At 73.2% G+C, this 55,750-nt stretch carries 52 protein-coding genes, 1 pseudogene and 1 riboswitch (1 of these 54 cut by a window edge); of the genes and pseudogenes, 24 read left to right on the top strand and 29 right to left on the bottom strand.

Annotated features, from left to right (window positions below):
• Positions 1-1,148: the 3' portion of a DUF58 domain-containing protein gene (locus AB0E19_RS06585; protein WP_362174286.1), read on the top strand. The gene continues 235 nt to the left of window position 1, outside the view; only the last 1,148 of its 1,383 coding nucleotides appear in the window; the start codon falls outside the window, past its left edge; it ends in the stop codon at positions 1,146-1,148.
• On the top strand, positions 1,145-3,499 hold the full coding sequence (locus tag AB0E19_RS06580; protein ID WP_362174283.1) for a DUF3488 and transglutaminase-like domain-containing protein: 2,355 nt from the start codon (positions 1,145-1,147) through the stop codon (positions 3,497-3,499). The genes AB0E19_RS06585 and AB0E19_RS06580 overlap by 4 nt, the downstream gene beginning before the upstream one ends.
• Before the next feature lie 178 nt (positions 3,500-3,677).
• Here the strand turns inward: AB0E19_RS06580 and AB0E19_RS06575 are convergent, their stop codons facing one another.
• The 3 genes from AB0E19_RS06575 to AB0E19_RS06565 form a co-directional block, all read right to left on the bottom strand.
• Positions 3,678-4,082, bottom strand: a complete 405-nt coding sequence (locus AB0E19_RS06575; protein WP_362174280.1) for a DUF3040 domain-containing protein — start codon at positions 4,080-4,082, stop codon at positions 3,678-3,680.
• A gap of 273 nt (positions 4,083-4,355) precedes the next feature.
• Entirely contained in the window at positions 4,356-5,144 is a 789-nt protein-coding gene (locus AB0E19_RS06570; protein ID WP_362174278.1) for a methyltransferase, read from the bottom strand.
• A gap of 66 nt (positions 5,145-5,210) precedes the next feature.
• The gene (locus AB0E19_RS06565; protein WP_362174276.1) at positions 5,211-5,684 is read right to left on the bottom strand and encodes an SAV_6107 family HEPN domain-containing protein; all 474 of its coding nucleotides are present in this window, start codon (positions 5,682-5,684) and stop codon (positions 5,211-5,213) included.
• Between the two features lie 163 nt (positions 5,685-5,847).
• Between AB0E19_RS06565 and AB0E19_RS06560 the strand changes: the two genes are divergently transcribed.
• The 5 genes from AB0E19_RS06560 (at position 5,848) to AB0E19_RS06540 (ending at position 12,059) form a co-directional block, all read left to right on the top strand.
• Positions 5,848-6,744: an ATP-binding cassette domain-containing protein gene (locus tag AB0E19_RS06560; RefSeq protein WP_362174272.1), complete on the top strand. Its 897-nt coding sequence runs from the start codon at positions 5,848-5,850 to the stop codon at positions 6,742-6,744.
• Positions 6,716-8,860: a YhgE/Pip domain-containing protein gene (locus AB0E19_RS06555; protein WP_362174269.1), complete on the top strand. Its 2,145-nt coding sequence runs from the start codon at positions 6,716-6,718 to the stop codon at positions 8,858-8,860. Before AB0E19_RS06560 ends, AB0E19_RS06555 begins: the two co-directional genes overlap by 29 nt.
• Positions 8,861-8,889: 29 nt before the next feature.
• On the top strand, positions 8,890-9,501 hold the full coding sequence (locus AB0E19_RS06550) for a TetR/AcrR family transcriptional regulator (RefSeq protein ID WP_362174266.1): 612 nt from the start codon (positions 8,890-8,892) through the stop codon (positions 9,499-9,501).
• 475 nt (positions 9,502-9,976) lie between these two features.
• A complete protein-coding gene (locus tag AB0E19_RS06545) occupies positions 9,977-10,615 on the top strand; it encodes a DUF4126 domain-containing protein (protein WP_362174263.1) in 639 nt (212 codons plus the stop codon).
• 10 nt (positions 10,616-10,625) lie between these two features.
• Positions 10,626-12,059: an NAD(P)/FAD-dependent oxidoreductase gene (locus AB0E19_RS06540; RefSeq protein ID WP_362174260.1), complete on the top strand. Its 1,434-nt coding sequence runs from the start codon at positions 10,626-10,628 to the stop codon at positions 12,057-12,059.
• A gap of 22 nt (positions 12,060-12,081) precedes the next feature.
• Here the strand turns inward: AB0E19_RS06540 and AB0E19_RS06535 are convergent, their stop codons facing one another.
• The 5 genes from AB0E19_RS06535 to AB0E19_RS06515 all read right to left on the bottom strand — a co-directional run bounded on the left by AB0E19_RS06535 (position 12,082) and on the right by AB0E19_RS06515 (position 16,487).
• Positions 12,082-12,897 carry a hypothetical protein gene (locus AB0E19_RS06535; RefSeq protein ID WP_362174257.1) on the bottom strand — a complete coding sequence of 272 codons (816 nt, stop codon included), beginning with the start codon at positions 12,895-12,897 and terminating at the stop codon, positions 12,082-12,084.
• 54 nt (positions 12,898-12,951) lie between these two features.
• Positions 12,952-13,866, bottom strand: a complete 915-nt coding sequence (gene metF, locus AB0E19_RS06530) for a methylenetetrahydrofolate reductase [NAD(P)H] (protein WP_362174254.1) — start codon at positions 13,864-13,866, stop codon at positions 12,952-12,954.
• A 130-nt stretch (positions 13,867-13,996) separates the two neighbouring features.
• Positions 13,997-14,650: a thiamine phosphate synthase gene (gene thiE, locus AB0E19_RS06525; RefSeq protein WP_362174251.1), complete on the bottom strand. Its 654-nt coding sequence runs from the start codon at positions 14,648-14,650 to the stop codon at positions 13,997-13,999.
• Positions 14,651-14,828: 178 nt separating this feature from the next.
• Positions 14,829-15,194: an Rv2175c family DNA-binding protein gene (locus tag AB0E19_RS06520; protein ID WP_189945140.1), complete on the bottom strand. Its 366-nt coding sequence runs from the start codon at positions 15,192-15,194 to the stop codon at positions 14,829-14,831.
• Between the two features lie 69 nt (positions 15,195-15,263).
• Positions 15,264-16,487, bottom strand: a complete 1,224-nt coding sequence (locus tag AB0E19_RS06515) for an FAD-dependent oxidoreductase (protein ID WP_362174246.1) — start codon at positions 16,485-16,487, stop codon at positions 15,264-15,266.
• Between the two features lie 82 nt (positions 16,488-16,569).
• A riboswitch (TPP riboswitch) is annotated at positions 16,570-16,683 on the top strand.
• Between AB0E19_RS06515 and thiO the strand changes: the two genes are divergently transcribed.
• The 6 genes from thiO to AB0E19_RS06485 all read left to right on the top strand — a co-directional run bounded on the left by thiO (position 16,681) and on the right by AB0E19_RS06485 (position 22,404).
• Positions 16,681-17,871: a glycine oxidase ThiO gene (gene thiO, locus AB0E19_RS06510; protein WP_362174243.1), complete on the top strand. Its 1,191-nt coding sequence runs from the start codon at positions 16,681-16,683 to the stop codon at positions 17,869-17,871. Its footprint overlaps the riboswitch before it by 3 nt.
• Positions 17,868-18,068, top strand: coding sequence for a sulfur carrier protein ThiS (gene thiS, locus AB0E19_RS06505; RefSeq protein ID WP_362174240.1), 201 nt, complete (start codon positions 17,868-17,870; stop codon positions 18,066-18,068). The genes thiO and thiS overlap by 4 nt, the downstream gene beginning before the upstream one ends.
• 5 nt (positions 18,069-18,073) lie before the next feature.
• A complete protein-coding gene (locus tag AB0E19_RS06500; protein ID WP_360600349.1) occupies positions 18,074-18,868 on the top strand; it encodes a thiazole synthase in 795 nt (264 codons plus the stop codon).
• 102 nt (positions 18,869-18,970) lie between these two features.
• Complete coding sequence (gene pknB / locus AB0E19_RS06495; RefSeq protein ID WP_362174236.1) at positions 18,971-20,893, top strand: Stk1 family PASTA domain-containing Ser/Thr kinase; 1,923 nt, start codon at positions 18,971-18,973, stop codon at positions 20,891-20,893.
• 7 nt (positions 20,894-20,900) lie between these two features.
• Positions 20,901-21,752 carry a deoxyribonuclease IV gene (locus tag AB0E19_RS06490; protein WP_362174233.1) on the top strand — a complete coding sequence of 284 codons (852 nt, stop codon included), beginning with the start codon at positions 20,901-20,903 and terminating at the stop codon, positions 21,750-21,752.
• Positions 21,753-21,846: 94 nt separating this feature from the next.
• A complete protein-coding gene (locus AB0E19_RS06485) occupies positions 21,847-22,404 on the top strand; it encodes a DUF4396 domain-containing protein (RefSeq protein WP_362174230.1) in 558 nt (185 codons plus the stop codon).
• 28 nt (positions 22,405-22,432) lie between these two features.
• Here AB0E19_RS06485 and AB0E19_RS06480 read toward each other — a convergent pair whose 3' ends face one another.
• Entirely contained in the window at positions 22,433-23,077 is a 645-nt protein-coding gene (locus AB0E19_RS06480) for a sulfite oxidase-like oxidoreductase (protein ID WP_362174227.1), read from the bottom strand.
• Positions 23,078-23,258: 181 nt separating this feature from the next.
• Here AB0E19_RS06480 and bfr point away from each other — a divergent pair, with 181 nt between their 5' ends.
• Positions 23,259-23,735, top strand: coding sequence for a bacterioferritin (gene bfr / locus AB0E19_RS06475; protein ID WP_030493020.1), 477 nt, complete (start codon positions 23,259-23,261; stop codon positions 23,733-23,735).
• Positions 23,736-23,744: 9 nt separating this feature from the next.
• On the opposite strand, the gene AB0E19_RS06470 is transcribed toward bfr, so the two are convergent.
• Together AB0E19_RS06470 and AB0E19_RS06465 are read right to left on the bottom strand one after the other, a co-directional pair.
• A complete protein-coding gene (locus AB0E19_RS06470) occupies positions 23,745-23,990 on the bottom strand; it encodes a (2Fe-2S)-binding protein (protein ID WP_362174223.1) in 246 nt (81 codons plus the stop codon).
• A 122-nt stretch (positions 23,991-24,112) separates the two neighbouring features.
• Positions 24,113-25,459: a class II 3-deoxy-7-phosphoheptulonate synthase gene (locus tag AB0E19_RS06465; RefSeq protein WP_362174894.1), complete on the bottom strand. Its 1,347-nt coding sequence runs from the start codon at positions 25,457-25,459 to the stop codon at positions 24,113-24,115.
• 222 nt (positions 25,460-25,681) lie between these two features.
• Between AB0E19_RS06465 and AB0E19_RS06460 the strand changes: the two genes are divergently transcribed.
• The 3 genes from AB0E19_RS06460 to AB0E19_RS06450 all read left to right on the top strand — a co-directional run bounded on the left by AB0E19_RS06460 (position 25,682) and on the right by AB0E19_RS06450 (position 30,607).
• Positions 25,682-28,480, top strand: coding sequence for an N-acetylmuramoyl-L-alanine amidase (locus AB0E19_RS06460; protein WP_362174220.1), 2,799 nt, complete (start codon positions 25,682-25,684; stop codon positions 28,478-28,480).
• Positions 28,481-28,572: 92 nt separating this feature from the next.
• Positions 28,573-28,629, top strand: a complete 57-nt coding sequence (locus tag AB0E19_RS06455; RefSeq protein WP_362174892.1) for a trp operon leader peptide — start codon at positions 28,573-28,575, stop codon at positions 28,627-28,629.
• Positions 28,630-28,732: 103 nt separating this feature from the next.
• Positions 28,733-30,607 carry an anthranilate synthase family protein gene (locus AB0E19_RS06450; RefSeq protein ID WP_362174217.1) on the top strand — a complete coding sequence of 625 codons (1,875 nt, stop codon included), beginning with the start codon at positions 28,733-28,735 and terminating at the stop codon, positions 30,605-30,607.
• On the opposite strand, the gene AB0E19_RS06445 is transcribed toward AB0E19_RS06450, so the two are convergent.
• From AB0E19_RS06445 to AB0E19_RS06430, 4 genes are all read right to left on the bottom strand, one after another.
• Complete coding sequence (locus tag AB0E19_RS06445) at positions 30,604-31,605, bottom strand: 2-hydroxyacid dehydrogenase (RefSeq protein WP_362174214.1); 1,002 nt, start codon at positions 31,603-31,605, stop codon at positions 30,604-30,606. The two genes, AB0E19_RS06450 and AB0E19_RS06445, sit on opposite strands and share 4 nt — an antisense overlap.
• A gap of 86 nt (positions 31,606-31,691) precedes the next feature.
• On the bottom strand, positions 31,692-32,339 hold the full coding sequence (locus AB0E19_RS06440; protein ID WP_360600811.1) for a response regulator transcription factor: 648 nt from the start codon (positions 32,337-32,339) through the stop codon (positions 31,692-31,694).
• A gap of 44 nt (positions 32,340-32,383) precedes the next feature.
• Complete coding sequence (locus AB0E19_RS06435; RefSeq protein ID WP_362174211.1) at positions 32,384-33,613, bottom strand: DUF5931 domain-containing protein; 1,230 nt, start codon at positions 33,611-33,613, stop codon at positions 32,384-32,386.
• Between the two features lie 37 nt (positions 33,614-33,650).
• Positions 33,651-34,397, bottom strand: coding sequence for a lysophospholipid acyltransferase family protein (locus AB0E19_RS06430; RefSeq protein ID WP_362174207.1), 747 nt, complete (start codon positions 34,395-34,397; stop codon positions 33,651-33,653).
• A 176-nt stretch (positions 34,398-34,573) separates the two neighbouring features.
• Here AB0E19_RS06430 and AB0E19_RS06425 point away from each other — a divergent pair, with 176 nt between their 5' ends.
• Together AB0E19_RS06425 and AB0E19_RS06420 are read left to right on the top strand one after the other, a co-directional pair.
• Entirely contained in the window at positions 34,574-35,356 is a 783-nt protein-coding gene (locus AB0E19_RS06425; protein WP_362174203.1) for an alpha/beta fold hydrolase, read from the top strand.
• Positions 35,349-36,029, top strand: a complete 681-nt coding sequence (locus tag AB0E19_RS06420) for a hypothetical protein (RefSeq protein ID WP_362174200.1) — start codon at positions 35,349-35,351, stop codon at positions 36,027-36,029. The genes AB0E19_RS06425 and AB0E19_RS06420 overlap by 8 nt, the downstream gene beginning before the upstream one ends.
• A 23-nt stretch (positions 36,030-36,052) precedes the next feature.
• On the opposite strand, the gene AB0E19_RS06415 is transcribed toward AB0E19_RS06420, so the two are convergent.
• From AB0E19_RS06415 to AB0E19_RS06390, 6 genes are all read right to left on the bottom strand, one after another.
• Positions 36,053-36,808, bottom strand: coding sequence for an endonuclease/exonuclease/phosphatase family protein (locus AB0E19_RS06415; RefSeq protein WP_362174197.1), 756 nt, complete (start codon positions 36,806-36,808; stop codon positions 36,053-36,055).
• A 75-nt stretch (positions 36,809-36,883) separates the two neighbouring features.
• Positions 36,884-37,825, bottom strand: a complete 942-nt coding sequence (locus tag AB0E19_RS06410; protein ID WP_362174193.1) for an ROK family glucokinase — start codon at positions 37,823-37,825, stop codon at positions 36,884-36,886.
• Positions 37,826-37,891: 66 nt separating this feature from the next.
• Positions 37,892-38,377, bottom strand: coding sequence for a DUF5304 domain-containing protein (locus tag AB0E19_RS06405; protein ID WP_362174190.1), 486 nt, complete (start codon positions 38,375-38,377; stop codon positions 37,892-37,894).
• A 55-nt stretch (positions 38,378-38,432) separates the two neighbouring features.
• Positions 38,433-39,581 carry an ArsA-related P-loop ATPase gene (locus tag AB0E19_RS06400; RefSeq protein ID WP_362174187.1) on the bottom strand — a complete coding sequence of 383 codons (1,149 nt, stop codon included), beginning with the start codon at positions 39,579-39,581 and terminating at the stop codon, positions 38,433-38,435.
• Positions 39,582-39,716: 135 nt separating this feature from the next.
• Entirely contained in the window at positions 39,717-40,157 is a 441-nt protein-coding gene (locus AB0E19_RS06395) for an SRPBCC family protein (protein WP_362174184.1), read from the bottom strand.
• A 91-nt stretch (positions 40,158-40,248) separates the two neighbouring features.
• Positions 40,249-41,016, bottom strand: a complete 768-nt coding sequence (locus AB0E19_RS06390; RefSeq protein WP_362174181.1) for a metallophosphoesterase — start codon at positions 41,014-41,016, stop codon at positions 40,249-40,251.
• Positions 41,017-41,275: 259 nt separating this feature from the next.
• On the opposite strand from AB0E19_RS06390, the gene AB0E19_RS06385 reads away from it, so the two are divergent.
• A complete protein-coding gene (locus AB0E19_RS06385; protein ID WP_362174178.1) occupies positions 41,276-43,075 on the top strand; it encodes an AMP-dependent synthetase/ligase in 1,800 nt (599 codons plus the stop codon).
• 48 nt (positions 43,076-43,123) lie between these two features.
• Here AB0E19_RS06385 and AB0E19_RS06380 read toward each other — a convergent pair whose 3' ends face one another.
• A complete protein-coding gene (locus tag AB0E19_RS06380; RefSeq protein ID WP_362174175.1) occupies positions 43,124-44,266 on the bottom strand; it encodes a glycosyltransferase family 4 protein in 1,143 nt (380 codons plus the stop codon).
• A gap of 96 nt (positions 44,267-44,362) precedes the next feature.
• Here AB0E19_RS06380 and AB0E19_RS06375 point away from each other — a divergent pair, with 96 nt between their 5' ends.
• On the top strand, positions 44,363-45,631 hold the full coding sequence (locus AB0E19_RS06375) for a glycosyltransferase family 87 protein (protein ID WP_362174172.1): 1,269 nt from the start codon (positions 44,363-44,365) through the stop codon (positions 45,629-45,631).
• Positions 45,632-45,683: 52 nt separating this feature from the next.
• Positions 45,684-47,162: a DUF2079 domain-containing protein gene (locus tag AB0E19_RS06370; RefSeq protein ID WP_362174169.1), complete on the top strand. Its 1,479-nt coding sequence runs from the start codon at positions 45,684-45,686 to the stop codon at positions 47,160-47,162.
• Between the two features lie 73 nt (positions 47,163-47,235).
• Here AB0E19_RS06370 and AB0E19_RS06365 read toward each other — a convergent pair whose 3' ends face one another.
• The gene (locus AB0E19_RS06365; protein WP_362174166.1) at positions 47,236-47,691 is read right to left on the bottom strand and encodes an RICIN domain-containing protein; all 456 of its coding nucleotides are present in this window, start codon (positions 47,689-47,691) and stop codon (positions 47,236-47,238) included.
• A gap of 341 nt (positions 47,692-48,032) precedes the next feature.
• Entirely contained in the window at positions 48,033-49,370 is a 1,338-nt protein-coding gene (locus AB0E19_RS06360) for an MATE family efflux transporter (protein WP_362174163.1), read from the bottom strand.
• Between the two features lie 98 nt (positions 49,371-49,468).
• Between AB0E19_RS06360 and AB0E19_RS06355 the strand changes: the two genes are divergently transcribed.
• A complete protein-coding gene (locus AB0E19_RS06355) occupies positions 49,469-50,008 on the top strand; it encodes a PadR family transcriptional regulator (RefSeq protein ID WP_362174160.1) in 540 nt (179 codons plus the stop codon).
• Here AB0E19_RS06355 and AB0E19_RS06350 read toward each other — a convergent pair.
• The 5 genes from AB0E19_RS06350 to AB0E19_RS06330 form a co-directional block, all read right to left on the bottom strand.
• Complete coding sequence (locus tag AB0E19_RS06350; RefSeq protein WP_362174157.1) at positions 49,996-51,219, bottom strand: hypothetical protein; 1,224 nt, start codon at positions 51,217-51,219, stop codon at positions 49,996-49,998. The genes AB0E19_RS06355 and AB0E19_RS06350 overlap by 13 nt on opposite strands.
• Before the next feature lie 61 nt (positions 51,220-51,280).
• On the bottom strand, positions 51,281-52,306 hold the full coding sequence (locus AB0E19_RS06345) for an NlpC/P60 family protein (protein WP_362174154.1): 1,026 nt from the start codon (positions 52,304-52,306) through the stop codon (positions 51,281-51,283).
• A 188-nt stretch (positions 52,307-52,494) separates the two neighbouring features.
• Positions 52,495-53,541 (bottom strand): NlpC/P60 family protein, encoded by a 1,047-nt coding sequence (locus AB0E19_RS06340; RefSeq protein WP_362174151.1) that lies wholly within the window; start codon positions 53,539-53,541, stop codon positions 52,495-52,497.
• Positions 53,542-53,806: 265 nt separating this feature from the next.
• The gene (locus AB0E19_RS06335; RefSeq protein WP_362174148.1) at positions 53,807-55,171 is read right to left on the bottom strand and encodes an NYN domain-containing protein; all 1,365 of its coding nucleotides are present in this window, start codon (positions 55,169-55,171) and stop codon (positions 53,807-53,809) included.
• 34 nt (positions 55,172-55,205) lie between these two features.
• Positions 55,206-55,448, bottom strand: coding sequence for a hypothetical protein (locus AB0E19_RS06330; RefSeq protein ID WP_360600295.1), 243 nt, complete (start codon positions 55,446-55,448; stop codon positions 55,206-55,208).
• Between the two features lie 160 nt (positions 55,449-55,608).
• Between AB0E19_RS06330 and AB0E19_RS06325 the strand changes: the two are divergent.
• Positions 55,609-55,750, top strand: a pseudogene (locus AB0E19_RS06325) (rhomboid family intramembrane serine protease); the annotation flags it as partial.

The raw sequence follows: 55,750 nt of genomic DNA, 5'->3' as shown, positions 1-55,750 counted from the left end.
ACCGCACCCGCTATCGGGTCGCCACCTCGCGCCGGCTCACCCCGCAGCGGGTGGAGGCGGGCACCGAGGCCCGGGTCCAGCTCCGCATGGAGAACATCTCCAAGCTCCCCACCGGGCTGCTGATGCTCCAGGACCACGTGCCGTACATGCTCGGCCCCCGCCCCCGCTTCGTCCTCGACCGGGTCGAGGCCGGCGGCAGGCGCGAGGTCTCCTACCGGGTCCGCTCCGACCTGCGCGGCCGGTTCCCGCTCGGCCCGCTGCAGCTCCGGCTGAGCGACCCCTTCGGCATGTGCGAGCTGACCCGCTCCTTCCACGCGTACGACACCCTGACCGTCGTCCCGCGCACCACCCCGCTGCCCGCCGTCCGGCTGGGCGGCGAGGCCTCCGGATACGGGGAGGGCCGGCAGCGCACGCTCGCCCTCGCCGGCGACGACGACGTCATCCCGCGCGCGTACCGGATCGGCGACGACCTGCGCCGGGTCCACTGGCGCTCCACCGCCCGGTACGGCGAGCTGATGGTCCGCCGCGAGGAGCAGCCCCAGCGCTCCCACTGCACCGTCCTCCTCGACACCCGCCGGGCCGGCTACCAGGGCTCGGGCCCCGACTCCGCCTTCGAGTGGGCCGTCTCCGGCGCCGCCTCCGTCCTCACCCACATGCTGGAGCGGGGCTACGCGGTCCGGCTGCTCACCGACACCGGCACCGCCGTCCCCGGCGAGGGCTCCGACGGCGGGTACGCCGGCACCTCCACCGGCGACTCCGCGGAGACGGCCGGGCTCCTGATGGACACCCTCGCGATCGTCGACCACTCCGACGGCGCCGGGCTCTCCCGCGCCTCCGACGTGCTGCGCGCCGGCGGCGACGGACTGCTCGTCGCCTTCCTCGGCGACCTCGACGAGGAGCAGGCCGCGCTGGCCGGACGGATGCAGGCCCGCGCCGGCGCGGCCGTCGCCTTCGTCCTGGACTCCGGCTCCTGGCTCACCGCCGGCGCCGTGACCGGGGCCGTCGAGGCCCGGATCCGGCAACTGCGCGAGGCCGGCTGGACCGTGGTCTCCGTGCCGCCGGGGGGCCGGATGGCCGACCTCTGGCAGCAGGCCGCCGGGGCGCTGCGGGACACCGCCGCCGCAGACAGCTACGGAGGATGGGCATGAGCGGGCTCACCCGCCTGACACTGGCCGCCTGGGCGGCCTCCCTGATGGCCGCCGGCGCGCTGCTGCCGCTGGTCAAGCCGGCCACCTGGATCTTCACCGCCGCCTTCCTGCTCGCCCTGCAGAGCGGCACCGGCATGCTGGGCCGCCGGGTGCCCCTGGCCCGGCCGCTGACGGTCGGCGCCCAGCTGCTCGTCGGCGTGCTCGCGCTGACCGTGGTCTTCGCCCGCGAGCAGGCGCTCCTCGGCTTCCTGCCCGGGCCGCTCGCGGTCCAGCACGTGGCCGAGCTGTTCCGGCTCGGCGCCGAGGACGTCGGCACCTACGCGATCCCCGCCCCGGACACCGAGGGCATCCGGCTGATGCTGGTCGTCGGCGTGCTGGCGATCGGGCTGCTCGTGGACGTCCTCGCGGTCACCTTCCGACGCGCCGCCCCGGCAGGTCTGCCGCTGCTCGCGCTGTACTCGGTGGCCGCCGGGCTCTCCGGGGGCGGCGCGGGCCGGCTCTGGTTCGTGCTCGCCGCCGCCGGCTACCTGCTGCTGCTCCTCGCCGAGGGCCGTGACCGGCTCTCGGCCTGGGGCCGGGTCTTCGGCGGCGCCCAGCGCAGCGGCCGGTCCGGCACGCTCGTCGGCACCGGGTCGTCCTTCGCGCCGGTGCGCACCGGCCGCCGGATCGGTGCCGTCGCCATGGGCACCGCCCTGGTCGTGCCGCTCGTCCTGCCGGGCTTCTCCGGCGGGCTCCTGGGCACCGGGGGCGGCGGAGGGGCCGCGGGCGGGGGCGGCGGGGGCGGCGGCACCATCGCCGCGGTCAACCCGCTCGTCTCGCTCCAGGACAACCTGCGGCAGCCGGAGGACTTCGAGGTCCTGCGCTACCGCACCAACGCCCTGGACAACAGCGATCTCTATCTGCGGCTCGTCGCCCTCGACCAGTTCGACGGCACGTCGTGGAAGTCCTCGGTCCGCCCGATCGAGGCCGTGCCGAAGTCGCTGCCGTGGCCGGACGGCCTCGCGCAGTCCGTCCGCACCGCCGAGGTGACCAGCAACTTCGTCGCCTCGGAGGGGTACGACCAGAAGTGGCTGCCGATGCCGTTCCCGGCCGCCCGGGTCGACATCGAGGGGCGCTGGCGGTTCGAGCCGGCCGGCCGGATGCTCGTCGGCGACGACAAGCAGACCACCAAGGGCGTCCGCTACCAGGTGACCAGCCTCGACGTGCAGCCCACGGCCGAGCAGCTCGCCGAGGCGGGCCCGGCGCCGGACGCGCTGCTCCGCGAGTACACCAAGGTGCCGGGCAGCCTGCCCGCCGACGTGAAGTCGACGGCCCTGGAGGTCACCAAGGACGCGGCCAACGACTACGAGCGGGCGGTCCGGCTCCAGGACTGGTTCTCGGAGGACGGCGGTTTCCGGTACGACGTCGACGTGACGTCCGGGACGGGCACGGAGGCGATCTCCCGCTTCCTGAAGGACAAGAAGGGATTCTGTATCCACTTCTCCTTCTCGATGGCGGCGATGGCCCGCACGCTGGGCATCCCGGCGCGCGTCGCGGTCGGCTTCATGCCCGGCACCAACCAGTCCGACGGTTCGGTCTCGGTCGGCATCCGGGACGCCCACGCCTGGCCCGAGCTGTACTTCGAGGGCGCCGGCTGGACCCGCTTCGAGCCGACGCCGTCCCGCGGCTTCACCCCCGCGTACACCCGGCAGACCTCGCCCACCACCGGCCCGACCGGTCCGGCGCAGCCCTCGGAGGCGGCCTCGGCCCAGCCCTCGGCGGCGCCGAGCGCCTCGGAGAGCTGCCCGCCGGAGATGCGGCGCCTCGGCGAGTGCGGTCAGCCCGCGACGGCGGCGGACGACGCTTCCTCCGGCGGCGGCACGGACCTCCTGAAGGCCACCGCCTGGACCCTGGCGGTCCTGCTCGTCCTCGCCCTCCCGCTCACCCCGCTCTTCTGGCGGACGCGGGTACGGGCCCGCCGGCTCGGCCCCTCGGGGGGACCGCTGACGGTGTGGCGGGAGATCGGCGACACGGCCTGGGACTACGGGCTCGAACCGGACGACGCGCAGACGCCGCGGCGGACGGCGGAGCGGATCGTCCGGGCGGGTGAGCTGACGGGTGCGGCGGCGGAGTCGGTCCACCGCGTGGCCGGAGCGGTCGAGGAGACCCTCTACGCCCCGTCTCCCCGCCCGGTGGCGGGCCTGGCCGAGGACGCGACCCGCGTCCGCACCGCCTTCCACGCGAACGCCACCCGCGGGGTACGCCTCCGAGCTCTCCTGGCCCCCCGCTCGGCCGTCCGCCTCCACTGGTCCGCCTCCACGAAGTGGACCACCCTCAAGTCCCGGACCCCGGGGCTCCGCGGCAACCTGTGACGGCCCGAGGGCGCCGCCCGCAAGGGCGGTGCCCTCCCTCCGGCGCAGCCGTCGTCCCCGTGGACGGAGGAACGCGGCGTGGGCACCGCCCCGGCGGGTGGAAAACACTGCGCCCCGCCGAGGCTCGGGGCCGGCGGGGCGCGGGTTCGGGGGTGCGGGGTCTCCGCTCAGGGGCGCGTCAGTGGCCGCCGCCCTGCTGCTCGTCGCGGCGTCGCTGCCACCGCGCCTCGATCCGGTCCATCATCGAGCGTCGCGCCTGGGCCTGTCGGCCCCGACCCGTCTGCTGCGCCTGCTCACCCGGCTTCGGCGCCTTGCGCCATCCGGTGACCGCCAGAACCGCGCAGCCCAGCATGACGAGGAATCCCACCACGCTGATCCAGATCAGGCCGTCCTCGTAGAAGACCAGTCCGGCCATGAGGAGCGCGATACCCACCAGGAAGCCGACGACTGCCTGATACACCCGTCGCCGGGTGTACGTGCGCAGCCCGCTTCCCTCGAGCGCTGTCGCGAACTTGGGGTCTTCGGCGTACAGCGCTCGCTCCATCTGCTCGAGCATTCGCTGCTCGTGCTCCGAGAGCGGCACGGAGTCCTCCTAGTCGTCGGTCGCGGGGGCGACCGGTTGCGGCCCTTTCAGGATAGGCAGGGAATCGCCCCCGTGAAACCCGCCCTCAATGCCGATCAGCCCATCCGGGCCGCCACGCGGTTCGGTTGGTGAGGCGTTGATTCCCCAGCCGCCCGCCCGTCATGCCGGATGGTTTCCCTCGATCATACGGCGCGAAGCCGCATATGGGGCGGCCTGTCGCCGAGCGGGGCCCACACCTCCGAACGGGTGGCGGGGCCCCTGGGTTCCACCCGATCAGGCGGGCTTCTCGGCGAGCACGTGGAGCTGGGTGGCGACGGCGTGGAAAGCGGCCAGTTCGGCCGCCGCGGCCTCCAGCTTCAGCAGCGCCTCGGCGGCACCGGGCTCGGTGTCGACGAGGACGCCGGGGACCAGGTCCGCGAAGATCCGTACGCCGTGGACGGCGCTCACGGAGAGCCCGGCCTCCTCGGCGAGGCCGGTCAGCTGCTCGGCGGTGAACCGCCGGGGCACGGGGTCGCCGGCGCCCCAGCGCCCGTCGGGGTCGCCGAGCGCGGTCCGGGCCTCGGTGAAGTGCCCGGCGAGCGCGCGGGCGAGGACCGCGCCGCCGAGCCCGGCGCCGAGGACGCTGAGCGCCCCGCCGGAACGGAGCGCCGCCACCGTGTTCCGCACGCCCTCGGCCGGGTCGTCCACGTACTCCAGGACGCCGTGGCAGAGCACCGCGTCGTAGGCGTCGCGCTCGACCACGTCGAAGAGCCCGCGGACGTCGCCCTGGACGCCGGTCACCAGCTCGGCGACCCCGGCCTCGGCGGCGCGGCGCTCCAGCGCGAAGAGCGCGTTGGGGCTGGGGTCGACGACGGTGACGCGGTGGCCCAGGCGGGCGACCGGCACCGCGAAGTTACCGGAGCCGCCACCGGTGTCCAGGACGTCCAGGACGGCCCGCCCGGTGCCGGCGACCCGGCGGTCGAGGGCGTCCTTGAGGACGTCCCAGACGACGGCGGTGCGCAGGGAGGCGCGCGACGGGCGCGACGACGCCTCACGGCCGAAGACAGCGGAAGGGTCCGGCACGGCTCTTGACTCCTCGGTGACGGGGTCGGACCTCCCCACCCTATGGCCTCGGCGATGCCGTGCGGATCAACCGGCGGCGTCGTCCGCCGGGGGCTGCCGGGGCAGCACCGGCTGGAGCACGAGCAGCCGCTCGACCAGGCGCAGGAAGTGGGCGGCGTCCCTGACGAGGTCGTCGGCCTCGCGCGCGCTCGCGGCGGCGGCGACGCCCGCCTCGGCGAGGGCGCGGCGCGGGGCGCCCGCGGCGAAGAGGGCGCTCCATTCGGTGAGCTCGGGGGCGAGCTGCGGCAGCAGCTCCCAGGCGCTCCTTATGGCCTGGCGCCGGCGGGTGCGGGGCACGGGGCGGGCACGGGCGGCGAGGACGGCGGCCGCGGCGCGCAGGGCGGCGAGGTGCGCGGTGGCGTACCTCTCGTGGGGGCGGTCGAGGGCCGCGGCCTCGTCGATCCCGGCGCGGGCCTTGGCGAGCAGGTCGAGGGCGGCGGGCGGGGCTCCGGTCCTGCGGGACACGGGGTGGACGTCGGCTGCTGCGAAAGGGCTGACCATGACGAGCCTCCTGTCGTCGGGTGACGGCCTTGTCGCCGTCTGTGTCCATCGTGCAGGCACCCACTGACAATCACTCTGACCTGGGGTTTTGCCAGTAGAGCAACTCACGGGTAACTTTTGGACTGACCAGTCAGTTCAAAAGTGGGAAGCGGGGGGTGGATCCATGGGATCCGACGACCTGACCACACGACCGTCTCCGGAGGGGGCCGGCCTCGTCGTCGAGGGGCTCGGGCTCAAGGGCCCCCGCGGCTGGGCCTTCCGGGACGTGTCCTTCCACGCCGGGGCCGGGTCCCTGGTGGCGCTCGAAGGCCCGTCCGGCACCGGCCGCACCTGTCTGCTGCTCGCGCTCACGGGCCGGATGAGGACCAAGGAGGGCACCGCCGAGATCGGCGGGCTGCCGCTGCCGCGCCGGATGGCCGCCGTGCGCCGGATCGCCGCGCTCGGCCAGGTCCCCGGCGTGAGCGAGCTCGATCCGTCCCTGACCGTCGCCGAGCACCTGCGCGAGCGGGCGCTGCTCCAGCACCGGTTCGACGGCTCGGTCCGCGCCCTTCTCCGCCGCCCGGGCACCCGGGCCGCCGAGACCCGGGCCCGGATCGACGAGGCCGTCGCGGCCGCCGGGCTCGACCTCGCCGCCCTGCCGAAGGGCGACAGGACCTCCGTACGGGACCTGGAGCGCCTGGAGGCGCTGCGGCTGTCCATCGCGCTGGCCCTGATCGGCCGGCCCCGGCTGCTCGGCGTGGACGACACGGACCTGAAGCTGTCGGACGCCGACCGGGCCGAGGCCTGGGCGCTGCTGCGCGCGGTGGCCGACGCCGGCACCACCGTCCTCGCCGTCTGCAGCGAGGCCCCGGCCGACGTCCTGCGGATCACCACGGTCACGGCGCCCGCGGCGGCGGACCCGGACGCGAAGAACACGGCCGGGGACGACACCGAGGCCGCCGAGGACACCGAGGACACCGTCGGGAAGTCCGCCGAGGACAGCGCCGAGGACACCGCCGAAGACGACGACACCACCGAGGAGGGGGCGGACGATGCGCTCGCCGAAACTGGCCGCGCTTGAGCTGAGGCGCTTCGGCAGGGGGAAGCTGCCGCGCGCCGCACTCGTCGCGGTCCTGCTGCTGCCGCTGCTGTACGGCGCCCTGTACCTGTACTCGTTCTGGGACCCGTACAGCAGGCTCGACCGGCTGCCCGTCGCCCTGGTCAACGAGGACCGCGGCGCCACCGCCGACGGCAAGCGGATCACCGCCGGCGAGGACATCACCGAGGGGCTGCTCGACAGCAGGACCTTCGAGTGGCACCAGGTCAGCGACGCCGAGGCGCGCGAGGGCGTCGAGGACGGCCGGTACTACCTGTCCCTGACCGTGCCCGGCGACTTCAGCGAGCGGATCGCGTCGAGCTCCGGGGACTCCCCCGAGACCGGCGCCCTGAAGGTCCGGACGAACGACTCCAACAACTACATCGTCGGCCAGATCTCGCGGACGGTCTTCTCCGAGGTGCGCACCGCCGCCTCCACCAAGTCCTCGCGGACCTTCCTCGACAAGATCTTCATCTCCTTCTCCGACATCCACGAGGCCACCGCCGAGGCCGCCAAGGGCGCCGCCGACCTGAAGAAGGGCGTGGACAAGGCCAAGAAGGGATCCAAGGACCTCACCGACGGCCTCACCGACGCCAAGACCGGCAGCAGCGACCTCGCCGCCGGCCTGAAGAAACTGGACAAGGGATCCAAGGACGTCCAGACCGGTACGCGGAAGGTCGCGGACGGCACCCAGGCGCTCGCCGACAAGGTGAACGGCACCGCCGACAAGGTCCGCCCGTACCTCGCGAACAACGGCACCTCCATCCGCGACACCGCCAAGCTGGTCTCCGACTCGGCCACCGCGGCCCGCAACGACCTGGAGGACCTGGTCCGCCGCGCCCCGCTGCTGCGCACCGCCGCCCACAAGGCCGACGACACGCTCTCCCGGCTGCACCGCGAGTCCTGCGCGAAGCCCGGCACCACCCCGCCGATCGAGCTGCCCGAGGGCGTGACCCTGCCCGAGGGGTTCGCCCTCCCCGACAACAAGGAGTTCTGCGCCGCCCTGAAGGAGGCGTCGACCAACGCCGGGGACGTCGCGACCGTCGCGGACGACGTGCACCGGCTGGCCAAGGGCAGCGACGGCGACCTGAAGACGCTCGACGAGCGGCTGAAGAAGCTGAAGAAGCAGGCCGACGAGCTGGCCGCCCGCGCCCCGCACCTGGACGAGGACGTCGAGGGCGCCATCCGCAAGATCAACGAGCTCAACAGGGGCGCGAAGAAGGTCGCCGACGGCGCCGCGCAGCTGCACACCGGCGTCACCGGCGCCCGCGCGGGCTCGGTCAGCCTGGACACCGGCGTCGGCAAGCTCAAGAAGGGCGCCGGCGACCTCGACGGCGGCCTGTTCAAGCTCGCCGACGGCTCCGGCTCGCTCGCCACCGGCCTCAAGGACGGCGTCGACCAGATCCCGGACTACGACAAGGAGGAGCGCGACCGGCGTACGGAGGTCATGGCCGACCCGGTGCAGCTGGCCGCCCAGTCGCTCCACAAGGCGCCGAACTACGGCACGGGCTTCGCCCCGTACTTCATCCCGCTCTCCCTCTGGGTCGGCGCGATGGTCGCGTACATGATCATCCAGCCGATGAACCGGCGGGCCCTCGCCGCGGGCGCCTCCGCCTGGCGGATCGCGCTGGCCGGCTGGTTCCCGGTGGCGGCGATCGGCGTCCTCCAGGTCGGCGCGCTGCTCTCCGTCCTGCACTGGGGCCTCGGCCTGGAGATGGCCAGGGCGGCCGGCACGGTCGGCTTCCTCGCCCTCGTGACCTGCTGCTTCGCCGCGATCATCCAGTGGCTCAACGCCCGCTTCGGCGCGGCCGGAAGGATCCTGGTCCTGGCCCTCCTCATGGTCCAGCTGACCTCGGCGGGCGGCACCTACCCGGTGCAGACCAGCCCGGGCTTCTTCAACGCCGTCCACCCCTTCCTGCCGATGACCCACGTGGTCGAGGCGCTGCGCCGGCTCATCTCCGGCGGCGGCCTCGCCCCGGTCTGGGAGGCGGTCGCCGTCCTCGCCGCCTTCACCCTGGGCGCGCTCGCCCTGACCGCGGTCACCGCGCGCCGCAAGCAGGTGTGGACACTGGACCGGCTCCACCCCGAGCTGTCGCTGTGACCGGGCCGGCCTCTGTGAGAATCGACCCCATGGACAGCAGCAGCACCCGCCGCCAGGCCACCCGCGCCAAGCTCTACGAGGCGGCCGTCACCCTCATCGCCGAGCAGGGCTTCTCCGCCACGACGGTCGACGAGATCGCCGAGCGGGCCGGGGTGGCCAAGGGCACGGTCTACTACAACTTCAAGAGCAAGACCGAGCTCTTCGAGGAGCTGCTGCGCCACGGCGTCTCCCTCCTCACCGCCTCCCTGCGGACGGCGGCCGAGGAGACGGCGGCGGGCGGCGGCAGCCGGGTCGCCGCGCTGGACGCGATGATCCGCGCCGGCCTCGTCTTCATCGACCGCTACCCCGCCTTCACCCAGCTGTACGTGGCCGAGCTCTGGCGCACCAACCGCGCCTGGAACTCCACGCTCCTGGTGGTCCGCCAGGAGGCCGTCGCCGTCGTCGAGGGCGTCCTGCGCGAGGGCGTCGAGGCGGGCGAACTCAGCGACGAGATCGACGTCCAGCTCACGGCGGCGGCCCTGGTCGGCATGGTCCTCGTCGCCGCCCTGGACTGGAAGGCCTTCCAGAGCGAGCGCTCCCTGGACGACGTCCACGCGGCGCTGTCCCTGCTGCTGCACGGGCGCGTGGGCGGAGGCTGCTGATTCGGGTCCTGGATCCTGGATCCGATATCCAGGACCCAGGAGGTTGGATCCGAAATCCGGGACATTGGATACCGGATCCAGGATGCTGAAACCCGGATGCTGAAACCCGGATGTTGGATCCCGGATGTTGGATCCCGGATCCAATATCCGGGCGATGCGATCCAGAAACTCGGATCCCAGAAATGGGATCCACGCAACGAAAGCGCCGGTCCCCGCGAGGCTCGATCCCCCCGAGCCACGCCGGACCGGCGCTTCCTTTCGTACACCCCCGTGCACGTCCCCCGTGCCGGCAGGCGCGCGGCCCCGCTCCGCCGCCCCGTGTCGGCGGTTCGGGAGCCGCGCCCCTTCCGTGGGCTCCACTCTCTCCTCCCGGCGGGTTCCGCCCCATCCGCGCGCGTACTCATCTCGGCGCCTAGGTACGGATACTCAGTCGACGCCCGTGACGGACGGGCGCGGCCTCGTTACGATCACGAGCGTGTCCGTACTCCCCCTGGTCTTCACGAGCGGCTGGGCGAGCGGGATCAACGCCTACGCGGTGGTCCTGCTCCTCGGTGTCTTCGGTGCGACCGGGCTCACCGACGAGGTGCCCGAGGCGCTCCAGCGCACGGACGTCCTGATCGCGGCCGGCGTGCTCTTCCTCATCGAGGCGGTCGCGGACAAGGTGCCGTACGTGGACAACGTGTGGGACTCGGTCCACACGGTGATCCGGCCGGTCGCGGGTGCCGTGGTGGCCGCGCTGCTGGCCGGCGAGAGCGGTTCGCTGCCGGAGCTGGCGGCGGGGGCGATCGGCGGGTCGACGGCGCTGATGAGCCATCTGGTCAAGGCCGGGACGCGGATGGCGGTGAACACCTCGCCGGAGCCGTTCTCCAACATCGCGATCAGCACGGGCGAGGATCTCGCGGTCGCCGGTGTCATCACGTTCGCCATATTCCATCCGGTGGCGGCGGCGGTGATCGCCGCCGTGCTGCTGGCGCTCGGCATCTGGCTGCTGGTCTTCCTGGCGTCCCGGATCCGGCGGTTCCTGCGCCGCCGGGCGCAGCGCCGCGAGGAGCGCAGGCCGGCGGCGGCGGAGGGCGGTCCACCTGCGGACCGGTCTGTCGGCGGGGGCCGATAGGGTCCCTGACATGGGACGGATTGTGGTGATCGGCGCGGGTCTCGGCGCCATGGCGGCGGCGGCCAGGCTCGCGGTCGCCGGACACACGGTGACGGTGTACGAGCGGACGTCGACGTACGGCGGGGCGGTGGGCCGTTTCGAGCGCGAGGGCTTCGCCTTCGACACCGGCCCCGGGCTGCTGCACCTGCCGGCGGTCTACCGCGACCTGTTCGTGAAGACGGGGAAGCGGCCGCTGGAGGAGTGCGTCGGGCTGAGCCAGGTCGATCCGGCCGCCCGGCACGTCTTCGCCGACGGCACGCGCGTGGACCTGCCGAACGCCTCGCGGGCCGGCACGGTCGCCGCCCTGGACGCGGCGCTCGGCGCGGGCGCGGGCGAGCGCTGGGGGGACTTCCTGGTGCGGGCCCGTGAGGCGTGGGACCGGACCCGTCGCCCGCTCCTGGAGGAGCCGCGGCCCGCCGACCCGAAGGCGCTCGCCCGGGAGCCGTACCCGGCGCCGAAGGCGGGGCTGCTGCGCCGTCCGACGCGGACGCTGGCCCAGGTCGGCGAGCGGGAGCTGCGCGATCCCCGGCTGATCGCGCTCCTGGACTCGTACGCGGAGGCGTACGGCTTCCCGGCGGCCGACGCCCCGGCGTCCGCCGCCGTCCTGCCGTACATGGAGCAGAGCTTCGGCAGCTGGTACGTGGCGGGCGGGATCCGGGCGCTCGCGGAGGCGGTGTACGAGCGCTGCCGGGAGCGGCGGGTGGAGTTCGTCTTCGACGCGCGCGTGGACGAGGTGGTGACCGAGGGCGGCCGGGCGGCCGGGGTCCGGCTGGAGTCGGGCGAGACCGTGGCGGCGGACCACGTGGTCGCGGGCGCGCCGGTGCCCGCGCTCTACCGCGAGCAGGTGGTGCCCTGGGAGCGTGCCGACGAGTGGCCCGCCTTCCAGGGGCACGGCACGGGCCGGCTGACGGTCCTGCTGGCGCTGCGCGGCGGCCGCGAGGAGGGCGCCGCCCACCGGACGGTCGTCCACGGGGACGGGAGCCGGCCGACGGCGACCGTGCTGCGGCCGGACGACCCGGCGCTGCGGCCCGACGCGGACCACGAGTCGGTGACGGTCTCGGCGCGCGTGGACCTGGCGCGCGGACAGGATTGGTCGGAGCTCGCGGGGCGGCTGGTGGAGGCCGCGGGGCGTGCCGTGCCGGGCCTGGCGGAGCGGCTGCTCTGGCAGGAGGTCCGCACCCCGGAGGACGTACGGGAGGCGACGGGGACGGCCGAGGTGCCGGGTCCGGCGCTGGCGGACGCCCGGGGCCGGTGGCTGCCCGCCGCCAACGTCTCCCCCGTGCCCGGTCTGTACTTCGCGGGCGGCTGGTCGCATCCGGGCGGCGGGCTCGCCCACGCGGGCATGTCGGGCGCGCTGGTGGCCGGTCTGATCGTGGAGGGCGCGGAGTTCCGCGGCTCGCAGTGAGCCGCGGCCCCTCCCCGTCGGCTCAGTAGCGGTACGGGGACTGCTCGTCCTGCGGCTGCTGCTGCTCGTAGCCGTACTGCCCCGGCGCATAGGCCTGCGGCGGCTGGTCCGTGTCGCGCTGCTGCGGGACCCAGACGCCGCCGGGCGGCGTGTCGTACGCGTACGAGGGGGCGTAGGGGTCGCCGTAGTACTGGGTGTACTGCTGGCCGTCGGTGCCGGGGCCGATGTACGGGTCGGAGTAGGCGGCGTACTGCTGCGGGGCGCCGGCGGTGCCGTAGTCGTAGGCGGGCTGCTGCTGCTCGTAGCCTGCGGCGTAGGTGTCGTAGGCGTAGCCGGTGGTGTCGTAGCCGGGCTGCTGCTCGTAGCCGGACGGCTGCGGGTCGTAGACGCCGTACTGGCCGGTGTCCTCGGGCAGGGGCTGCGGTTCGTGGACGTAGGCGGGGGCGTCGCCGGCGGGCTGTCCCTCGGCGTCGGGGCCGGGGGTGTGGGCCGCGGCGGAGTCGTCGTAGGAGAGGCCGGAGACCTCCAGGGTGGGGCCGGCCTCGGGGGCCGGGCCCGCCTTGCGGCGGCGGCTGGCGCCGGGGGTGCCGCCGATCGCCCAGCCGGTGGAGAAGCCGCGGCGGAAGGAGAGGGTCACGAAGGTCTGGCCGACGGCGAAGGCGACCGCGCCGGCGATGATGACCGCCACGGAGGGCAGCAGCACGCCGGCGACCACGCCGAGGAAGCCGCAGAAGGCGAGGATCCGCCAGCGCAGCCGTGCCTTGTACTGGAGGAGCACCTCGCCGAGCAGCCAGAGCGCCACCAGGCCGAACGCGATGTAGAGGACCGTCCACCCCATGCCCCGCCGCCCCTCTCTACGGCCTCCGCCGCGGGTCGGGGCGGGTACGACCGGTCAGGACTGCTGGTGCAGTCCGAGATTCTCGTAGATCTCGAGCGTCGCGGTGGAGCTGTTGAGCGTGATGAAGTGCAGTCCGGGGACACCCTCGGCCAGCAGGCGCGCGCAGAACTCCGTCGCGAACTCGATACCGATGGAGCGTACAGCGGCGGGGTCGTCCTTGACCGCGAGGATGCGTTCTTTCACATCCGGGGGGAAGGCGGCGTTGCTGAGCTGGGGCAGCCGGTCGAGCGTCTTCACGTTCACGACGGGCATGACCTCGGGGATGATCGGGGTCTCGCAGCCGGCCTTCTCGACGCTGTCGCGCAGCCGCAGGTAGTTCTCGGGGTCGAAGAACATCTGGGTGACCGCGTAGTCGGCGCCGGCCCGGCACTTGTCGACGAAGTGGCGGACGTCGGTGTCCCAGTCCGCGGACCGGGGGTGCATCTCGGGGAAGGCGGCGACGCCGACGCAGAAGTCGCCGGACTCCTTGATGAGCCGGACCAGGTCGGCGGCGTACCGCACGCCCTCGGGGTGCTCGACCCAGTCGCCCAGCGGGTCGCCCGGCGGGTCGCCGCGGAGCGCCAGCATGTTGCGGATGCCGGCGTCGGCGTACTGCCCGAGGACGTTGCGCAGCTCGGCGACGGAGTGGTCGACGGCGGTGAGGTGGGCGACCGGGGTGAGGGTGGTGTCCGAGGCGATCTTCTGGGTGGCCTTGACGGTGCCGCCGCGGGTGGAGCCGCCGGCGCCGTAGGTCACGGAGACGAAGCTGGGGCCGACGGCCTCGACGCGGCGCATGGCGTTCCAGAGGACCTGCTCGCCCTTGGCCGTCCGGGGCGCGTAGAACTCGAAGGAGTACGACGTCCCGGCGGAGAGGATCTCGCGGACCGTGCGGGCGCGGTCCGTACGGACGGAAGCGGTTCCAAGGGCCATATGGGCAGGTTAGACGGGGGTCGGCGAGCCGCGGTATCCGCGTCCGAGGAGTGGACACCTTTTCGGACAGCGGTACGAGGCCCGCCGCGGCGGCCCGCCGGGCGGATCCCGCCGGGGCGGACCGTCGGCGTCAGGCGCCGGCCCGCTCCCGGACGCGCTTGGCGAGGGAGGCGGCGGCCGCGGCCGGGTCGTCGGCCTCGGTGAGCGCGCGGACCACGACGATGCGGCGGGCGCCGGCGTCGAGGACCTGGTCGAGGTTGGTCTCGTCGATGCCGCCGATGGCGAACCAGGGGCGGTCCTGGGCGAGGCCCGCCGCGTACCGCACCAGGTCGAGGCCGGGGGCGTACCGCCCGGGCTTGGTGGGGGTGGGCCAGCAGGGGCCGGTGCAGAAGTAGTCGACGCCGGGTTCGGCGGCGGCCGCGGCGACCTCGGACTCGGCGTGGCAGGAGCGGCCGATCAGCACCCGGTCGCCGAGGATGGCGCGGGCGGCGGGGACGGGCAGGTCGCCCTGGCCGAGGTGGAGGACGTCGGCGCCGATGGCGTGGGCGACGTCGGCCCGGTCGTTCACGGCGAGGAGCTTGCCGTGGCGGCGGCAGGCCTCGGCGAGGACGGCGAGGTGCTCCAGCTCCTCGCCGGCCTCCATGCCCTTGTCGCGGAGCTGCACGATGTCGACGCCGGAGGAGAGCACGGCGTCGAGGAAGGCGGGCAGGTCGCCCTGGCGCTTCCGGGCGTCGGTGCACAGGTAGAGCCGGGCGTCGGCGAGCTGCTCACGAGGTGTGGGCATGGTGGTTCCCCCCGTCGGGTGGCGCCGGTGCCGCGGCGCGGGGGCTGCGGCACCGGCGGTGGTGGTTCGGTGTCCGGAAGCCGGTGTCCCGGGCTCCGGGGTGTCTCGGACCCGGCGTCCCGACGCCGGGTCCCCGGGCTCCGGAGTCACGGACTCGGGCGCCTCGGGCTTCGGTGGGTCAGACGGCGAGCGCCTGGGCGCGGCGCTTCACCTCCGTACCGCGATTCTCGCCGAGGGCCTGCGCGGGCGTGCCGGGCAGGCTCGGGTCCTCGGTGAAGAGCCACTCCAGCATCTCCTCGTCGGAGAAGCCGTCGTCCCTCAGGAGCGTCAGGGTGCCGGCGAGGCCCTTGACGACCTTGTCGCCCTGGATGAAGGCGGCGGGCACCTGGAGCGCGTTGTTCTCCCCGCGGCGCACGGCGATCAGCTGGCCCTCCTTCACCAGCTGCCGCACCCGCGTCACCTCGACGTCGAGCATCTCCGCGATGTCGGGGAGGTAGAGCCAGGCGGGGACGAGAGCATCGATGTTTGCGTCAATCTCGGTCACGGGACAAGCCTGCCATCCGGGACCGACAGTCGGTAGTCGGGCCCGCCCCGGCCGCCGCCGTCCGGGTTGTCAGCGGACGGCGGACTTGAGCGGCACGGCCGGGTCGGCGGCCCGCTCGGGGTCGACGGGGGTGCCGGACTCGATGAGCTTGCGGCCCTGGGCGAGGTCGCGGGGGCGGCCGACGGCGAGGAGGGCGACCGGGACCCCTTCGCGCAGCCAGAGCACCGCCCAGGAGGCGCCGGACGCGTCCCCGCGCCGCACGAGAGTGTCGGCGCCGGTGTGGTGGCCGGCGTACTGGACGAAGCGGCCGAACTGCTCGGACCAGAAGTACGGGACGGGGTCGTACGGCTCCGGGGCGGCGCCGTCGGCTCCGGTGAGGTCGGCGGCGACCGTGCGGGGGCCCTGGAGGGCGTTGTCCCAGTGGTGGACGAGGAGCCGCTCCCCGTAGCGGGCGGAGGGGAAGGAGGCGCAGTCGCCGACCGCGTACACGTCGGGCAGGGAGGTGCGCAGCCGCTCGTCGGCGGTGACGGCGCCGCCGGCGTCGAGGGCGATGCCGGAGCCCGCGAGCCAGTCGGTGGCGGGGCGGGCGCCGATGCCGACGACGACGGCGTCGGCGGGGAGTTCGCGGCCGTCGGCGAGGACGACGGCGCCGGGGCGGACGGTGGCCACGCGCGCGTGGGTGAGGAGTTCGGCGCCGCTCTCGGCGTACCAGCCGGCCATGGCGGTGGTGACCTCGTCGGGCAGGGCGCCGGCGAGCGGGAGGGGGGCGGCCTCGACGACGGTGACGGTGCAGCCGGCCTCGCGGGCGGCGGTGGCGAACTCGGCGCCGATCCAGCCGGCGCCGACCACGACGACGGAGCCGCCGCCGGCCAGGACGGGGCCGAGGCGGACGGCGTCGTCGAGGGTGCGCAGCAGGTGGACGCCGGGGACGCCCTCGGTGCCCGGGAGGGTGAGCGGGTGGGCGCCGGTGGCGAGGACGAGGGCGTCGTACGGGACGGGGCCCGCCTCGGTGTCGAGTTCGCGGTCGGCGGGGCGCAGTCCGGTGACGTCGAGGCCGAGGCGGAGGTCGACGCCGAGCGACTCGAAGTCGACGTCGAAGGCCGAGTGCTCGGCCTTTCCGAGGAGGACCGCCTTGGAGAGCGGGGGCCGGTCGTAGGGCTGGTGGGGTTCGGCGCCGATGAGGGTGACGGGGCCCTCGAAGCCCTGCTCTCGCAGGGCGACGGCGGTCTGTACGCCCGCCATGCCCGCGCCGACGATCACCACGTGCCGCTGGGTCTGCTTCTGCTCGCTCACCCGTCCACCATACGCATCTGACGGATCGTCAGACAGGAGGCCCCCTGTGGAGCTCCGCCGACGGGGGCTAGGGTGGCGGGCACACACCACTCGCGGGAGCCCGGACGCACCGGGCTGAGAGGGAGGCTGACCGGCCTCCGACCGTACGAACCTGATCCGGGTCATGCCGGCGAAGGGAGGGGCGGGAACGCCCATGCGTTCTTCCGAAGGAACAGAAGACCGTCAGGTCACCGACGTCCTCGTGATCGGCGGTGGCGTCATCGGACTCGTCACGGCCTGGCGGGCGGCCCAGCGCGGACTGACCGTCGCGGTGGTCGACCCCGACCCGGGCGGCGGCGCCGCCCGGGTCGCGGCCGGCATGCTCGCCGCCGTCACCGAACTGCACTACGGCGAGGAGACCCTCCTCGGGCTCAACCTCGCCTCCGCCGCACGCTACCCGGCCTTCACGGCCGAGCTGGAGGAGGCCACCGGCCTCGACGTCGGCTACCGCGCCTGCGGCACCCTCGCCGTGGCCCTCGACGCCGACGACCGCGCCCACCTGCGCGAACTGCACGCCCTCCAGACCCGCTGCGGACTCGACTCCGAGTGGCTCAGCGGCCGCGAGTGCCGCCGCCTCGAACCCATGCTGGCGCCCGGGGTGCGCGGCGGGCTCCGGGTGGACGGCGACCACCAGGTCGACCCGCGCCGGCTGGCCGCCGCACTGCTCACCGCCTGCGAGCGGGCGGGAGTGGTCTTCCACCGGGCGCTCGCCGAGCGGCTCACGGTGGCGGGCGACCGGGCGACCGGAGCCGTCCTGCGCGACGGCACGGCGCTCTCCGCCGACCGGACCGTCCTCGCCGCCGGCAGCCTCAGCGGCCGGCTCGCGGGCGTGCCGCCGTCGGTGCTGCCGCCGGTCCGCCCGGTGAAGGGCCAGGTCCTGCGGCTGCGGATCCCCGCCCCGTACGCCCCCTTCCTCTCCCGCACCGTGCGGGCGGTGGTCCGCGGCAGCCACGTCTACCTGGTCCCGCGCGAGAACGGCGAGCTGGTCGTCGGCGCCACCAGCGAGGAGCTGGGCTGGGACACCACGGTGACCGCCGGCGGGGTGTACGAGCTGCTCCGCGACGCCCACGAGCTGGTCCCCGGCCTCACCGAGCTGCCGCTCACCGAGACCCTCGCCGGACTGCGCCCCGGCTCCCCCGACAACGCCCCGATGCTCGGCCCGACCGCCCTGCCCGGCCTCGACCTGGCCACCGGCCACTACCGCAACGGGATCCTCCTCACCCCCGTCACCGGCGACGTCATGGCGGAGGTGCTCACCACCGGCGCCCTGCCCGACGAGGCGCGCCCCTTCTCCCCCCGCCGCTTCCCCACCGCTCTCTCCGCACGTCAGGAGCAGCCCGCATGAACGTGTCCGTGAACGGCGAGCCCCGCGTGCTCGCCGCCCCCGTCTCCCTGGAGGCCCTGGTCACCGGCCTCACCGCCGCCCCGTCCGGGGTCGCCGCCGCCGTCAACGAGACGGTGGTGCCGCGCGGCGAGTGGGCGGCGACGCTGCTCGCCGACGGCGACCGGGTCGAGGTCCTCACCGCGGTGCAGGGGGGCTGAGCGCGATGTCCGACGACGTGTTCGCCCTCGGCGGTACGGAGTTCTCCTCCCGGCTCATCATGGGCACCGGCGGCGCCCCCAGCCTGGACGTCCTCGAACGCTCCCTGGTGGCGAGCGGCACCGAGCTCACCACGGTCGCCATGCGCCGCCTCGACCCCACCGTGCAGGGCTCGGTCCTCTCCGTCCTCGACCGGCTCGGCATCCGCGTCCTGCCGAACACGGCGGGCTGCTACACGGCCGGCGAGGCCGTCCTCACGGCCCGGCTGGCCCGGGAGGCCCTCGGCACGGACTGGATCAAGCTGGAGGTGGTCGCCGACGAGCGGACCCTCCTCCCCGACGGGGTGGAGCTCCTCGACGCCGCCGAGACCCTGGTGGACGACGGCTTCACCGTCCTCCCCTACACCAACGACGACCCGGTCCTGGCCCGGAAGCTGGAGGACGTGGGCTGCGCGGCGATCATGCCGCTCGGCTCCCCCATCGGCTCCGGCCTCGGCATCCGCAACCCGCACAACTTCGAGCTGATCGTGGAGCGGGCCGGGGTGCCGGTGATCCTCGACGCCGGCGCGGGCACCGCCTCGGACGCGGCGCTCGCGATGGAGCTGGGGTGCGCGGCGGTGATGCTCGCCTCGGCCGTGACCCGGGCCCAGGAGCCGGTCCTGATGGCCTCGGCGATGCGCCACGCGGTCGAGGCGGGCCGCCTCGCGCACCGCGCGGGCCGCATCCCCCGCCGCCACTTCGCGGAGGCCTCCTCGCCGACGGAGGGCCTGGCCCGGCTGGACCCGGAGCGCCCCGCCTTCTGAGCCCGCCCCCGGACCCCGGCCCGGAGCGGGGTACGTCACAAGCGTGCTGCGGTCGGGGCCGGGGGGCGGGGCGGGTCCGTACCGGCTCGTAGACTCGACGCCGTGGACACGACCCTTCAGGACCCCCTCGTCGGGCGGCTGCTCGACGGCCGCTACCGCGTCGACGCGCGCATCGCCGTCGGCGGGATGGCCACGGTCTACCGGGCCCTCGACACCCGCCTCGACCGCGTCCTCGCGCTCAAGGTGATGCACCCCTCCCTGGCCGCCGACGCGGCCTTCGTCGAACGGTTCATCCGCGAGGCGAAGTCCGTCGCCCGCCTCGCGCACCCGAACGTGGTCGCCGTCTTCGACCAGGGCGCCGAGGGCGCGTACGTCTACCTGGCGATGGAGTACGTCTCCGGCTGCACCCTCCGGGACGTGCTCCGCGAGCGCGGCGCCCTCCAGCCCCGCGCCGCCCTGGACATCCTGGAGCCGGTCCTCGCCGCGCTGGGCGCCGCGCACCGGGCCGGGTTCGTGCACCGGGACATGAAGCCGGAGAACGTCCTGATAGGGGACGACGGCCGGGTCAAGGTCGCCGACTTCGGGCTCGTCCGCTCGGTCGGCTCGGCGACCGCCACCACCGGCGCGGTCCTCGGCACCGTCTCGTACCTCGCCCCCGAGCAGATCGAGCACGGCACCGCCGACACCCGTGCCGACGTGTACGCCTGCGGCGTCGTCCTGTACGAGATGCTGACGGGCGGCAAGCCGCACTCCGGCGACACCCCCGCCCAGGTCCTGTACCGGCATCTGAACACCGACGTGCCGGCCCCGTCCGCCGCCGTCCCCGGACTGCCCCTCGAACTCGACGAGCTGGTCGCCGCCGCGACCGCCCGCAACCCCGAGGTCCGGCCGCCCGACGCCGTGGCGCTGCTCGCCCTGCTCCGGGAGGCGCGGGCCGCGCTCACCGACGAGCAGCTGGACGCGCTGCCGCCGCAGGCCAGGACCGAGCAGCGGGACACCGGCGAGGACCGCACCAGCGTGATCGCCCGCCCGGTGCCCGCGCCGGAGGCCACCGACCCGCACGCCGTGCAGCACACCAGCCGCCTCGCCACGCCCGAGCCCCCGGCGGCCGGGCGCCGCCGCGCTCCCCGCCTCCCGGCGCCGCGCGGCCCGCTCCTGATCGTCCTCGGCGTGCTGCTCGCCCTGGGCATCGGCGGTGGCGTCTGGTACATCAACGCCGGCCAGTTCACCCGCGTCCCCGCCGTCCTCGGCCAGACCGAGCAGGCGGCGGGCGAGCGTCTCGCCGACGCCGGCCTGGAGCTGGGCACGACGAGGCGCGCCTTCAGCGACGTGTACGAGCGCGGCACCGTCATGGCCGTCGACCCGGCGCCCGGCGAGCGGGTCCGCAGCCACGCCACCGTCACGCTCACCCTCTCCCGGGGCCCGGAGATCGTGAAGGTCCCCAACCTCAAGAACAAGCCGCTCGACGAGGCCAGGCGGATCCTCACCGAGCAGGGCCTCGCGCCCGGCGTGGTCACCTCCGCCTTCAGCACGACCGTCGCCCAGGGCGCGGTGATCGCCTCCGACCCGGAGCCGGGCACCGAGCGGGCCCCGGACTCGGCCGTGGCGCTGGTGGTCAGCAAGGGCGCCCCGATCGACGTCCCGGACGTGACCGGCGAGACCGTCGCCGACGCCACCGCCACCCTCCAGGAGGCCGGCCTCAAGGTCTCCGTCGCGCCGGAGCGCGTCCACTCCCCCGAGGACGCCGGATCGGTCGCCGCCCAGTCCCTCGCCGAGGGCAGCCGGGCCGCGAAGGGCGACGCGGTCACCCTGACCGTCTCCAAGGGGCCGCGCCCGGTCGAGGTGCCGGACGTCGTCGGCCTGTCGACCGACGAGGCCCGCGAGAAGCTGGAGACAGCGGGCTTCGAGGTGAAGGTGGAGAAGAGCTTCCCCTTCCTCGGCGACGAGGTCACGGGCCAGTCCGTCGAGGGCGGGCTGACCGCCCCGGAGGGCTCCACCGTCGCCATCACGATCAAGGGAATCTGAGAGAACCATGCGCAACCCCGTCGGCGGCCACGTCCCCGTGGCCGGCGGTCTCGCCACGACCGGCCTCGGCTACGCCCGCGAGCTGGGCGCCGAGACCGTCCAGGTCTTCGTCGCCAACCCGCGCGGCTGGGCCACCCCGGCCGGAAACCCCGCCCAGGACGAGCGGTTCCGGGAGGAGTGCGCCGAGGAGTCGATCTCGGCCTGGGTGCACGCCCCCTATCTGATCAACTTCGGCTCCCACACCGAGGCCACCGTCGAGAAGTCCGCGGAGTCGCTGCGGCACTCGCTGCGGCGCGGCCGGGAGATCGGCGCGAAGGGCGTGGTCGTGCACACCGGCTCGGCGACCGGAGGCCGCCCGCGGGCGGAGGCGCTGGCGCAGGTGCGGGAGCGGATGCTGCCGCTGCTCGACGAGCTGACCCACGAGGACGACCCGTACCTCCTCCTGGAGTCCACGGCCGGCCAGGGCTTCTCGCTCTGCTCCAAGGCGGAGGACTTCGGCCCGTACTTCGACGCCCTCGACCACCACCCCCGGCTCGGGATCTGCCTCGACACCTGTCACATCTTCGCGGCCGGCCACGACCTGACCGCGCCGGGCGGGGCCGTGGACACCCTGGACGAGCTGGTCGCCACGGTCGGCGAGGGCCGGCTCCGGCTGATCCACGCCAACGACTCCAAGGACGTCGTCGGCGCCCACAAGGACCGGCACGCCAACATCGGCGTCGGCCACATCGGCGAGGAGGCGTTCCGGCAGCTGCTGCGGCACCCGGCCACCGACGGCGTGCCGCTGATCATCGAGACCCCGGGCGGCAAGGAAGGCCACGTCGCCGACATCGAGCTGCTGAAGAAGCTCCGAGGATGATCGACTTCTGATCGTTTTCGATTGAGCAATACCCCAAGGGGGTATACGGTTCCTGGAGGAAGCAGGAGCCGCTACCCGAGGTGGGGGGACCCTCATGGAGCACGAAACGCACGACCACCACGCCGGGCACGACCACCACGGTGGCCATGACCACCACTCCGGGCACGACCACCACTCCGGCCATGACCACCACTCCGGTCACGGCGGCGGGGGGACGGCGTCCTGGGGGATGGCGGCGAAGGCCACCCTCCACTGCCTCACCGGCTGCGCCATCGGCGAGGTCCTCGGCATGATCATCGGCACCGCGCTCGGCTGGGGCAACGCACCGACCATGGTCCTCGCGATCGCCCTCGCGTTCTTCTTCGGCTACGCGCTCACGCTGCGCGGCGTCCTCGCCGCCGGCCTGGACTTCGCGTCCGCCTTCAAGGTCGCGCTCGCCGCCGATACACTCTCCATCCTCGTGATGGAGATCGTCGACAACGGCGTGCTGCTGCTGGTCCCGGGCGCCATGGACGCCCACCTGGACGACGCCCTCTTCTGGGGCGCGCTCGCCTTCGCCTTCCTCGTCGCCTTCCTGGTCACCACGCCGGTGAACAAGTGGCTGATCGGACGCGGCAAGGGCCACGCGGTGGTCCACCAGTACCACCACTGACGGAGCCGTCCGCGACGGCCCGGGGCCGCTACAGCTCCGGACCGTCGCCCGGTTCCTCCTGGTACGAGTAGCGCTGCTCGGTCCACGGGTCGCCGATGTTGTGGTAGCCGCGCTCCTCCCAGAAGCCCCGGCGGTCGGCCGTCATGTACTCCACGCCCCGGACCCACTTGGGGCCCTTCCACGCGTACAGGTGCGGCACGACGAGCCGCAGCGGGAAGCCGTGCTCGGCGGTGAGCAGCTCGCCGTCCTTGTGGGTGGCGAAGATGGTGCCCTCGGCGGCGAAGTCGGCGAGCCGCATGTTGGCGCTGTAGCCGTACTCGGCCCAGACCATCACATGGGTGACGTGCGGCGCGGGCGGCGCCAGCTCCAGGACCGTACGGGCGGCGACCCCGCCCCATTCCGCGCCGAGCATGCTGAACTTGGTGACGCAGTGCAGATCGGCGACGACCGTGGAGAACGGCAGGGCCGAGAACTCCTCGTGGTTCCAGCAGCGCTTGTCGCCGTCGGCGGTCGCGCCGAAGACGCGGAACTCCCAGCGCTCCGGCTTGAACTTGGGCACGGGCCCGTAATGGGTGACCGGCCAGCCGCGCTGGAGCCGCTGCCCCGGCGGAAGCTCGGGCGACATCTCCGGCATCCCCACGTCCCGGTGTACCCCGCTCTCCGGCTGAACCATGTCCTCCATGGTGACAGACGGCGAGGGGTGGTCATGACCAGCCACCCACCCGGACGCATCCATTCGGGCAAGTCCTACTAAGCCTGCACTTACTGGACGACCCCCATTCGGAGTGCGAGGATGCGGCCATCCTGCCCTGTGAGGGGCCGGCCACATTCCGTGATGGAAGGAACCTGGAGCGATGCAGGGCGACCCCGAGGTCCTGGAATTTCTGAACGAGCAGCTCACCGGCGAGCTCACGGCGATCAACCAGTACTGGCTGCACTACCGCATCCAGGACAACAAGGGCTGGACGAAACTCGCGAAGTACACCCGCGAGGAGTCCATCGACGAGATGAAGCACGCGGACAAGCTGACCGAGCGCATCCTGATGCTCGACGGCCTGCCCAACTACCAGCGGCTCTTCCACGTACGCGTCGGCCAGACCGTCACCGAGATGTTCCAGGCGGACCGCCAGGTCGAGGTGGAGGCGATCGACCGCCTCAAGCGGGGCATCGAGGTCATGCGCGCCAAGGGCGACATCACCTCGGCCAACCTCTTCGAGGAGATCCTCGCGGACGAGGAGCACCACATCGACTACCTGGACACCCAGCTGGAGCTGATCGAGTCGCTGGGCGAGGCGCTCTACCTCTCGACGCTCATCGAGCAGCCGAGCTAGCCGATCCGGCTAGGCGGCCTCGGACAGGTCGGAGGCCTCCGGCGCGAGGGCCGGCCGGCCCTGGTCGAGGAGCTCACGGCGCGGGCAGTTCCCCCGCCCGAGGATGGCCTGGATGCGCCGGACGCACGAACCGCAGTCCGTGCCGGCCTTGCAGGCGGAGGCGATCTGGCGGGGCGTGCAGGCGCCGGCCTCCGCGTGCTCCTTGACCTGCTTCTCCGTGACACCGAAGCATGAGCAGACGTACACGCGGATCACCTCCCGCCGAGATCGATTAGGCTAACCTAACCTTACCCGGCGAGCGGGGAGCCCAAAAGCCCTGGTGACGACGATGGGGCGCGGATCACAAGGATCCGCGCCCCATCGTCGTACGAAGCTACTTACTGATCGCGGTACATCTCGGCCACGAGGAACGCGAGGTCGAGCGACTGGCTCCGGTTGAGGCGCGGGTCGCAGGCCGTCTCGTAGCGCTGATGCAGGTCGTCGACGAAGATCTCGTCGCCGCCGCCCACGCACTCGGTGACGTCGTCACCGGTGAGCTCGACGTGGATGCCGCCCGGGTGGGTGCCCAGCGCCTTGTGGACCTCGAAGAAGCCCTTGACCTCGTCGAGCACGTCGTCGAAGCGGCGGGTCTTGTGGCCCGAGGCCGCCTCGAAGGTGTTGCCGTGCATCGGGTCGGTCACCCAGGCGACGGTGGCGCCCGAGGCGGTGACCTTCTCGACCAGCTCGGGGAGCTTGTCCCGGACCTTGTCGGCGCCCATGCGGACGATGAAGGTCAGCCGGCCCGGCTCGCGGTCCGGGTCGAGGCGCTCGATGTACGTCAGCGCCTCCTCCGGGGAGGTCGTCGGGCCCAGCTTGATGCCGATCGGGTTCGCGATCTGCGCGGCGAACTCGATGTGGGCGTGGTCCAGCTGGCGGGTGCGCTCACCGATCCAGACCATGTGGCCGGAGGTGTCGTACAGCTTGCCGGTGCGGGAGTCGGTGCGCGTGAGGGCGCCCTCGTAGTCGAGGAGCAGCGCCTCGTGCGAGGCGTAGAACTCCACCGCCTTGAACTCGGCCGGGTCGGTGCCGCAGGCCTTCATGAAGTTCAGCGCGTTGTCGATCTCGCGCGCCAGCTGCTCGTAGCGCTGGCCGGAGGGGGACGACTTCACGAAGTCCTGGTTCCAGGCGTGCACCTGGCGCAGGTCGGCGTAGCCGCCGGTGGTGAAGGCGCGGACCAGGTTGAGCGTGGAGGCGGAGGCGTTGTACATCCGCTTGAGGCGCTCGGGGTCCGGGACGCGGGCCTGCTCGTTGAAGTCGAAGCCGTTGACGGAGTCGCCCCGGTAGGTGGGGAGCGTCACGCCGTCGCGGGTCTCGGTGCCCTTGGAGCGGGGCTTGGAGTACTGCCCGGCGATGCGGCCCACCTTCACGACGGGCACGGAGGCCGCGTACGTCAGGACGGCGCTCATCTGGAGCAGGGTCTTCAGCTTGGCCCGGATGTGGTCGGCCGACACCGCGTCGAACGCCTCGGCGCAGTCGCCGCCCTGGAGGAGGAACGCCTCGCCACGGGCGACGGCTCCCATCCGGGCGCGCAGCTGGTCGCACTCGCCGGCGAAGACGAGCGGAGGATACGACTCGAGGTCCGCGATCACATCGCGCAGAGCCTCGGCATCGGGGTACTCGGGCTGCTGCGCCGCGGGCAGGTCTCGCCAGGTCGCCTTGGCGACGGCGTGGGATTCAGCGTTCACGGTCACACGGACCACAGTACGGGGTTCTTCGTCCTGTCCTGTCCCCTGCCCAGTGGCTGAGACGCGCGCCCCGGATGTCCGGACGCGATCTTCACGCCATCGAGTGGTGTTACCCTCACCCGCGTTTAGCAAACGAGCAAACCTGTTCGCCAAGTACATAGCTGACACACAGGGGTGGGCGTGACCCAGAGGCATCGCAGGGATCGCAAGAAGAAACGACTCTTGTACGGAGCGGCGGCGGCGGTCGTCGCGACCGCCACGATCGGCACCCTCGCGGTCGCCTCGCCGAGCCTCCTCGGCGCGACCGACGACGCGAAGCCCGGCGGCACCCCCTCCCTCCAGGAGCAGTTCGCCGCGGCGGCGGAGGAGTTCGACGTACCGCAGAGCGTGCTGATGGCGGTGTCGTACCGCCAGACGCGGTGGGAGTCCCACGACGGGCAGCCGAGCGTCACCGGCGACTACAACGTCATGGGCCTGACGAAGGTCGACCCCGAGGACCTGGAGGACTCGGACGAGCACATCGAGCACCTCGTCAACGGCACCGGCGACCCGTCGCTCGACAAGAAGATCGACAAGAAGGCGCTGCTCGCGCCGCTGCCGAAGCAGGACGTCGACACCGACGACCCGAAGCTGCACACCCTGGACAAGGCCGCCGAGCTGATCGACACCTCGACGGAGACCGTCGAGAACGACCCGGGCGCCTCCATCCGGGCGGGAGCGGCGCTGCTCGCCGAGTACCAGAAGCAGGCGGGCGCCGAGCTGTCGGAGGAGCCGGGCGACTGGTACCCCGCCGTGGCCCGCTACAGCCAGTCCTCCGACCGCAAGGGCGCGGACCAGTTCGCGAAGCGTGTCTTCGAGTCGATCAAGACGGGCGAGAGGGAGACCACCACCGACGGGGAGCAGGTCGTCCTCGCGGCCGACCCGACCGTCCAGCCCGTCAAGCCTTCGAACGTGCCGCTGGCGGCGTCGTTCGCCGCGACGGCGGCGGTCACCCCCGAGTGCCCGTCCGGCCTGGTCTGCACCTACGACTCGGCCGCGTACGTCGAGGACCTGGGCAACTACAACATCGCGACCCGTGTCCCGTACGGTGAAGGCCCCTTCGACATCCGCCAGATCGTGATCCACGACGTCGAGGGAACCCTCGCCGGTGCCGTGAGCACCTTCAAGGACCCGAAGCGTTGGGCCAGTGCCCACTACATCGTGGACGCGACCGGCAAGGTCACCCAGATGGTCGAGACCAAGAACGAGGCGTTCCACGCCGGCAACAAGACCGTCAACATGCACTCGGTCGGCGTCGAGCACGAGGGCTACGCCATCAAGGGCGGCAGCAACTGGTACAAGGAGTCGCAGTACGACACCACCGCGGAGCTGGTGAAGTACCTGGCGACCAAGTACAAGGTGCCGCTGACCCGCGAGCACATCATCGGTCACGACGAGGTGCCCGGCGTGGCCGATCCCCTCGCCGGGGGCGTGCACTGGGATCCGGGTCCGTTCTGGGACTGGAACCACTTCATGACCAAGCTCGGCGCCCCGATCGGCGCGGGCGGCGCGGGCGGTCTGCTCCAGGCCGGTCAGACGGTCCGGGTGGTCCCGCCGTTCACCTCGGCGAACCAGCCCCCGCTGACGTACACGGAGGAGGACAGCAGCGGCAACGTGACGCGGAAGACCGCGCCCGCGCAGCCCGCGAACTTCGGCTACCTCTACACCCAGCCGAACGCGTCGTCCGAAACGATCAAGGACCCGTACATCTCCGGGGCCGTGTGGAACAGCGGCGACAACTGGGGCAACAAGGTCGTCGCGGGCGGTCAGTACGTCGTCGCCGCCACCGCCACCAACTGGACCGCCATCTGGTACGGCGGCCAGAAGGCCTGGTTCTACAACCCCGGCGGCCAGTACACGTCGCTGGTGAGCACGGCCAAGACGGTGGTGAAGCCGGCCGGCACGACGGCGGTCAAGGTCTACGGTCGCGCCTACCCCGCTCGTGAGGACTACACGGGTACGGGCGTCCCCATCCAGGACGACCAGTACGGCCGGTTCAAGAACGAGGACCCGCTGACCAAGTACACGATCCCGGCGGGCCAGGCGTACGTCGCCGCGGGCGCCGAGGTCGCCGGCGACTACTACTACAGCGTGTACAACCAGGACGGCATCCGCGTCCACGGGACCACCAGGTTCATCCCCATCCACTACAACCACCGCATCGCGTGGGTGCAGTCCAAGGACGTCCAGGTGGTCAACGCCGCTCCGGCCGTCTCCACCACCAACCGCCACAACGTCATCGCCCGTGACGCCGCCGGTGTCCTCTGGCAGTACCAGGGCTCCGGCAGCGCGACCGCGCCGTTCCTGACCAAGTACCGGGTCGGGGCCGGGTGGCAGGTGTACAACGCCATCACGCCGATGACGACGCTGCGGGCCGACGGGACCGGGGACGCGGTCGCGCGGGACAAGGACGGCGTGCTCTGGTACTACCAGGGCTCCGGCAACCCGAACGCGCTGTTCAAGACCCGGCTCCGCACCGGTGGCGGGTGGCAGGTCTACAACAAGATCCTCGGCATCGGGGACATGAACGCCGACGGCAAGGCCGACCTGATCGCCCGCGACGCGGCCGGCATGCTGTGGTTCTACAAGGGCTCCGGCGACCCGCTGAAGCCCTTCGCGCCCAAGTCCTCGGTCGGCGGCGGCTGGCAGACGTACAACGAGATCGTCAGCACCGGTGACGTCACCGGCGACGGCAAGCCCGACCTGATCGGCCGGGACAAGACCGGCGTGCTGTGGTTCTACAAGGGCACCGGCGACCCGCTGAAGCCCTACGCGCAGCGCGTCCAGGTCGGCGGCGGCTGGCAGGCGTACAACCTGATGGTCGGCCCCGGCGACCTGAACAAGGACGGCAAGGCCGACCTGATCGCCCGTGACGCCTCCGGCGTGCTGTGGTTCTACAAGAACACCGGCGGCTACCCCAACCCCTACGCCCCCAAGGCGCAGGTCGGCGGCGGCTGGCAGGCGTTCAACCTGATCGTCTGATCCGGTCGAGCCCCGCGGACGGGGCCCGTGCCACGCCTCCCGAGGTGTGGGACGGGCCCCGTTCCCGTGTCCGCCTGGGTTACAGTGCTCGCATGTACGCGCCTTCGCACCAGAACTGGTGGTGGACCGTCCCTCCGGCGGCCCACTGACTGCGCGTATCCGAAGACCACGCGAAGGCCGCCCGAGGGGCGGCCTTTCTCGTACCCGCGAGGCCGTTCCTCTCCGTACTCCGACCGGAAGGAACCCACTGCCATGGACTTCGACCTCTCCCGTCTCCTCGACGACTCCGCACCGCCGTTCGCGCTGCTGCGCCGCCGCACCCCGGGGCGTGACCACGACACCGTCGAGGTGCTGATCGGCGCCGTCCACGAGGCCGAGCGGCTCGCCGACCTGCCGGTGGGCGAGCGGCCGGCGCTCGCGCTGGTGCCGTTCCGGCAGATCCGGGAGCGCGGCTTCGACGTGCGGGACGACGGGACGCCGCTGTCGGTGCTGGTCGCCGAGGAGACGTACGAGCTGCCGCTCGCCGGGGTGCTCGACGCGCTGCCCGCGCACCGGGTCGAGGTCTCCGGCGGGGCCTTCGACGTCTCCGACGAGGAGTACGCGGGGATCGTGCGGCGGGTGATCGAGGAGGAGATCGGCGGCGGCGAGGGCGCGAACTTCGTCATCCGGCGGACGTACACCGGGGAGATCGAGGGCTTCGGGCGGGCCGACGCGCTGGCGCTCTTCCGGCGGCTGCTCGCGGGCGAGCGGGGCGCGTACTGGACCTTCGTCGTGCACACCGGGGAGCGGTGCCTGGTCGGGGCCAGCCCCGAGGTGCACGTGCGGATGGCGGGAGGGACCGTGGTCATGAACCCGATCAGCGGCACGTACCGCTACCCGGACGGGGGCGCGCCGACCGCCGAGGGGCTGCTCGGCTTCCTGGCCGACCGCAAGGAGACCGAGGAGCTCTCCATGGTGGTCGACGAGGAGCTGAAGATGATGTGCACGGTCGGGGACATGGGCGGGGTGGTGATCGGGCCCCGGCTGAAGGAGATGGCCCACCTCGCGCACACCGAGTACGAGCTGCGCGGCCGGTCCTCGCTCGACGTGCGGGAGGTGCTGCGGGAGACGATGTTCGCGGCGACCGTGACGGGCTCCCCGGTGCAGAACGCCTGCCGGGTGATCGAGCGCCATGAAGCCGGCGGGCGCGGCTACTACGCGGGGGCGCTCGCGCTGCTCGGCACGGACGCGAACGGGGCGCAGACCCTGGACTCCCCCATCCTGATCCGCACCGCCGACATCGCGCCCGACGGGCGGCTCCGGGTGCCGGTGGGGGCGACCCTGGTGCGGCACTCGGACCCGGCGGGCGAGGTCGCGGAGACCCACGCGAAGGCGGCGGCGGTCCTGGCGGCCCTCGGGGTGCGGGAGGGGCGCCCGGCGGCGGACTCCCCGTCCCGGCCGCGGCTGGCGGACGATCCGCGGGTGCGGGCCGCGCTCGACGCCCGGCGGGCGGACCTGGCGCCGTTCTGGCTGCGGATGCAGACCCGGTCGGCGGAGCTGACGGGGCACGCGCTGGTGGTCGACGCGGAGGACACCTTCACCGCGATGCTGGCGCATCTGCTGCGCTCCTCGGGCCTTGAGGTGTCGGTGCTGCGGTACGACGAGCCGGGGCTGCGGGAGCTGGCGCTCGCGCACGAGGGGCCGGTGGTGCTCGGGCCCGGCCCGGGCGATCCGACGGACGCGGCCGACCCGAAGATGCGGTTCCTGCGCGGGCTCACCGCCGAGCTGCTGCGCGGCCACCGGCACGGCCTCCTCGGCGTGTGCCTGGGGCACGAGCTGATCGCGGCGGAGCTGGGCCTGGACATCGTGCGCAAGCGGACCCCGTTCCAGGGCGCGCAGGTGCGGATCGGCCTCTTCGGGCAGGAGCGGACGGTCGGCTTCTACAACAGCTTCACGGCGCGCTGCGACGAGCGGGAGGCGACGGAGCTGGCGCTGCACCGGATCGAGGTGAGCCGGGACGCGGCGACGGACGAGGTCCACGCGCTGCGCGGCCCCGGTTTCGCCGGCGTGCAGTTCCACCCGGAGTCGGTGCTGACGCTGGAGGGCGCCTCGGTGACGGCCTCGCTGCTCGCCGGGGTGCTGGTCTAGGAGGCGGCCCGCGGGACCAGGACGTTCTCGCCGCGCCTGCCCTGGGTGTAGTCGAGGACGTTCCGGACCGTGGTGTCGATGATCTGGCCGACCGCGTCGACGGTGTAGTACGCCTGGTGGCTCGTCACCACCACGTTCGGGAAGGTGACGAGGCGGGCGAGGGTGTCGTCCTCGACGCCCGCGAGGGACTTGTCGAGGAAGAAGAGGCCGGCCTCGGCCTCGTAGACGTCGAGGCCGACGCCGGTGAAGCGGCCGGCGCGGAGTTCGGTGACGAGGGCGTCGGTGTCGACGAGGCCGCCCCGGCTGGAGTTGACCAGGATCGCGTCGTCCTTCATGGCCTCGAGGGCGGCGGCGTCGATGAGGTGGTGGGTGGCCGGCAGCAGCGGCACGTGGAGGCTGACGAGGTCGGCCTCGGCGAGGAGCCGGTCCTTCTCGACGTACTCCATGCCGAGTGCGACGCAGGCGGGGTTCTCGGCGACGTCCCAGCCGAGGAGCCGCATGCCGAAGCCGTGGGCGATCCGGGCGAAGGCCTCGCCGATCTTGCCGGTGCCGAGGACGCCGGCGGTACGGCCCCGCATGTCGCGGCCCATCAGTCCGTCGAGGCGGAAGTCGAAGTCGCGGGTGCGGTTGGAGGCGCGGACGATCCGCCGGTTGACGGCCATGGCGAGGGTCCAGGCGAACTCGGCGACGGAGTACGGCGAGTAGTACGAGACCCGGGCGACGGTGAGGCCGAGGCGCTCGGCGACCTCCAGGTCGATGTTGTTGAAGCCGGTGGAGCGCTGGGCGATCATCTGGGTCCCGCCGGCCGCCAGGGTCTGCAGGACCCGGTGGTCGAGGATCGCGTTGACGCTGGTGGAGATCACCTCGTAGCCGGCCGCGATGGGGGCGGTGTCCTCGGTGAGGAAGACGTCGAGGCAGCGGACGTCGTGGTGGCCCGCGAACGCCTTCTCGATCATCGGCTTCTCGTCCGCCTGCACGCCGAATGCCAGGATCTCCACGACAGTCCTCTCGCCGAAAAGCCGCAAGGCCGCATATGCGGCCGAATATACGGCCCTGTCCCCCGTCCCGCCCGGCGCCCGGCCGGTCAGCCCTCGTCGAGGCCGCGCTCGATCGCGTACCGGACCAGCTCGACGCGGTTGTGCAGCTGGAGCTTGCCGAGGGTGTTCTGGACGTGGTTCTGCACGGTGCGGTGCGAGATGACGAGCCGCTCGGCGATCTGCTTGTAGCTGAGGCCCTTGGCGACGAGCCGGAGGACCTCGGTCTCGCGGTCGGTGAGGCGCGGCGCCTCGGGCTCCCCGGCGCCCGCTGCGGGCGCGGGCTCGGAGGCGAGGCGGCGGTACTCGCCGAGGACCAGACCGGCGAGGCCCGGGGTGAAGACGGGGTCGCCGACGGCGGTGCGGCGGACCGCGTCGATCAGCTCCTCGGCGCCCGCCGACTTCAGCAGGTAGCCGGTGGCGCCGGACTTCACGGCCTCCAGGACGTCGGCGTGCTCGCCGCTCGCCGAGAGGACCAGGACCCGCAGGCCGGGCAGCGAGCCGACGAGCTCCTTGCAGACCTGGACGCCCGGCTTGGCCGGCAGGTTCAGGTCCAGGACGAGGACGTCGGGGGCGACCGCCGGGGCGCGGCGGACGGCCTGCTCGCCGTCGCCGGCGGTGGCGACCACGTCGAAGCCCGCCTCGGCCAGGTCGCGGGCGACCGCGTCCCGCCACATGGGGTGGTCGTCGACGACCATCACCTTGATGGTCCGGTCCTGCTCCGCCGGGCTCTGCGCCTCGTTCACTGCTCTCCTGCCTTCCCCCGTGCGCCCCGCGCGGGTCGCGGGACCTTCAGTTCGACTTCGGTGCCCTGGCCGGGGACCGAGATCAGCTCGGCCGTGCCGCCCAGGTCGCGCAGACGCCCCCGGATGGAGAGCGCGACGCCCATCCGGCCCTCGCCCTCCGCCTGGGCGAGCCGGCCCTCCGGGATGCCGGGGCCGTCGTCCCTGACGGTGACGATGACCTCGTCGTCCCAGTCCTCGACCAGGATCCACGCGCGCGCGTCCGCGCCCGCGTGCACCCGGACATTGTCCAGGGCGGCTCCGACGGCGGCGGCCAGTTCGCGGGCGGCCCCGGCGGGCAGCGGCACGGGCACCCCGGGGTCGGAGAGGGTGACCCGGGCGCCGGCCCTCGGGGCGAGCAGGGTGCGCAGGTCGACCGGGGTGTCGTCGGCGGGCTCGTCGTCGACCTCGACGACCCGGACGACCGCCCCCTCGGACTCGTCCTCGGAGACGTGGCTGGTACGGGTGAGACCGCCGGCCACCAGGGTCCGCAGGGCGACCTCCTGCTCGCCGGCCATCCGGCCCAGCTCGGCGGCCTCGCCGCCGAGGGCGGTGCCGCGCCGCTGCACCATCGCGAGGACCTGGAGGACGCTGTCGTGGATGTCGCGGGCGAGCCGCTCCCGCTCCCGGGTGGCGGCCTCGATCTCCAGGGCGCGGGCGAGGGTGCGCTCGGAGGCGCGGGCGACCTCGACGACGTAGCCGATGGCGATGGAGGCCACCCAGACCAGGATCACGTTGTGGACGGTGTCCCGGCTGGGGTGGGCCCGCTCGATGATGTTGGCGACGGCGACCAGGGAGGAGGCGAGGCCCGCCCAGCGCCAGCCGCCCTTGATGGCGTAGGCGAGGACCGAGCCGGCCGTCCATATGGTCGGCAGGGTGGGGCCGTCCACGGACTGGGCGTGGGCGTCGGCGAGCGGGGTGAGGAGGATGCCGGTGAGGGCGACGGTGAGGTCGGCGACGAGGAAGCGCTTGGTGCAGCTGGCCGCGTTCGCCACCTTGGGGAGGGTGGCGAGGGTCCAGACGCAGAGCACCGCGAGGTAGGCGACGGCGATCCAGGGCCGCTCGTAGCGGTCCCGGCCGGTGACGAAGATCAGCACCGCGTAGACCATCGTCAGGACCCGGTAGCCGGTCAGCGCACGCCACAGCGGCTGCTCCACCGACATGCGCACGACACGCTCGCGCTTGGCCATCTCCCCCACCCCCCGCCGACGCTCCCTGACGGGAGGGTCAGGCGCCGGACTCTTCCCGTGCGGCGATCTCCGCCTTCACGGCCGCCTTGGCGGCCTTCTCGGCCTCCGCGAGCTGGCGCTTCGCGGCCGTCGCGTAGATGTCGACGTACTCCTGCCCGGAGAGCTTCATGATCTCGTACATGACCTCGTCGGTCACCGAGCGCAGGATGAAGCGGTCGCCGTCCATGCCCTGGTAGCGGGAGAAGTCCAGCGGCTTGCCGATCTTGATCCCGGGGCGCATCAGCTTCGGGACGACCTTGCCGGGCGGCTGGATCTTCTCGGTGTCGATCATGGCGACCGGGATCACCGGGGCGCCGGTGGCCAGCGCCACCCGGGCCAGGCCGCCGGGCTTGCCGCGGTAGAGCCGGCCGTCGGGCGAGCGGGTGCCCTCGGGGTAGATGCCGAAGAGGCCGCCGCCCTCGATGACCTCGATGCCGGCCTTGATGGCGGCCTCGCCGGCGCCGCGGGCTCCCGAGCGGTCCACCGGGAGCTGGCCGACGCCCTTGAAGAAGGCGGCCGTCAGCCGGCCCTTCACACCGGGCGTGGTGAAGTACTCCGCCTTCGCGATGAAGGTGACCTTCCGGTCCAGGACGGCCGGCAGGAAGAACGAGTCCGAGAAGGACAGGTGGTTGCTGGCGAGGATCGCGGGGCCCTCGGCGGGAATGTTCTCCAAGCCCTCCACCCAGGGCCGGAAGGCCAGCTTCAGGGAGCCGCCGATGGAGAACTTCATTGCGCCGTAGATCAACTCGCCATGCCTTCCGTGTGCCGTCGTGACGACTTTATCCCGTACCGACCGGCCGCCCCGGCTGCGGCCCTGGTCGGTGTCGGTCCGGTCGCGTACCGTGAAGGTCCCTTCCCCCATCTCCGCACCGGTTCCGGCGCCCCGGCGCACCGGAGCCGCAGACCGAACAGGAGACCCCGGTGCCGGTCCTTCCCGGAGCCGAGCCGTACCGCCATGAGGGCGGAGAGGTCGGCGTCCTTCTCTGTCACGGATTCACCGGTTCCCCGCAGTCGATGCGTCCGTGGGCCGAGTACCTCGCGGACCGCGGCCTGACGGTGTCCGTACCGCTGCTGCCCGGGCACGGCACGCGCTGGCAGGACATGCAGCTCACCACCTGGCACGACTGGTACGCGGAGGTGGACCGGGCGCTGCGCGAGCTGACCGCCCGCTGCTCCACCGTCTTCGTCTTCGGCCTCTCCATGGGCGGGGCGCTGACCCTGCGGCTCGCCGCGCGGCACGGAGACGCGGTCCGCGGCATCGTGCTCGTCAACCCGGGCAACAAGGTGCACGGCCTCGCCGCCCACGCCCTGCCGGTGGTGCGGCACCTCGTGCCCACGACGAAGGGCATCGCCAGCGACATCGCGAAGGAGGGCGTGACCGAGATCGGCTACACGCGGGTGCCGCTGCACGCGGCGCACTCGCTGCGGCGGTTCTTCCGGCTCGTCGACGGCGAGCTGCCCCAGGTCACGCAGCCGCTCCTGCTGCTGCACAGCCCGCAGGACCACGTGGTGCCGCCGGCCGACTCGGCCCGGATCCTCGGCCGGGTCTCCTCCGCCGACGTGACGGAGATCCTGCTGGAACAGAGTTACCACGTCGCGACGTTGGACCATGACGCGGAGAGGATCTTCGAGGAGAGTCTGGCGTTCGTCGAGCGTCTCGCCCCGGGACTCGTGGGCGGGAAGGGGAGCAGGAGCGGTGGCTGACCAGCAGGACGGTGGCGAGCGGGAGCCGCAGCCCATCGACGAGGAGGCGGCGTGGGCCGCGATCGTCGCGGGGTACGGCGAGGAGCCCGCGGACCCGCCCGGGACCCGGCCCTACCGGCCGATCGAGAACCTGCGGCTCCCGGAGCCGGAGGAGCTCGACGCCCGCGAGGCCCGCGCGGCCTCGGCCTCGGGCGCGGACGTGCCGAAGCCGGACAAGACGCGGCGTGAGCCGCCCGCGGCGGAGCCCGAGGACGACGGGCACAGTGCCGGGGACGGAGACGGGGACGGAGACGGCCCCGGCGCCGGGAAGCCGGCCCTCGGCAGCTCGGTCACCTTCGCGCCCGGGGTGCGCCCGATGGGCGGACCGCGCGACTACAGCCCGGCAGAGCCCGAGGAGGGCTCCGGGAGCTCGGACGAGGGCCACTTCGTGCCGCCGGAGCCGCCGCCGCTCCCCGAGGCCGACACCACCACCAAGTTCGCCTGGCTCGCCGTGGTCGGCGGCCCGGTCCTGATGCTCCTCGCGGTCCTCTTCCGCTGGGACATGACCTGGTGGCTCACCACCCTGTGCGTCGGCGGCTTCCTGGGCGGCTTCGTGACCCTGGTGGCCCGCATGAAGGGCGACGACGAGGACGGCGACGGCTACGACGACCCGGGCCGCGGCGCGGTGGTCTGACCTCCGCGCGAGCGCCCCGGCCGTCAGCCCTCCGCCCGGAGCCTGACCGCCGCCAGCACCGGAAGGTGGTCGGTGGCGGCGGTCAGGTCGGTGGGGGGCAGGTCGGTGGGGACGCCGCAGCCGAGGAACTCCACGGCGGGGGTCGCGAGGATCGCGTCGATGCGCTGGTGCGGGTTCCCGGCGGGGTGGGTGTGTCCGGTGCCCCGCGGGGCCGTCGTCCAGCCGTCCCGGAGCGTGGCGGTGAGCCGGGTGTGGGCGGGGCCGCCGGGGCGTTCGTTGAGGTCGCCCGCGACGATCGTGTACGGGGTGCCGAGCGCGGCGACCCGGTCGAGGACCAGGCCGGCCTGGGCGTACCGCTCGTCCTTCCGCAGGCTCAGGTGGCAGCTGACGAGGCCGAGCCGGGCGGCCCCGAAGCGGACGACGGCGGTGGCCAGGCCGCGCCGGTGCAGGCCGGGGGTGAGCGGCAGCAGCACGTCCTCGGTGCGTTCCACGGTGGCGCGCAGCGAGCAGAGCAGCAGCGGTCCCGCGGCGGTCGCCCCGCCGGAGAGGACGACCAGTTCGCTCTTGGCGGCGAGCCGGGCCGCGTGCTTGCGCCAGCGGAAGAAGCGCGGCGCCTCCTGGACGAGGACGACGTCGGGGGCGCAGGCCCGGATCACCCGGGCGAGGGCGTCCTCGTCGTCGCGCATCGAGCGGATGTTGTAGCTGAGGATCCGGACCACGGCGGAGCCGTCCGGCTCGGTACGGGAGGCCGGCAGCGCGCCGGTCGCGTCGAGGGCCATGGCCCCAACATAGGCCGGATGCCCGCCCCGCCCCAGAGGGCGCGACGGGCATCGACCCGTGGGAACCCGGCGGGCTCAGCCCTGTCGGGCCAGGTCCGCGGCGCCGACGAGACCGGCCTTGTTGCCCAGCTGTGCGGCGAGGACCTGCGCGTGCGGGCGGTAGCTGCCGCCGATCAGCCAGCGCCGGAAGGACTTCCGGATCGGGTCGAGCACGAGCTCGCCCTCGTCGGAGACGCCGCCGCCGACGATGAACGCGGACGGGTCGAAGAGCGAGGCGAGGTCGGCGAGACCGGCGCCGGCCCAGCGGGCCAGCTCGCGGAAGGAGTCGACGGCGACGAGGTCGCCGGCGCGGGCGGCCTCGCTGACGTGCTTGCCCTGGACGCCCTCGGGGGTGCCGTCGCCGAGCGAGAGCAGGACCTTCGCGTTCTCCGGGGTCGCGGCGGCGCGCTGCCGGGCGTACCGGACGAGGGCGCGGCCGGAGGCGTACTGCTCCCAGCAGCCCTGGCTGCCGCAGCCGCAGAGCAGGCCGTCCGGGACGACCCGGATGTGGCCGAACTCGGCGGCGACGCCGAAGCGTCCGCGGCGCAGCTTGTTGCCGATGATGATGCCGCCGCCGAGGCCGGTGCCGAGGGTGATGCAGATGACGTCCTCGTGGCCCTGGCCGGCGCCGAAGCGGTACTCGCCCCAGGCCGCGGCGTTGGCGTCGTTCTCCACCACGACGGGGAGGCCGACGCGCTGTTCGACCTTGTCCTTCAGCGGCTCGTGCCGCCAGTCGATGTTCGGGGCGAAGAGGACGGTGGCGCGCTTGTCGTCGACGTAACCGGCCGCGCCGATGCCGACGGCCTCGATCGGGTGGCCCTTGCCCGCCTCGGAGACGGCGGCGCAGATGGCGTCGACGATGCCTTCGGAGGTCGGCGGGGTGGGCACCGTGTGCGTGTCGAGGATGCTGCCCTCCTCGTCGACCACGCCGGCCGCGATCTTCGTGCCGCCGATGTCGACGCCGATGGTGAGTCCCATGTGTCCCTCAGTTTTCGGTCGAGCCCCGCTAGGGCCCACCGTACCCGAGGGGAAGCGCCGTACTGATCAGTCCAGGTCGATGGGGCGGCCGGTGGCCGGGCCGTCTCCGCCGTCCTCGTGGTCGTCCCGGTCCTCGCCGTCGGGCGTGCGGCGGGGGTCGTCCTCGTCGAGGCCGGGGCCGCGGGTCCAGCGGGTCTCGTGGCCCTCGACGGCCGAGCGGTAGGCGGCGAGGAGTTCGCTGCCGGCGGCGGCGAGGTGGTCGAAGACCAGCGGATTGCGCTCGATGACCGGCTCGACGGCGGCCTTCGCATGGTTGACGAGGCCCTTGACGGTCTCGGCCGCCTGCGCGGCGGCGCCCGCGGCCTGGCCGCCGAAGAGCGGGGCGGCGGCGCCGAGCCCGTCGGTGAGCTTCTCGGCGACGGCCTCGAAGAGCTTGCGGAACTCCTCGGCGGGCGAGCCGGGTTCCTCCCCGTGCCGCGCACGGCGGCGGGCCTTCTCCGCCTCCAGGTCCTCGGCACACGCGTCGGCCCAGGCGTCCGGATCGCTGCTCATGGCGTACTCCTCCGTCGCTTCCCTTCCTTCGACGGTACACGCCCGGGGGCGGCGGTCAGGAGGGCTCGGGCCACAGTCCGGGGTCGGGGGCGAAGCGGATCGCGAGGTCCCCGTCGACGAGACCCGCGCCGGTGACGGTGCAGCGGCGCAGGGCGGCGGGGAGGGGCAGGGTGCGGCGGAAGGGGCCCGCGCCGAGGAGCAGTTCGTCGCCCCTGCGGACGAGGGAGAGTTCCTGCTTGACGGCGCCGGGCAGCGGCAGGTGCCAGACGAGGACGCCGTCCTGGTCGCGCCGGTCCTCGACGGCCGGGGCGGGCGCCGGGACCGGCGGCGGGCCGGGGCGGGCGCCGGCGAGCAGGGCGAGGTCCTCGGGGCCGCGCGGCTCGCGGCCGAGGTGCGGCAGCTCGTGCAGCAGCTCGCCGGCGTCGGCGCGGAGGGCGGCGAGCCGGCGGTGCTGCTCGGCGGTGAGGGCGGCGAGCCAGGGGTCGTCGGAGGCGGCGGGGAGGAGCCGGTTGGCGATCACGGCGTCGAGGGCGAGGCCGTGCAGGGCGAGGCCGAGGCGGGCCTCGCGGAGGGTGGCGATGGCGGCCGGTCCGGGTTCGAGGACGAGCCGGACGGTGGTGCCGGGGGCTTCGACGACGGCCTGGACGGCGGCGAGTTCCCGCTCCCAGCGGGCGGTGGTCTCGTACAGCCACTGGGCGGGCATGGGGACGCCGGCGAGCTGGGCGAGCATCGGGCGCAGCGCGCGGGCGGCCTGCCGCTCGGGCGGCAGCAGTCGGCGGAGGTAGCGGCGCAGCTGTTCGGGGAGGGCGAGGACGGTCAGCGCCTCGCGCAGCGGCGGCAGGTCGACGACGGCGACGTCGTGGTCGCCGGCGGCCGCCTCGCGCAGCGCCCGCAGCAGGGCGAACTGGCGGCTGCCGGGCAGTTCGGTCAGCTCGGCGTCCTCGAACGGCGCCGCCCCGAGGAGGTCGAGCACGGTCCCGGAGCGCGCCTGGAGGGCGAGGAACTCCCGCCGGAAGTCCCCGGCGGGGTCGGTCCGCAGCACGGTGAGCGTGCCGGGACCCGCGCCGTCCACGACCGGCCCGGGGTCCGTGTCGCCGGGGACGAGCAGCACCCGGCGGCCGGCGTGGGCTTCGGCGAGCGCGGTCGCGACGGCGACCGTGCTCCGCCCTGCGCCGCCGGTTCCGGTGACGAGGATGATCCGCATACGGGTGACGCTACCGCGCCCGCGCCGGGGCCCGGGCTCCGGCGCCGGACACCCCGGAGCCGGGCACGCGGGCTCCGCCCCGGCCACGGCTCAGGCCTCGGGCCCGGACGCGGCCCGGCCTCGGGCCGACGTGGCTCAGGCCTTGGACTCGACGCGCTTCTTCAGGCCGGCGAGGGCGCGGTCGATGATGACCTTCTCGGCCTTGCGCTTGATCATGCCGAGCATGGGGATCTTGACGTCGACGGTCAGCTGGTAGGTGACCTCGGTGCGGTCGCCGGCGAGCGGGGTGAGGCGGTAGGAGCCGTCGAGGGAGCGGAGCATCTGGGACTTGACCAGGGTCCAGCTGACCTCGTGGGAGCCGGTCCAGGTGTACGCGAGGGTGTGGTCGTCCTTGATCGCTCCGGCGTCGAGCACGAGCCGGACCTTCTCGGCGCGGCCGGCCTCGTCGGTGGAGAGGACCTCGGCCTGGGTGACCTCGCCGGTCCAGTCGGGGTAGCGGGCGAAGTCGGCGATCACACCCATGACGTCGGCCGGCGCCGCCTCGATGGTGATGCTCGAGCTGGTGTGTTCGGCCATCGCGGTGGCTCCTCCACTGTGCGGTCCGGCGGAAGTCAAGGGGCACGGACACGTGCCGGGGGAAGGCTATCGCGCCCCCGTGCCGGCCCCGTCACCACTCCAGGGCGAAGGGGCGGCCGGTCGCGGCGAAGTGCCCGACGTTCACGCACTCGGTGGCGCCGATCCGCATGCGGCGGGCGAGCGGCTGGTGGACGTGGCCGAAGAGGGCGTAGCGGGGCCGGGTGCGGCGGATGGCGTCGAGGAGGGCGCGGCTGCCCCGCTCGAAGCGGCGGGCGACGGTGTCGTAGGTGAGGTCGGGGACCTCCGGCGGGATGTGGGAGCAGAGGACGTCGACCTCGCCGAGGGCCTCGACCTTGGCGGCGTACTCCTCGTCGGAGATCTCGTACGGGGTGCGCATCGGGGTGCGCAGGCCGCCGCCGACGAAGCCGAAGACGAGGCCGCCGAGCTCGACGCGCCGGCCGTCGAGGACGGTGGTGCCGGGGCGGGCGTACTCGGGCCAGAGGGTGGGGATGTCGACGTTGCCGTAGGTGGCGTACGTGGGGGTGGGGAAGGCGGCGAAGAGTTCGGCGTACTGGCGGCGGACGGCGGCCTCGATGGCGGTGTCGCGGTCGACGTCGAGCCCGGCCCAGAGGCTGCGGCCCAGGTCGCGGGCCTCGTCGAAGCGGCGGGCGGTGCGCAGCTCGACGAGCCGGTCGGCGTTGGCCTCGCCGAAGAGGTCGGGGAAGATGCCCCGGCTGTGGTCGGCGTAGTCGAGGAAGAGGACCAGATCGCCGAGGCATATGAGGGCGTCGGCACCGTCCCCCGCCCGGGCGAGGGCGTCGGTGTTGCCGTGCACGTCGCTGACCACGTGGACTCGCATGGGGTCCACCTTAGGGCGTCGGACCTGCGGTTACTTGGGAGTCCGGAAAGCTGTGGATTACTGTGCGCGGAGGGCCGTCATGCTGGTGTGACGCAGAGAACATCTGGCCGGAACCCCCTATCGGGAACCACGTACTCGTGGGTAACGTCCGGGCAGTCCACAGTCGTGCTCGCCCCCACCGAGCACCTGCCCGATCATGGACCGCACCGGTGCAAGCACACAGAGCCGTGGCACCGGAGCCCGATGAGGAGCAGCAGTCTTGCGCGAGTTCAGCCTTCCGGCCCTGTACGAGGTCCCTTCGGACGGCAACCTGACGGATCTCATCCGCCGCAACGCCTCCCAGCACCCAGACGTCGCCGTGATGGCCCGCAAGGCCCCCGACGGCGGGTGGGCGGACGTGACCGCCAAGGAGTTCCTCGCCGAGGTCCGCGGGGCCGCCAAGGGCCTCATCGCCGCCGGGGTCGGCGTGGGCGACCGCGTCGCGCTGCTCTCCCGCACCCGCTACGAGTGGGTGCTGCTCGACTTCGCGATCTGGAGCGCGGGCGCGGTGACCGTGCCGGTGTACGAGACCAGCTCGCCGGAGCAGATCCAGTGGATCCTCGGCGACTCGGGCGCCTCCCTGGCGATCGTGGAGTCCGCCGCGCACCACGCGTCGGTGGAGTCCGTGCGCGGCGAGCTGCCGGCGCTGACGGGCCTGTGGCAGATCGAGGACGGCGCGGTCGAGCGGCTGACGGCCTCCGGCGCGGAGGTCTCGGACGAGGCCCTGGACGCCCGGATGTCGGCGGCGAACGCGGACGACCCGGCGACCATCGTCTACACCTCGGGAACCACGGGCCGCCCCAAGGGCTGTGTGCTGACCCACCGGGCGTTCTTCGCCGAGTGCGGCAACGTGGTGGAGCGCCTGAAGCCGCTCTTCCGTACGGGAGAGTCCTCGGCGCTGCTGTTCCTGCCGGCCGCGCACGTCTTCGGCCGGCTGATCGAGGTCGGCTGCGTGATGGCGCCGATCAAGCTGGGCTGCCTCCCGGACATCAAGACGCTCACGGACGAGCTGGCCTCCTTCAAGCCGACGCTGATCCTCGGCGTGCCGCGCGTCTTCGAGAAGGTGTACAACTCGGCGCGGGCCAAGGCGCAGGCCGACGGCAAGGGCAAGATCTTCGACAAGGCCGCGCACACGGCCATCGCCTACAGCCGCGCGCTCGCCACCCCGCAGGGCCCGTCCCTGGGGCTGCGGCTCAAGCACAAGCTCTTCGACAAGCTGGTCTTCTCGAAGCTGCGGGCGGTGCTCGGCGGCCGGGGCGAGTACGCGATCTCCGGCGGCGCGCCGCTCGGCGAGCGGCTCGGCCACTTCTTCCGCGGCATCGGCTTCACCGTCCTGGAGGGCTACGGCCTGACGGAGTCGTGCGCGGCCACCGCCTTCAACCCGTGGGACCGCCCGAAGATCGGCACGGTCGGCCAGCCGCTGCCGGGCTCGGTGGTGCGGATCGCGGACGACGGCGAGGTCCTGCTGCACGGCGAGCACATCTTCACGAAGTACTGGAACAACGAGGCGGCGACCGCCGAGGCGCTGGCCGACGGCTGGTTCCACACCGGTGACATCGGCACCCTCGACGAGGACGGCTACCTCGCGATCACCGGCCGCAAGAAGGAGATCCTGGTGACGGCGGGCGGCAAGAACGTCGCCCCGGCGGTCATCGAGGACCGGATCCGCGCCCACGCCCTGGTCGCGGAGTGCATGGTGGTCGGCGACGGCCGCCCGTTCGTCGGCGCCCTGGTCACCCTCGACGAGGAGTTCCTGGGCCGCTGGGCGAGCGAGCACGGCAAGCCGGCCGGCGTCACCGCCGCCGCCCTCCGCGACGACCCCGACCTGATCGCCGAGGTCCAGCGGGCGGTCGACGACGGCAACGCCGCGGTCTCCAAGGCGGAGTCGGTCCGCAAGTTCCGCGTCCTGGCCTCCCAGTTCACCGAGGAGGCGGGCCACATCACCCCGTCGCTGAAGCTGAAGCGGAACGTGGTCGCGAAGGACTTCGCGGACGAGATCGAGGCGCTCTACACCAAGTGAGACATGGCGAAGGGCCCGGCGCCGGTGCGCCGGGCCCTTCCCCGTGCCTCAGAGCAGCTCCCTGAGCCGTTCCGCCAGCAGGTCCCAGCGCCACTTCTCCTCCACCCAGGCACGGCCCCGCTCGCCCATGCGGGCGCGGAGCTCCGGGTCGAGCAGGAGGGTGGTGACGCGGTCGGCGGTGTCCTCGGCGGACTCGCCGCGGACGACCCAGCCGGTCTCGCCGTCGAGGACGGCGTCGGGGGCGCCGCCGGAGTCGCCGGCGACGACCGGCAGACCGGTCGCGGAGGCCTCCAGGTAGACGATGCCGAGCCCCTCGACGTCGAGGCCGCCCCGGCGGGTGCGGCACGGCATCGCGAAGACGTCGCCGGCGCCGTAGTGGGCGGGCAGCTCCGACCAGGGCACGGCGCCGGTGAAGCGGACGGAGCCCGCGACACCGGTCCCGTCGGCGAGCCGGCGCAGCTCCTTCTCGTACGGGCCGCCGCCGACGATCAGCAGGACGGCGTCGGGCACCTGCCGCAGGATCCGGGGCAGGGCGCGGATCAGGGTGTCCTGGCCCTTGCGCGGGACGAGACGGGAGACGCAGACCACGACGGGGCGGTCGGTGAGGCCGAGGCGGGCCCGGACCTCGTCGCCGCCGGAGCCGGGGTGGAAGGTCTTCTCGTCCACGCCGGGCGGCAGCTGCACCATGCGGGCCGCGGCCGCCGGGGTGAGGGCGGACGCGATGCGGGACCGGGTGTACTCGCCGAGGTAGGTGATCGTGTCCGTGCCCTCGCCGATCCGGCGCAGCAGCTGCCGGGCGGCGGGCAGCTGGGCCCAGCCGGCCTCGTGCCCGTGGGTGGTGGCGACCAGCCGCTTCGCGCCGGCCCGGCGCAGCGCGGGCGCCATCAGGCCGAGCGGGGCGGCGGCGCCGAACCAGACCGACTCGCAGCCGTGCTCGCGCAGCAGCGCGGTCGCCCGGGCGGTCACACGTGGTGTGGGCAACAGCATGGTGGTGCGGTCCCGGACAACCGTGAAAGGCTGTTCCGCGTCGAACAGAGCGGTGGCCTCCGCACCTTCGCGGCCTCGCTTCCAGGTGGAGGCGTAGACCACGAGCCGGTCGGGGTCCAGTCGCAACGCCATGTTGTGCAGGAACGCCTGGATTCCGCCGGGACGCGGCGGGAAGTCGTTGGTTACGATCAGGGTCTTGTGCATCGTGACAGACAGTACGTGATGGCTCGCGACCGCACCCCACGCCCGGCACCACCCCTCTCCGCGCGAGCGGACCGACAGGACAGGAATGAAGCGGGTATGACGGGCGCAGCGGGGAACGGCTTTCGCACGGATCTGCGACTACTCCTCGGCTTGTGGGCCCTGACCCGGTTGATCCTCCTCCTGTGCGCCTTCAAGGCCGTCGTCGTCCCGGGTCCGGACGTGACCTTCGAGGTCGGGCACATCTACCAGAGCTGGTACGAGGTCCTGAGGACGGGCGAGTACCCCAGTTCGGACGTCACCTGGCAGTACCCGCCGGGAGCGGCCTTCGCGGTCCTCTCCCCCGCGCTGCTGCCCTTCCTCGACTACGCGACCGCCTTCTTCCTCCTGGCCTTCCTGTGCGACGCGTCGGTGTTCGGGCTCCTCGTCCACACGGGCCGCCGCAGGGGCCGGTCGATGCGGGGCGCATGGTTGTGGCTGGCGGCGTTGGCGCTGCTGGGGCCGACGGCGTACGCCCGCTTCGACATCATGGTCACCGCCGTCGCCGTGGCGGCCCTGCTGACCGGCCTCCGCAGCCCCCGGCTGCTCGGCGCGCTGGCCGCGATGGGCGCGGTCATGAAGGTGTGGCCCGCGCTCCTGCTGGTGGGTGCGGCGAAGGGGCGGCGGACCCGGGTCTCTTGGTCGACCGCGGCGGGCGCTGCGGTGGGGTTGCTGCTGCTGTGCGCGGTCTGGATGCCGGGCTCACTGGCCTTCCTCTCCTATCAGAGCGAGCGGGGTACGGAGATCGAGTCGCTGGGGGCGATGGTCTTCCATGTCGCACGGCACTTCGGCTGGGAGGGCACGGCCCGGATGAACTACGGCTCGATGGAGTTCCTCGGCCCGTACGTCTCCTGGGTGTCGACCGGCGCGCTCGTGCTGACGGCGCTGGCCTTCGGCTGGCTGCTGCTGTGGCGGTTCAGGGCACGCCGCTTCACCTCCTCCACGACGGCGGACGCCGCCTTCGTGGCGGTGCTGCTGTTCACCACGACGAGCCGGGTGATCTCGCCCCAGTACATGGTCTGGCTGGTCGGCATGGCGGCGGTCTGCCTCGCGTACCGGTCGAGCCGCATGCGGCGTCCGGCCCATCTGGTGCTGTGGGCGACGGCGGTGACCCAGTTCGAGTTCCCGGTCTGGTTCTCGCACGTGAACGAGAGCGACCTGCTGGGCATCTCGGTGCTGTTCCTTCGCAACGGACTGCTGGTGGCCGCGACCCTGTCGGCCTGCCGAACCCTGTGGCGGCACACGGTGACCGAAGTGGCTCCGGAGCACACCGAGCTGCCCACGAGCCGGCCCCAGAAGCGCCCCAAGGTGCTTGCCGGCTCCGCATGAACCGGGTGTTACGTTGGTGCACCCCCTACCCCCTGTTAGGTCTCCAGCTCACATGCATACTCCGAACCCGCCGGTCGACACCCTCCAGCGACGCACGGGGGCAGGGGGCGCCGGGAGCGCCGGACGCGAGGGGGCGAAGTCGGCCGCGGGACGGTTCCCGAAGCCGGCCCTCCTGGTGGCGAGCGGCTTCTTCCTCGCCTACCTGCTCCTGTCGACGCGGCGCCACGCGGTCAATCTGACGACCGGGTACGACCTCGGCATCTTCACGCAGATCGTCCAGTCGTACTCCGAGTTGACCGCCCCGTACTCCTCGCTCAAGGGGCCGCTCTACAACACGCTCGGGGACCACTTCCACCCGATTCTCGCCTTCCTGGCTCCGGTCTTCAGGATTTTCCCCTCCAGTTACACGCTCTTGGTCTGCCAGGCCGCCCTCGCTGCGGTTTCCGTGATTCCACTGATGTCCTGGGCTGCTGAAATTCGTGGCCGGAAGTTCGCCCTCTGGGCCGGAATCTCGTACGGGGCGTCCTGGGGAATAGCAGAACTCATCTTCTTCGATTTCCACGAAGTGGCGTTCGCGGTTCCCCTCACGATGATGTCGGTGTGCATGGCGGGGCGGGGTAAATGGCGAGCAGCGGTCGTGTGGGCGATTCCGCTGACCCTGGTCAAGGAGGACCTGGGGCTCACCGTCGCCGCGATCGGCGCCTATGTGGCCTGGAAGGGCCCCCGCACCACCGGAATCCTCCTTGCCGTCTTCGGAGTCGCGGCGACAGCGGTCGAGATGCTGGTGGTCCTGCCGTACTTCAACCCTGTCGGCCAGTTCGCCTACTGGCCGCCGCAGACCGGCGAAGAGGCGGGACTGCTCACGCAGGCGGCCGGCGCGTTCTGGCCTCCGGTCAAGTGGCTGACGGCTCTGCTGGTCGTCGCTCCCACCGGCTTCCTGGCGGTGCGCTCACCGCTCGTACTGATCGCGGTGCCGACCCTGGCGTGGCGGTTCGCCTCGGCCAACCCCTACTACTGGGGCACCGAGTTCCACTACAGCGCCGTCCTGATGCCGATCGTCTTCGCCGCCGCCGTCCACGCGGTGGCCACGGGCAGGGTTCCCTCCCGGAGGCTGCTGCCCGCCTGCCTCGTCGGCGCTGCGGTCACCGCCGTCACCGTCTTCACCCATCCCCTGCACGAGCTGGCCATGCCTCGCACATGGAGCGAGTCCTCCCATGTCAGGGCGGCGGACGAGCTGCTCGCGAAGATCCCCGACGGGGCAACCGTGGCCTCCTCCAACCGACTGGCCGCCCAGCTCGCGAGCCGGACCACGGTCACCGAGGTGTGCCTCTTCCCCCGGGCCTTCCCGCCGAAGGAAGCACCAGAGTGGGTCATCTACGACACCACCGACGTGAGCGATCCGGATTGCGTCACCGGCCGGGCACTGGAGACCTCCTCACCCGGCCTCCCGGGCTACCGCCTCATCGGGAACCGGGAGGGTATTCTCCTCCTTCACCGGAGTTCCGGGGGTTCCACACCCTCGCTCTGGTGACCGCGAACGGGCCGAGGCCCGCCCTCTGCGACAGGGCGGGCCTCGGTCTCTTCACATGACCACTGCGTGGAGGTCAGCTCCAGCGCTGGTAGTTCCCACCGTTGGCGGCGCGGGTGTAGACGTCCTGGGCGGAGTTGCTGTCCAGCACCTTGCCGGTGGCGACGTTCTTCAGCAGGTAGCCGGTACCGTTGCTGCTGATGGCCCACTTCTGGTAGCTGCCGGTGTTGCAGGCGAGAGCGTAGACCTGCTCGGCCGCGTTGCTGTCGAGGCACTTGCCGGTCGCGACGTTCTGCACACGGTAGCCACCGCTGACGGCCGTGACCGTCCACTTCTGGTAGTTCCCGGTGTTACAGCCGAGCGTGTACACATCGCCGTTGCCGTTGCTGTCCAGGCAGTAGCTCGTGGCCACGTTCTTGAACTGCTCCGTACCCGGAACCGCGGCCTGGGCCGGGGCGGTCATGGCGAGAACTCCGGCACCGGCCACGGCGACGGACGCGACGGCGGAGGCCAGGCTCTTTCGCGTGAACATTTCATCCCTTTCGGTGGTGATCGATTGCCCACTGAACGTATACAGACGAGATCCACCGGCACAACGGCACCCCCGGCCACCCGACCGCATTGCGATAGGCGATCGGTCAATTCCTCCGTTCCTCCCCCCGGATCGACGCGCCGTGATAACCCCCTCACCCGAGGTGATCGCGCGCCACGGAATCCCCCACTCACCGCAACCGAAACGGGGCAGCCATCACCCAAAGCCTCTTACATTCGGCCGGAAGAAATCCATCAATGCCCCATTTCATTCCATTCACCCCTTCTCTCGCGCATGGGAAATCCCCTTCGAAGGTTGACCAGATAGCCCTCCCCGGAGGGTCAGCCGGAGCGCGAGAAGGTCCTGACCGGTTCGGTCTGAGCCGCCCTCCCGGCGCGGCGGTGCAGTGCCGCCAGCGCGCCGCACTGCGCGGCCGCGGCGAGCGTCATGGCGAGGCAGACACCGGGGAGCCCCAGGCCTGACAGGGCGAGGGCGAGCGGCAGCTGGAGCAGGACGCCGGCCACGGTGATCCTGGCCAGGTACGGGCTCGCCCCCGCGCCCTCGAAAACCCCGGCGGCGGCGATGTAGGCGCCCAGGAGCGGCAGGTAGCCGGCGAGGCAGCGCAGGAAGAGCGCGCCCGCCGGGGCGACCTCGGGCCCGGCTCCGAAGAGCCGCATCACCCCGTCGGCGCCGGCCCACAGGAGCGCGGCGAAGCCCGCCCCGAGCGCCGCCCCGAGCAGGGCCGCGGTCCGGGCGACGCCCGCGCGCCCGCCGGTCCCGGCGCCGAGCAGGTGGGCGGTGTGGATGGCGGCGGCCTGGCGCACGGCGTAGAAGGCCATCGTGGCGACGTACATGCCCTTCGTGGCGATGCCGTAGGCGGCGGTCTCGGAGACGCCGAGCCGGGCGACGACGGCGACGAGGGCGAGCGCGCCGGCCATCCGCACGGTGAAGTCGGCGGCCATCGGCAGCCCGGTGGCCGCGGTGCGGCGCACGGCGGCGCCGGTGGTCCCCGCGGGCGCGGTGGCCCGCGCGGCCCCGAGCAGCGGGTTGCGGCGGAGGACGACCGCTCCGGCGGCGAGGGCCACGGTGCGGCCGGCGACGGTGGCGAGGGCGGCTCCCGCCACCCCGTACGCGTGGATGAGCAGCGGGTCGAGGACCAGGATCAGACCGTTGGCGAGGAAGGCGAGCCGCATCGGGGTGCGGGTGTCGCCGGCGCCCTTGAGGACGCCGTCGAGGACGTGCCCGGCGTAGAAGACGGCGGTGCCGGGGAGCGAGACGGCGAGGTAGGCGACCGTGAGGCCGTACGCGCCGCCCCGGTCTCCGCCCAGGAGCAGCGCGGCGAGCGGTTCGCGGAGGAGGAAGCCGCCGACGGCGACGGGCGGGACGAGCAGCGCGCACAGGACGGCCCCGCCGCGGACGGCGGCGCGGACGGCTCCGGGGTCGGCGGCGCCGCGGGCCCGGGCGACGAGCACGGTGGTGCCGGAGCCGGCCGCGAGGACGACGCCGAGGAGCAGGTTCTCGACGTTGGTGGCGAGGGCGACGGCGGCGACCGCGTCCCCGCCGAGCCGGGCGACCCAGACCATGTTGACGATCCCGGCGGCGACCCCGGCGAGCAGCTCCAGATAGACCGGTCCGCCGAGCCGGACGAGTGTCCGGCGGTGGCTCCGCTGTGTCTCCACGCCCTACCCCCTCGAAGCGAGGTACCTCGATTCGAGGCACCTCGAAAAGAGGTAGCATGCGGGGACCGGAGACGACAAGCACGAGGGGAGGGCGACCGGTGCTGGAGCTGTCGATCCTGGGCTTCCTGTACGGACGGCCGCTGCACGGGTACGAGCTGAAGGAGCGCATCCGGGCGCTGAGCGGCCACGTCCGCCCGGTGAGCGACGGCGCCCTCTATCCGGCGATCAACCGGCTGGTCGACAAGGGCCTGGTCGAGAGCCGCACCGAGCCCGGCAGCAGCGCCGCGCCCCGCCGCACCCTCTCGCTGACCCCCGGGGGCCGCGCCGCCCTGCTGGCCCGGCTGCGCTCCCCCAAGGACGTCGAGATCACCGACGGCCAGCGCTTCTTCACCCTGCTGACCTTCCTCGGCCTGCTGCCCGACCCGGCCGAGCAGGCCGCCGTCCTGCGCCGCCGGCAGGCCTTCCTGCTGACCCCGGCCAGCTTCTTCTACGAGGACGGCGCCCCGGCCACCGTCGAGGCGGAGCCCGACCTCTTCCGCCGCGGCATGCTCCGCGTCGCCCGCGCGACCGGCACCGAGGAGAAGGCCTGGCTCGCCGAGGCCCTCGCCGAACTCGACGCGCGCGCTCAGCCGAGCTGAGCGCGCAGATACTCCCGCCACTGCGCGGTGAATCGTTCCGGCGTCGTCTCCAGGACCTTGTGCAGGGCGTCCTCCACCGCTCCCTCCCGCCCCGGGTGGGCGCCCACCTCCCGGTAGAAGGCGGTGAGGCGGTCCTCGCCCCAGCGGTCGGCGATCATCGCGCAGGCGAGCCAGCCGCTCTCGTAGGCGCGGGCCAGGGACTCGCCGTCGCCCCCGAAGCCGAAGTCGGGGTCCTCGGGGAGCGCGGCGGGCAGGTTCCCGGCCCGCACCGCCCGGCGCAGCTCGGGGGCGGCCTCGGCGGGGGTGCGGCCGGTGCCCCGGTAGGCGGCCCAGTCGGCGAAGCCCTCGGAGAGCCAGACCGGGGTGGCCGGCGAGGTGTGGGCGCGGGTGGCGACGTGGACGGTCTCGTGGGTGAGGATCAGCTGCCGGCCGAAGTCGCCGAGCGTCCCGTACGCCTCCGGGTTGACGATCACCCGTTCCGCGGGCGCGTCCGGCCGGTGACCGGTCTCGCCGGTGGTGACGGCCGCTATCCCCCGGTACTGCGAGCCGTCCACCGCGAGCAGCCCGCCCATGTCGTCGAGCGAGGCGGGGACGAGGACGAGGACCCGGCGGGCCCAGGCGGGGCTCCAGACCGCGTCGGTGGCGGGCACAGCGCGGTCGGCGAGCCGGGCGATCTCGGCGAGCCGCCGCCGGTCCTGGCCGACGCCGAGGACGAGGGAGCGGGCGCCGCGCACCGCCGTGACCTCGCCCTGCTCCCAGAGCCGCACCGGGGCGCCCTCGGCGGGCCGCTCCCCGGTCACGTACCAGCGCCCGTCCCGCTCGGCGAGGTCGACGAGCCGGTCGGCGGCGAGCGGCCCGGGGTCGTACCCCGCGACGCGGTGGCCGCGCTCGACGCGGGCGGTGAGCCGGCCCTCGCCGGTCCGGTCGACGCCGGTGACGCGGTAGGACCAGTCGGCGAGCGGGACGGCGGCGAGCCGGCGGAACTCGGTACGGGCGGCGGCGCGGTACGAGGGGGCCACCGCCGCCAGCCAGGCGGTCTCGTCCCGGCCGAGGAGGGCCTCGGCGTGCCGGTCGAGCAGGGCCTCCACCTCGCGGAGGGCCGGGTCGGCGGGCCGGGCGGCGGTGGAGCAGCCGACGAGCGCGGCGAGGGCGAGGAGGAGGGCGAGCAGCGCCGCTCCCGGCCGTCGCGCCCCGCACCTCTGTTCCACCACGCATCAGATGGTACGGAAGGCCGACGGGGTCGCGCCTCCCCCAGCCGGGAGGCGGGCGGCGTCAGGGCCGGGTCACCGTCACGTTCGACATCATGTTCACCGGGTCGTAGCGGACCCGGGCGCCCGGGTAGGGGGCGTGGATGACCTGCCCGTTCCCGGCGTAGATGGCGACGTGGCTGGCGTCGCCGCGGTACGTGACGAGGTCGCCGGGCTGCGCCTGCGAGAGCGGCACCTGCCGACCCGCCTGCCGCTGGGCGGCCGAGGTGCGCGGCAGGCTGATCCCGGCCTGCCGGTACGACCAGACCATCAGCCCCGAGCAGTCGAAGGCGGTCGGGCCGGTCGCGCCCCAGACGTACGGCTTGCCGACGGCGCTGCGGGCGGCGAGCACCGCGGCGGCGGCCCGGGAGTCGGCCGGGCCGAGGTCGGCCGGCGGCGGCAGCTCCTCGCCGGGGCCGCCGGCCCGCCCGCCGGAGCGGGAGGCCCGCTCGTAGTCGGCGCGCTCGGCGGCGGTCAGGGAGGCGAGGATCCGGCGGGCCTCGGCGAGCTTGCGCTCCACGGACCGCTTGTGGCGGGCCACCTCGGCGCGGCTGCGCTCCAGCTCGGCGAGGGCGGCCCGGCCCTCGGCGCGCTCCTGGTCGAGGCGGTGGCGCTCCTGCCGGAGCTCGGTGAGGGCGGCGGTCTGCCGGGCGGTGACCCGGTCGAGGACGGAGGCCCGGTCGAGGTAGCTGTCCGGGTCGGAGGAGAGCAGCAGGTCGAGGGTGGGGTCGAGGCCGCCGGAGCGGTACTGGGCGCCGGCGAGGGCGCCGAGCGCGCCCCGCATCCGGTTGATGCGCTCCTGGCCGCGGGCGAGGCTGTCCTGGGCTTGTCCGACCTTGCGGCGCAGCGCGTCGGCCTTCTCGTCGGCCCGGTTGTAGCCCTCGGTGGCGCGCTCGGCCTCCTCGTAGAGGCGGTCGACCCTGGCGCGGGTGGCCTCGGTTCCGGCGCCCGGGTCGGCGCTCGCGGGGACGGCGCCGAGGGAGGCCGCCGCGGTGGCCGCGGCGGCGGCGGTCAGGACGGTGACCCGGGCGGGTCGGCGGTGGGAGGCCACGGCTCGCGCTCTTTCGTTCGGCTCGTGCGGACTGGCGCGGCAGACAGTAGCCGGTCCCCCCGCCCTGTCCAACGAAGGCGCCGGGCACACAAAATGACGCCCCGCCGGAGATCACAAGGTCACCGGCGGGGCGTCAGGTCAGCGGAGCGTGCGGCGAACCACCCGTTCGGGCGGTATGGCCGGGCGGGTCAGCCGCCGATGCGGACACCGAACTGGAAGGTGCCCATGTAGTTCATGGACTCGTAGCGGACCACGGCGCCCGGCTTGGGGGCGTGCAGGATCGTGTTGTTGCCCGCGTACAGGCCGACGTGCGACAGGCTGTTGAAGAAGACCAGGTCGCCGGGCTTGAGCTGGCTGCGGCCGATCTTCACGCCGTCGTTCTGCTGGGTGTAGGTGGTGCGGGTGAGACCGGCGCCGGCCTGGCGGTAGGCCCACTGGGTCAGCCCGGAGCAGTCGTACGCGTTGGGGCCCTCGGCGCCGGAGACGTACGGCTTGCCGAGCTGGGTGGCGGCGGCGGAGAGGGCGGCGGCGCCGAGACCGCTGGCCGGGGCCTCGTTGCCGAGGTCGAGGCGGGGGGCGGCGGCGCGGGAGGCGCGCTCGGCCTCGGCCCGCTCCTGCTGCTGGATGCGGGCGCGCTCCTCGGCGGTGAGGGTGTTGAGGAGCTCGCGGGCGTCGGCGAGCTTGCTCTGGATCTTCCGCTTCTTCTCACCGAGCGTCTTGCGGACCTCTTCGAGGTCGCCGAGCTTGGCGGTGGCCTCGGCGCGCTGCTGGGCGAGGGTGCGCTGCTTGTCCTGGATGGCGGCGAGGACGTCGGCCTGCTGGTCGGTCACCCGGCCGATGGCGGAGGCCTTGTCCAGGTAGTCGTCCGGGTTCGAGGAGAGGAAGAGCTGGATCGCCGGGTCGATGCCGCCGGAGCGGTACTGGGCGCTGGCGACCGAACCGATCTGGTCCCGGAGGGTGTTCAGCTCCTGCTGACCACGGGCCACCCGGTCCTGGATCTGGCCGATCTCCTTCTGCAGCTTGCCGCGGCGCTCCTCGGCCAGGCTGTGCTGCTCCGTGGCCTCCTCGGCCTCGTGGTAGAGCGCGTCGACCTTCGACTTGACCTCGTCGATCTTCGGCTTGGGGGCCGCCTGGGCTCCGGTCTGGGCGGAGAACGCGACGGCGGCGGCCGCGGTCGCGGTGAGCACGGTCACACGGGTGCGGCTCGGCTGCTTGGGTCGACGGTGGGACGCCACGAAGGCGAGCTCCTTCTTCCTCGAGCCGCCCGGCCGGTCAGGGGCAGGCGGTTCCTCCACGGACCGCCCTGATGGGTGATCAACCGCGCGAAGGTTCGAGGCCCGACCCTAGTGACCAAGTTGTGATCAGTTCAAATCCCGCTGGCAAAAAACTCGCCCACGCACCACTTTATTTACGCGCATCACACCGCCTGTGACGGGCACTTGACGGATTGCCGTCCAGAAATCGGGCATAGAGCCCAAGAGTTGCGAGCCGGGCGAGTCGTTACGAGAGGCGCGAAAGCCGCTTGAGGAGCAGAGCCGACGCCACCGGCCGCGCACCGGCCTTCGCGACGCCGTCCGCCACCTCGCGGTCGGTGGAGACCACCACGACCGGCCGGCCCGGCGGTTCCGCCCGCACCAGCTGGCGGATCAACTCGTCGGCCGTGACCCCGGGCTTGGAGAACAGCACCCGCACCCCGCGCGGCGGCGCGAGGAGCACCGGCGCGGCCAGCTCGGCCCCGTCGAAGACACAGGTGACCTCGGCGCCCGAGCGGGCCGCGAGGGCGGAGAGCCCGCCGAGCAGCCGCAGGCGCTGCTTCTCCAGCGGCATCGTCGGGTAGCCGGTCTTGGTGACGTTGTAGCCGTCGACGACGAGATGCGTCTGCGGCAGCTCCAACAGCTGGTCGAGCAGGGCCGGATCCGTCTCCGACAGGGCGCGGGCCGCGATGTCCTTCGGGGACATCCGCCCCGGCTCCACCGCGTCCACGGTGTCCGCCGGGTGCACCGACACCGGCGGCAGGGCCAGTTCGCGCCGGAGCCCCTGGGCCGCGTCGAGGACGGTGTCGAGCAGCAGCCGCAGCCGCATGTCCTCCACCGAGCGCCCCTCGCGGGCGGCCCGGCGGCTCGCCTCCAGGGCCGCCTCGACCTCGCCGAGCCGGGCCTTGAGCCGCCGCGACTCGCTCTCGGCGGCGGAGACCTGGGCGGCCGACTCGGAGCGGGCCGACTCGATCTCGCCCTGGGCGCGCCGCAGCGCCGCCTCGCCGCGCTTGACGTCGCTCTGGGCGCTGCGCAGCTTGCGGTGAAGCGATTCGGCTTCCTTGCGGGCGGACTCCAGGTCGTGCCGCAGCTGTTCGGTCTCGTCGCGGGTCCGCTCGCGGGCGGCGGCCAGCTCCTCGCGGAGCCGCTCCAGCTCGCGCCGGCCGGCCTCGTCGGCCCGCTCGGCGTCGGCGCGCTGGACCTCCTCGCCGGCGGCGGCCACCAGCTTGGCCCAGCCGGGCGGGCGGAGCACGTACGCCGCCGCGGCCACGTCGACGGGGTCGGCGGCGGCGGGCGGGGTGCCGCCCTCCACGGCCTCGGCCAGCTCGGGCTGGGCCTGCTTGAACCGTTCGCCGATCCGCTGCCGGAAGAGCGGATCGCCCTCCAGGGCCGCGGCCATGGCGTTGCCGGCGAACTTGGCGCGCCGGCTGGCGGTGAAACGGGCGTACTGACGGAGGGGGGCGGGCAGCTCGGCGACGGTGAGGCCGCCGAAGGCGTCGGCGACCAGCGCGATCACCCGCCGCCGTACCCCCTCCGGCAGGGGATGGTCGAGCGTCTCGGCAGCGTCACCTGCCGCGCCGGCCGGTTCGCCACCGTGCGCGGACTGCTCCACGATCCGTCACCCCTACTGTCGTCGGCGCCGTCCGTCAGGACTCGACGCCCGGCTTGTCCACCAGTTCGATCTGGTCCACCGCGTTGCACCACCGGCAGCGGACCGACTCGATGGTCTCACTGAGCACCTCGCGCTCCTCGACCTTGGGCTCCCCGGCGAGGTCCAGATGGACGTACTCGACGACCTTGGACGAGCGCGTCACGTCGAAGCGGGTCAGGTTGCCGCACAGGGTGCAGCGCCAGCGGGTCTCCTCGGTCGGCAGGGGAACCGTCGTCATGGTGCCGTCCTTCTTCCTGTCGTGGTGGTACCAGGTACGGGAGCCGCGGTGCGCCGTCGGACTGCGGTGCTCGATCCCGTAACCCTACGGCCTCACCGGACGGCGCCCGGCCCGGCGAGGCACTCTGTCCACTTCGTCCCTCTTGGGCCATGATCTGTCCATGATCGACTGGCGAGCCACGGCCCTGGGCGCCTACCGGGGCGTCCGGACCGGACCCACGGTGACCTACGGGCTCATCGCCGCCTGCTGTCTCCTCTTCATTGTCAGCCCGGTCTCCGGCCTGAACCCGTCGTACGGAACTG

This window comes from Streptomyces sp. NPDC047974 (assembly GCF_040653375.1).
Lineage (GTDB): Bacteria > Actinomycetota > Actinomycetes > Streptomycetales > Streptomycetaceae > Streptomyces.
This window is presented reverse-complemented; position numbering and strand designations above follow the sequence as displayed.

Bases quoted from the DNA above. Each gene is read 5' to 3' on its own strand.
- thiO (WP_362174243.1), top strand. From the start codon at position 16,681: ATGCGTTCTTCCGAAGGAACAGAAGACCGTCAGGTCACCGACGTCCTC.
- AB0E19_RS06375 (WP_362174172.1), top strand. From the start codon at position 44,363: ATGACGGGCGCAGCGGGGAACGGCTTTCGCACGGATCTGCGACTACTC.
- AB0E19_RS06540 (WP_362174260.1), top strand. From the start codon at position 10,626: ATGGGACGGATTGTGGTGATCGGCGCGGGTCTCGGCGCCATGGCGGCG.
- AB0E19_RS06365 (WP_362174166.1), bottom strand. From the start codon at position 47,691: ATGTTCACGCGAAAGAGCCTGGCCTCCGCCGTCGCGTCCGTCGCCGTG.
- thiS (WP_362174240.1), top strand. From the start codon at position 17,868: ATGAACGTGTCCGTGAACGGCGAGCCCCGCGTGCTCGCCGCCCCCGTC.
- bfr (WP_030493020.1), top strand. From the start codon at position 23,259: ATGCAGGGCGACCCCGAGGTCCTGGAATTTCTGAACGAGCAGCTCACC.
- AB0E19_RS06550 (WP_362174266.1), top strand. From the start codon at position 8,890: ATGGACAGCAGCAGCACCCGCCGCCAGGCCACCCGCGCCAAGCTCTAC.
- AB0E19_RS06330 (WP_360600295.1), bottom strand. From the start codon at position 55,448: ATGACGACGGTTCCCCTGCCGACCGAGGAGACCCGCTGGCGCTGCACC.
- AB0E19_RS06440 (WP_360600811.1), bottom strand. From the start codon at position 32,339: ATGGTCGTCGACGACCACCCCATGTGGCGGGACGCGGTCGCCCGCGAC.
- AB0E19_RS06400 (WP_362174187.1), bottom strand. From the start codon at position 39,581: ATGCGGATCATCCTCGTCACCGGAACCGGCGGCGCAGGGCGGAGCACG.
- AB0E19_RS06500 (WP_360600349.1), top strand. From the start codon at position 18,074: ATGTCCGACGACGTGTTCGCCCTCGGCGGTACGGAGTTCTCCTCCCGG.
- AB0E19_RS06405 (WP_362174190.1), bottom strand. From the start codon at position 38,377: ATGAGCAGCGATCCGGACGCCTGGGCCGACGCGTGTGCCGAGGACCTG.
- AB0E19_RS06490 (WP_362174233.1), top strand. From the start codon at position 20,901: ATGCGCAACCCCGTCGGCGGCCACGTCCCCGTGGCCGGCGGTCTCGCC.
- AB0E19_RS06580 (WP_362174283.1), top strand. From the start codon at position 1,145: ATGAGCGGGCTCACCCGCCTGACACTGGCCGCCTGGGCGGCCTCCCTG.
- AB0E19_RS06370 (WP_362174169.1), top strand. From the start codon at position 45,684: ATGCATACTCCGAACCCGCCGGTCGACACCCTCCAGCGACGCACGGGG.
- AB0E19_RS06415 (WP_362174197.1), bottom strand. From the start codon at position 36,808: ATGGCCCTCGACGCGACCGGCGCGCTGCCGGCCTCCCGTACCGAGCCG.
- AB0E19_RS06555 (WP_362174269.1), top strand. From the start codon at position 6,716: ATGCGCTCGCCGAAACTGGCCGCGCTTGAGCTGAGGCGCTTCGGCAGG.
- metF (WP_362174254.1), bottom strand. From the start codon at position 13,866: ATGGCCCTTGGAACCGCTTCCGTCCGTACGGACCGCGCCCGCACGGTC.
- thiE (WP_362174251.1), bottom strand. From the start codon at position 14,650: ATGCCCACACCTCGTGAGCAGCTCGCCGACGCCCGGCTCTACCTGTGC.
- AB0E19_RS06560 (WP_362174272.1), top strand. From the start codon at position 5,848: ATGGGATCCGACGACCTGACCACACGACCGTCTCCGGAGGGGGCCGGC.
- AB0E19_RS06395 (WP_362174184.1), bottom strand. From the start codon at position 40,157: ATGGCCGAACACACCAGCTCGAGCATCACCATCGAGGCGGCGCCGGCC.
- AB0E19_RS06480 (WP_362174227.1), bottom strand. From the start codon at position 23,077: ATGGTTCAGCCGGAGAGCGGGGTACACCGGGACGTGGGGATGCCGGAG.
- AB0E19_RS06435 (WP_362174211.1), bottom strand. From the start codon at position 33,613: ATGGCCAAGCGCGAGCGTGTCGTGCGCATGTCGGTGGAGCAGCCGCTG.
- AB0E19_RS06535 (WP_362174257.1), bottom strand. From the start codon at position 12,897: ATGGGGTGGACGGTCCTCTACATCGCGTTCGGCCTGGTGGCGCTCTGG.
- AB0E19_RS06485 (WP_362174230.1), top strand. From the start codon at position 21,847: ATGGAGCACGAAACGCACGACCACCACGCCGGGCACGACCACCACGGT.
- AB0E19_RS06565 (WP_362174276.1), bottom strand. From the start codon at position 5,684: ATGGTCAGCCCTTTCGCAGCAGCCGACGTCCACCCCGTGTCCCGCAGG.
- AB0E19_RS06380 (WP_362174175.1), bottom strand. From the start codon at position 44,266: ATGCACAAGACCCTGATCGTAACCAACGACTTCCCGCCGCGTCCCGGC.
- AB0E19_RS06450 (WP_362174217.1), top strand. From the start codon at position 28,733: ATGGACTTCGACCTCTCCCGTCTCCTCGACGACTCCGCACCGCCGTTC.
- AB0E19_RS06390 (WP_362174181.1), bottom strand. From the start codon at position 41,016: ATGCGAGTCCACGTGGTCAGCGACGTGCACGGCAACACCGACGCCCTC.
- AB0E19_RS06410 (WP_362174193.1), bottom strand. From the start codon at position 37,825: ATGGGACTCACCATCGGCGTCGACATCGGCGGCACGAAGATCGCGGCC.